Source organism: Pseudidiomarina atlantica (assembly GCF_000753735.1).
Taxonomy (GTDB): Bacteria; Pseudomonadota; Gammaproteobacteria; order Enterobacterales; family Alteromonadaceae; genus Pseudidiomarina; species Pseudidiomarina atlantica.
On sequence record NZ_JPIN01000004.1, the window covers coordinates 57,672 to 111,444 of the forward strand.

The 53,773-nt window shown below is 50.7% G+C and carries 53 protein-coding genes and 2 tRNA genes (1 of these 55 running past the window's edge); 29 read left to right on the forward strand and 26 right to left on the reverse strand.

The window, feature by feature from the left end:
* Positions 1 to 1,356, reverse strand: partial view of a S9 family peptidase gene (locus IDAT_RS04295; protein WP_034731002.1) — the 5' portion only. The gene continues 948 nt to the left of window position 1, outside the view; only the first 1,356 of its 2,304 coding nucleotides appear in the window; the start codon lies at positions 1,354 to 1,356; the stop codon falls past the left edge of the window.
* A gap of 104 nt (positions 1,357 to 1,460) precedes the next feature.
* Between IDAT_RS04295 and prlC the strand changes: the two genes are divergently transcribed.
* Positions 1,461 to 3,524, forward strand: coding sequence for an oligopeptidase A (prlC, locus tag IDAT_RS04300; protein WP_034731004.1), 2,064 nt, complete (start codon positions 1,461 to 1,463; stop codon positions 3,522 to 3,524).
* Here the strand turns inward: prlC and IDAT_RS04305 are convergent.
* Complete coding sequence (locus tag IDAT_RS04305) at positions 3,521 to 3,718, reverse strand: DUF2970 domain-containing protein (protein WP_034731006.1); 198 nt, start codon at positions 3,716 to 3,718, stop codon at positions 3,521 to 3,523. The two genes, prlC and IDAT_RS04305, sit on opposite strands and share 4 nt — an antisense overlap.
* 17 nt (positions 3,719 to 3,735) lie before the next feature.
* Positions 3,736 to 4,083, reverse strand: coding sequence for a hypothetical protein (locus IDAT_RS04310; RefSeq protein WP_034731007.1), 348 nt, complete (start codon positions 4,081 to 4,083; stop codon positions 3,736 to 3,738).
* Between the two features lie 157 nt (positions 4,084 to 4,240).
* Here IDAT_RS04310 and rpe point away from each other — a divergent pair, with 157 nt between their 5' ends.
* The 8 genes from rpe (at position 4,241) to IDAT_RS04350 (ending at position 11,742) form a co-directional block, all read left to right on the forward strand.
* A complete protein-coding gene (rpe, locus tag IDAT_RS04315; RefSeq protein ID WP_156099478.1) occupies positions 4,241 to 4,912 on the forward strand; it encodes a ribulose-phosphate 3-epimerase in 672 nt (223 codons plus the stop codon).
* 32 nt (positions 4,913 to 4,944) lie between these two features.
* Positions 4,945 to 5,949 (forward strand): tryptophan--tRNA ligase, encoded by a 1,005-nt coding sequence (gene trpS / locus IDAT_RS04320; RefSeq protein ID WP_034731012.1) that lies wholly within the window; start codon positions 4,945 to 4,947, stop codon positions 5,947 to 5,949.
* A gap of 25 nt (positions 5,950 to 5,974) precedes the next feature.
* Positions 5,975 to 6,574: an anthranilate synthase component II gene (locus tag IDAT_RS04325; protein WP_034731015.1), complete on the forward strand. Its 600-nt coding sequence runs from the start codon at positions 5,975 to 5,977 to the stop codon at positions 6,572 to 6,574.
* Between the two features lie 127 nt (positions 6,575 to 6,701).
* Positions 6,702 to 7,904: an aspartate aminotransferase family protein gene (locus IDAT_RS04330; protein WP_156099479.1), complete on the forward strand. Its 1,203-nt coding sequence runs from the start codon at positions 6,702 to 6,704 to the stop codon at positions 7,902 to 7,904.
* 15 nt (positions 7,905 to 7,919) lie between these two features.
* Positions 7,920 to 8,936 carry an arginine N-succinyltransferase gene (gene astA / locus IDAT_RS04335; RefSeq protein WP_034731021.1) on the forward strand — a complete coding sequence of 339 codons (1,017 nt, stop codon included), beginning with the start codon at positions 7,920 to 7,922 and terminating at the stop codon, positions 8,934 to 8,936.
* 31 nt (positions 8,937 to 8,967) lie between these two features.
* Complete coding sequence (gene astD, locus IDAT_RS04340) at positions 8,968 to 10,446, forward strand: succinylglutamate-semialdehyde dehydrogenase (protein ID WP_034731024.1); 1,479 nt, start codon at positions 8,968 to 8,970, stop codon at positions 10,444 to 10,446.
* Between the two features lie 30 nt (positions 10,447 to 10,476).
* Positions 10,477 to 10,881 carry an OsmC family protein gene (locus IDAT_RS04345; RefSeq protein WP_034731151.1) on the forward strand — a complete coding sequence of 135 codons (405 nt, stop codon included), beginning with the start codon at positions 10,477 to 10,479 and terminating at the stop codon, positions 10,879 to 10,881.
* Complete coding sequence (locus IDAT_RS04350) at positions 10,882 to 11,742, forward strand: 23S rRNA (adenine(2030)-N(6))-methyltransferase RlmJ (RefSeq protein WP_034731028.1); 861 nt, start codon at positions 10,882 to 10,884, stop codon at positions 11,740 to 11,742.
* Here IDAT_RS04350 and IDAT_RS04355 read toward each other — a convergent pair.
* Both IDAT_RS04355 and IDAT_RS04360 read right to left on the reverse strand, forming a co-directional pair.
* Entirely contained in the window at positions 11,739 to 12,632 is an 894-nt protein-coding gene (locus IDAT_RS04355) for a phosphoribulokinase (protein ID WP_034731030.1), read from the reverse strand. The two genes, IDAT_RS04350 and IDAT_RS04355, sit on opposite strands and share 4 nt — an antisense overlap.
* A 77-nt stretch (positions 12,633 to 12,709) precedes the next feature.
* Positions 12,710 to 12,943: a SlyX family protein gene (locus tag IDAT_RS04360; RefSeq protein ID WP_034731031.1), complete on the reverse strand. Its 234-nt coding sequence runs from the start codon at positions 12,941 to 12,943 to the stop codon at positions 12,710 to 12,712.
* Between the two features lie 87 nt (positions 12,944 to 13,030).
* Here IDAT_RS04360 and fkpA point away from each other — a divergent pair, with 87 nt between their 5' ends.
* Positions 13,031 to 13,822 carry an FKBP-type peptidyl-prolyl cis-trans isomerase gene (gene fkpA / locus IDAT_RS04365; RefSeq protein WP_034731034.1) on the forward strand — a complete coding sequence of 264 codons (792 nt, stop codon included), beginning with the start codon at positions 13,031 to 13,033 and terminating at the stop codon, positions 13,820 to 13,822.
* 47 nt (positions 13,823 to 13,869) lie between these two features.
* On the opposite strand, the gene IDAT_RS04370 is transcribed toward fkpA, so the two are convergent.
* Positions 13,870 to 14,340, reverse strand: a complete 471-nt coding sequence (locus IDAT_RS04370) for an Rsd/AlgQ family anti-sigma factor (RefSeq protein WP_034731037.1) — start codon at positions 14,338 to 14,340, stop codon at positions 13,870 to 13,872.
* Positions 14,341 to 14,426: 86 nt separating this feature from the next.
* Between IDAT_RS04370 and nudC the strand changes: the two genes are divergently transcribed.
* From nudC to IDAT_RS04390, 4 genes are all read left to right on the forward strand, one after another.
* The gene (nudC, locus tag IDAT_RS04375) at positions 14,427 to 15,248 is read left to right on the forward strand and encodes an NAD(+) diphosphatase (protein WP_034731040.1); all 822 of its coding nucleotides are present in this window, start codon (positions 14,427 to 14,429) and stop codon (positions 15,246 to 15,248) included.
* Between the two features lie 54 nt (positions 15,249 to 15,302).
* On the forward strand, positions 15,303 to 16,367 hold the full coding sequence (gene hemE, locus IDAT_RS04380) for a uroporphyrinogen decarboxylase (protein ID WP_034731042.1): 1,065 nt from the start codon (positions 15,303 to 15,305) through the stop codon (positions 16,365 to 16,367).
* A 161-nt stretch (positions 16,368 to 16,528) separates the two neighbouring features.
* Positions 16,529 to 17,581, forward strand: a complete 1,053-nt coding sequence (locus IDAT_RS04385; protein WP_244441601.1) for an efflux RND transporter periplasmic adaptor subunit — start codon at positions 16,529 to 16,531, stop codon at positions 17,579 to 17,581.
* Positions 17,582 to 17,584: 3 nt separating this feature from the next.
* Positions 17,585 to 20,689: an efflux RND transporter permease subunit gene (locus IDAT_RS04390; protein WP_034731048.1), complete on the forward strand. Its 3,105-nt coding sequence runs from the start codon at positions 17,585 to 17,587 to the stop codon at positions 20,687 to 20,689.
* Between the two features lie 22 nt (positions 20,690 to 20,711).
* Here the strand turns inward: IDAT_RS04390 and IDAT_RS04395 are convergent, their stop codons facing one another.
* The 3 genes from IDAT_RS04395 to rsgA are packed head-to-tail and all read right to left on the reverse strand — an operon-like array spanning position 20,712 to position 23,348.
* Complete coding sequence (locus IDAT_RS04395) at positions 20,712 to 21,416, reverse strand: glycerophosphodiester phosphodiesterase (protein WP_341871920.1); 705 nt, start codon at positions 21,414 to 21,416, stop codon at positions 20,712 to 20,714.
* Complete coding sequence (asd, locus tag IDAT_RS04400) at positions 21,406 to 22,275, reverse strand: archaetidylserine decarboxylase (RefSeq protein WP_034731050.1); 870 nt, start codon at positions 22,273 to 22,275, stop codon at positions 21,406 to 21,408. Before asd ends, IDAT_RS04395 begins: the two co-directional genes overlap by 11 nt.
* A complete protein-coding gene (rsgA, locus tag IDAT_RS04405; protein WP_034731052.1) occupies positions 22,272 to 23,348 on the reverse strand; it encodes a small ribosomal subunit biogenesis GTPase RsgA in 1,077 nt (358 codons plus the stop codon). The genes asd and rsgA overlap by 4 nt, the downstream gene beginning before the upstream one ends.
* Positions 23,349 to 23,507: 159 nt before the next feature.
* Between rsgA and orn the strand changes: the two genes are divergently transcribed.
* The 3 genes from orn (at position 23,508) to IDAT_RS04420 (ending at position 24,340) form a co-directional block, all read left to right on the forward strand.
* Positions 23,508 to 24,059 carry an oligoribonuclease gene (orn, locus tag IDAT_RS04410; RefSeq protein ID WP_034731054.1) on the forward strand — a complete coding sequence of 184 codons (552 nt, stop codon included), beginning with the start codon at positions 23,508 to 23,510 and terminating at the stop codon, positions 24,057 to 24,059.
* A 102-nt stretch (positions 24,060 to 24,161) separates the two neighbouring features.
* Positions 24,162 to 24,237, forward strand: a tRNA-Gly gene (locus tag IDAT_RS04415).
* A gap of 27 nt (positions 24,238 to 24,264) precedes the next feature.
* Positions 24,265 to 24,340: transfer RNA gene (locus IDAT_RS04420), tRNA-Gly, on the forward strand.
* A gap of 5 nt (positions 24,341 to 24,345) precedes the next feature.
* Here the strand turns inward: IDAT_RS04420 and dgcN are convergent.
* Both dgcN and IDAT_RS04430 read right to left on the reverse strand, forming a co-directional pair.
* Complete coding sequence (gene dgcN / locus IDAT_RS04425) at positions 24,346 to 25,353, reverse strand: N-acetyltransferase DgcN (RefSeq protein WP_425277391.1); 1,008 nt, start codon at positions 25,351 to 25,353, stop codon at positions 24,346 to 24,348.
* 86 nt (positions 25,354 to 25,439) lie between these two features.
* A complete protein-coding gene (locus tag IDAT_RS04430; RefSeq protein WP_034731056.1) occupies positions 25,440 to 26,330 on the reverse strand; it encodes a LysR family transcriptional regulator in 891 nt (296 codons plus the stop codon).
* 51 nt (positions 26,331 to 26,381) lie between these two features.
* On the opposite strand from IDAT_RS04430, the gene IDAT_RS04435 reads away from it, so the two are divergent.
* Positions 26,382 to 27,011 (forward strand): 4'-phosphopantetheinyl transferase family protein, encoded by a 630-nt coding sequence (locus tag IDAT_RS04435; RefSeq protein ID WP_034731058.1) that lies wholly within the window; start codon positions 26,382 to 26,384, stop codon positions 27,009 to 27,011.
* Here IDAT_RS04435 and IDAT_RS04440 read toward each other — a convergent pair.
* Positions 26,997 to 27,368: a hypothetical protein gene (locus tag IDAT_RS04440; protein WP_034731060.1), complete on the reverse strand. Its 372-nt coding sequence runs from the start codon at positions 27,366 to 27,368 to the stop codon at positions 26,997 to 26,999. The two genes, IDAT_RS04435 and IDAT_RS04440, sit on opposite strands and share 15 nt — an antisense overlap.
* Before the next feature lie 4 nt (positions 27,369 to 27,372).
* Positions 27,373 to 27,744, reverse strand: a complete 372-nt coding sequence (locus tag IDAT_RS04445) for a DUF423 domain-containing protein (protein WP_034731063.1) — start codon at positions 27,742 to 27,744, stop codon at positions 27,373 to 27,375.
* Positions 27,745 to 27,801: 57 nt separating this feature from the next.
* On the opposite strand from IDAT_RS04445, the gene IDAT_RS04450 reads away from it, so the two are divergent.
* The 4 genes from IDAT_RS04450 to IDAT_RS04465 all read left to right on the forward strand — a co-directional run bounded on the left by IDAT_RS04450 (position 27,802) and on the right by IDAT_RS04465 (position 33,996).
* A complete protein-coding gene (locus IDAT_RS04450; RefSeq protein ID WP_034731066.1) occupies positions 27,802 to 29,085 on the forward strand; it encodes an acetyl-CoA hydrolase/transferase family protein in 1,284 nt (427 codons plus the stop codon).
* A 137-nt stretch (positions 29,086 to 29,222) separates the two neighbouring features.
* Positions 29,223 to 31,313: a cytochrome D1 domain-containing protein gene (locus tag IDAT_RS04455; protein WP_081909754.1), complete on the forward strand. Its 2,091-nt coding sequence runs from the start codon at positions 29,223 to 29,225 to the stop codon at positions 31,311 to 31,313.
* Positions 31,313 to 33,508, forward strand: coding sequence for a TonB-dependent receptor domain-containing protein (locus IDAT_RS04460; protein ID WP_034731069.1), 2,196 nt, complete (start codon positions 31,313 to 31,315; stop codon positions 33,506 to 33,508). Before IDAT_RS04455 ends, IDAT_RS04460 begins: the two co-directional genes overlap by 1 nt.
* 122 nt (positions 33,509 to 33,630) lie before the next feature.
* Positions 33,631 to 33,996 (forward strand): MaoP family protein, encoded by a 366-nt coding sequence (locus IDAT_RS04465; RefSeq protein WP_034731071.1) that lies wholly within the window; start codon positions 33,631 to 33,633, stop codon positions 33,994 to 33,996.
* Positions 33,997 to 34,059: 63 nt separating this feature from the next.
* Here the strand turns inward: IDAT_RS04465 and purD are convergent, their stop codons facing one another.
* The 11 genes from purD to cutA all read right to left on the reverse strand — a co-directional run bounded on the left by purD (position 34,060) and on the right by cutA (position 44,854).
* Entirely contained in the window at positions 34,060 to 35,349 is a 1,290-nt protein-coding gene (gene purD / locus IDAT_RS04470) for a phosphoribosylamine--glycine ligase (RefSeq protein WP_034731074.1), read from the reverse strand.
* Between the two features lie 20 nt (positions 35,350 to 35,369).
* Positions 35,370 to 36,239, reverse strand: a complete 870-nt coding sequence (locus IDAT_RS04475) for a class I SAM-dependent methyltransferase (RefSeq protein ID WP_034731078.1) — start codon at positions 36,237 to 36,239, stop codon at positions 35,370 to 35,372.
* Positions 36,240 to 36,303: 64 nt separating this feature from the next.
* Positions 36,304 to 37,875, reverse strand: coding sequence for a bifunctional phosphoribosylaminoimidazolecarboxamide formyltransferase/IMP cyclohydrolase (purH, locus tag IDAT_RS04480; protein ID WP_211250582.1), 1,572 nt, complete (start codon positions 37,873 to 37,875; stop codon positions 36,304 to 36,306).
* 88 nt (positions 37,876 to 37,963) lie between these two features.
* Positions 37,964 to 38,257 (reverse strand): DNA-binding transcriptional regulator Fis, encoded by a 294-nt coding sequence (gene fis, locus IDAT_RS04485; RefSeq protein WP_034731080.1) that lies wholly within the window; start codon positions 38,255 to 38,257, stop codon positions 37,964 to 37,966.
* A 24-nt stretch (positions 38,258 to 38,281) separates the two neighbouring features.
* Complete coding sequence (gene dusB / locus IDAT_RS04490) at positions 38,282 to 39,241, reverse strand: tRNA dihydrouridine synthase DusB (protein ID WP_034731083.1); 960 nt, start codon at positions 39,239 to 39,241, stop codon at positions 38,282 to 38,284.
* A 124-nt stretch (positions 39,242 to 39,365) separates the two neighbouring features.
* Positions 39,366 to 40,247 (reverse strand): 50S ribosomal protein L11 methyltransferase, encoded by an 882-nt coding sequence (gene prmA / locus IDAT_RS04495; protein ID WP_034731086.1) that lies wholly within the window; start codon positions 40,245 to 40,247, stop codon positions 39,366 to 39,368.
* A gap of 5 nt (positions 40,248 to 40,252) precedes the next feature.
* The gene (accC, locus tag IDAT_RS04500; protein WP_034731091.1) at positions 40,253 to 41,602 is read right to left on the reverse strand and encodes an acetyl-CoA carboxylase biotin carboxylase subunit; all 1,350 of its coding nucleotides are present in this window, start codon (positions 41,600 to 41,602) and stop codon (positions 40,253 to 40,255) included.
* Between the two features lie 23 nt (positions 41,603 to 41,625).
* Positions 41,626 to 42,081 (reverse strand): acetyl-CoA carboxylase biotin carboxyl carrier protein, encoded by a 456-nt coding sequence (gene accB / locus IDAT_RS04505; RefSeq protein WP_034731094.1) that lies wholly within the window; start codon positions 42,079 to 42,081, stop codon positions 41,626 to 41,628.
* Positions 42,082 to 42,109: 28 nt separating this feature from the next.
* Positions 42,110 to 42,583, reverse strand: coding sequence for a type II 3-dehydroquinate dehydratase (aroQ, locus tag IDAT_RS04510; RefSeq protein ID WP_034731098.1), 474 nt, complete (start codon positions 42,581 to 42,583; stop codon positions 42,110 to 42,112).
* 154 nt (positions 42,584 to 42,737) lie between these two features.
* Positions 42,738 to 44,534, reverse strand: a complete 1,797-nt coding sequence (locus tag IDAT_RS04515) for a protein-disulfide reductase DsbD (protein ID WP_034731101.1) — start codon at positions 44,532 to 44,534, stop codon at positions 42,738 to 42,740.
* Positions 44,534 to 44,854 (reverse strand): divalent-cation tolerance protein CutA, encoded by a 321-nt coding sequence (gene cutA, locus IDAT_RS04520; RefSeq protein ID WP_034731103.1) that lies wholly within the window; start codon positions 44,852 to 44,854, stop codon positions 44,534 to 44,536. Before cutA ends, IDAT_RS04515 begins: the two co-directional genes overlap by 1 nt.
* A gap of 147 nt (positions 44,855 to 45,001) precedes the next feature.
* Here cutA and IDAT_RS04525 point away from each other — a divergent pair, with 147 nt between their 5' ends.
* The 3 genes from IDAT_RS04525 to IDAT_RS04535 all read left to right on the forward strand — a co-directional run bounded on the left by IDAT_RS04525 (position 45,002) and on the right by IDAT_RS04535 (position 47,595).
* A complete protein-coding gene (locus IDAT_RS04525; protein WP_034731107.1) occupies positions 45,002 to 45,295 on the forward strand; it encodes a co-chaperone GroES in 294 nt (97 codons plus the stop codon).
* Between the two features lie 35 nt (positions 45,296 to 45,330).
* Entirely contained in the window at positions 45,331 to 46,965 is a 1,635-nt protein-coding gene (groL, locus tag IDAT_RS04530; protein WP_034731111.1) for a chaperonin GroEL, read from the forward strand.
* Positions 46,966 to 47,082: 117 nt separating this feature from the next.
* Positions 47,083 to 47,595, forward strand: coding sequence for a DUF3016 domain-containing protein (locus IDAT_RS04535; RefSeq protein ID WP_034731114.1), 513 nt, complete (start codon positions 47,083 to 47,085; stop codon positions 47,593 to 47,595).
* Here the strand turns inward: IDAT_RS04535 and epmB are convergent.
* Positions 47,582 to 48,595, reverse strand: coding sequence for an EF-P beta-lysylation protein EpmB (epmB, locus tag IDAT_RS04540; protein WP_034731117.1), 1,014 nt, complete (start codon positions 48,593 to 48,595; stop codon positions 47,582 to 47,584). The two genes, IDAT_RS04535 and epmB, sit on opposite strands and share 14 nt — an antisense overlap.
* A gap of 110 nt (positions 48,596 to 48,705) precedes the next feature.
* Here epmB and efp point away from each other — a divergent pair, with 110 nt between their 5' ends.
* The 3 genes from efp to IDAT_RS04555 all read left to right on the forward strand — a co-directional run bounded on the left by efp (position 48,706) and on the right by IDAT_RS04555 (position 50,753).
* Complete coding sequence (efp, locus tag IDAT_RS04545; protein WP_034731119.1) at positions 48,706 to 49,275, forward strand: elongation factor P; 570 nt, start codon at positions 48,706 to 48,708, stop codon at positions 49,273 to 49,275.
* Between the two features lie 29 nt (positions 49,276 to 49,304).
* A complete protein-coding gene (gene epmA, locus IDAT_RS04550) occupies positions 49,305 to 50,273 on the forward strand; it encodes an elongation factor P--(R)-beta-lysine ligase (protein ID WP_034731124.1) in 969 nt (322 codons plus the stop codon).
* A gap of 90 nt (positions 50,274 to 50,363) precedes the next feature.
* Positions 50,364 to 50,753 (forward strand): MerC domain-containing protein, encoded by a 390-nt coding sequence (locus tag IDAT_RS04555; protein WP_034731127.1) that lies wholly within the window; start codon positions 50,364 to 50,366, stop codon positions 50,751 to 50,753.
* On the opposite strand, the gene trmA is transcribed toward IDAT_RS04555, so the two are convergent.
* Entirely contained in the window at positions 50,731 to 51,834 is a 1,104-nt protein-coding gene (trmA, locus tag IDAT_RS04560; protein ID WP_034731130.1) for a tRNA (uridine(54)-C5)-methyltransferase TrmA, read from the reverse strand. The two genes, IDAT_RS04555 and trmA, sit on opposite strands and share 23 nt — an antisense overlap.
* A gap of 222 nt (positions 51,835 to 52,056) precedes the next feature.
* Here trmA and IDAT_RS04565 point away from each other — a divergent pair, with 222 nt between their 5' ends.
* Entirely contained in the window at positions 52,057 to 53,670 is a 1,614-nt protein-coding gene (locus IDAT_RS04565; RefSeq protein WP_051986582.1) for a S8 family serine peptidase, read from the forward strand.
* Positions 53,671 to 53,773 lie beyond the last annotated feature (103 nt).

The following is a 53,773-nucleotide window of genomic DNA, read 5'->3' on the forward strand; positions in this document are numbered from 1 at the left end:
ATAGCCATGGGTGCCCGCTTGCGCGGGAGTTAAGCGCTCAAGCTTGCCACTACCGTCAAGGCTAGCGCGCAATAAATAACGCTCTAGCGGTGTATCTGGCGAAGCAATAAAATACACCCAGCCTTGCTCCTCGTTGATTTGCAGCACTTCTACTACATCCCACTTGCCGCGGGTAATTGCGGTGGCGCGGCCACTGTCGCGATCGATACGATACAGATGGCGGAAGCCACTGCGTTCACTTAACCAGGTAAAGGCATCACCATTGTCGATAAACTGCACGTCGTCGACATATTCGGCCCAGCTTTCGGTGGTTTCACGCACGACCTCCGCTACTTCGCCATTGTCCGCGTTAGCCAAGAAGGCGCGATTCACCGCTTGCGAACGGGTCAGTTGTTGAATGAAGAGTTGCTCAGAATTACCGGCCCATTGCATGCGCACCAAATAGTGCTGGCGCGGATCGCCGGGGACTTTCATCCAGGTGGTCTCCCCACCGTCCGCAGGCATTACGCCGATACGCATCGCGGCATTGGTTTCACCAACTTTTGGGTAGGGGAAGGTTTTCAGGGTTGGATACAAGGTATCGGTATTATTGATCATGGTGAAGATCGGCGTGCCTTCGGTATCGAGCTGCCAATACGCGATACTCTCACCATCAGGGCTCCAGCGAAACCCATCACGCAGGAAGAATTCTTCTTCGTTCACCCAATCAAAAGTACCGTTGACGATGGTGTCATCGCCGTCCGTCGTCAGTTGAGTGATCTTACCGTCGCTGAGGCGCTCAACATAAATATTGTTCTGCATCACGTATGCAACGCGCGTACCGGCAGGGTCGAACTTGGCGAATTGTAAAGTCGAAGGCTCAGCAAAGGTGCCAAGTTGACTTAAGCGCCGCGTAGTTAAATCGAACACCCAATAATCGCCCAAGGTGTGGGTACGCCACGAGCGTTTGGTGTTAGTGAAGATCAGTAGCTTACTGGCATCTTCCGACCAATGGTAATCAGCAACCGCCAAAGGTTCATCCCAGCCCCGTGGCATCAGTTCTTGAGCCGAAACGAGAACCGTGCGTTGCTGGGTTTCTGGATGATAACGCACCAAGTCACGTCCCGCGCCCTCAGCCGCTTCTAACGTGGTGTAGCCGCTGCCATCAGCGAGCCAACGCGTGGGGGGTACACCGCGCGGCGAATAATCCCGTGTGCTGTACATTTGTTCTAGGGTAAGCGCGGTACCAGCAAGTGGCGCCGCGGTGGTTTCCGCTACCCGAGTGGTGGTCGGTGTTGTGGTACAACCCGCTAGGACTAATGCTGCGCTGGCGAACGCAAGGTTGCGCAAGAACTGCGATTTTGAGTTTGAAAACATCGGTGTTTCCTTTGTTATTTTTAGCGATGACCTTGAAAAAAGCAGTGTCGGCCAAACATCTTCTGTAAAGTAGTTACACAGCGCATTATTCAAGAGGACGTCGCATGAGTCAAAACCCTTTGTTAAGCGAGTACCATTTACCGCCATTTGCTGACATCAAACCCGAGCACATTGTGCCGGCCATCGAGCAGCGCATTGCCGACTGCAAAACCACGATTGAGCAGGTGATCAAGACGGGCGAATTCACTTGGCAAGGGTTGGTGGCACCACTCGAAGAGGTTGACGACTTGCTAGAACGCAGTTGGTCACCGGTGTCACACCTCAATTCGGTAATCAGTTCCGACAGCTTGCGCGAGGCACATGATGCCTGTCTTCCGCTCTTAAGCGAGTACGGCACTTTTGTGGGGCAGCACGAAGGGCTATTTAAAGCATTTAAAGTCTTACATGAAAGTGCTGAGTTTAACGATTTGAGCGAAGCCCAGCAGAAAGTAGTGACCGATACCCTGCGTGATTTTGAGTTATCGGGCATTGCATTGCCAGATGCACAGAAGCAGCGCTACGCCGAAATCCAAACGCGTCTGTCAGAACTCGCCTCGACCTTCAGCAATCATTTACTGGATGCTACCGATAGCTGGCACTATTTAGTAACAGACGAAGCGCAGTTGGCGGGTTTGCCTGAGAGTGCAATCGAGGCAGCCGCCGCAGCGGCGGTTGAAAATGATCAACAGGGTTGGCGCTTCGGTTTATCGATTCCAAGTTATTTGCCGGTTATGACTTATGCCGATAACGCTGAGCTGCGTAAGACGCTGTATCAAGCGTTTACCACGCGTGCATCGGAGCAAGGACCACAAGCAGGTCAGTTTGATAACTCGGCGGTGATGGCGGAAACTTTAGCGTTGCGTCACGAATTGGCGTTGTTGTTAGGCTTTCCTAACTATGCTGAGTTGAGCCTCGCCACTAAAATGGCTGAATCAGCTGAGCAAGTCGAAAGTTTCCTCGAAGACTTAGCACGTCGCTCTTTGCCGCAAGCTCATGCCGACTTTGCTGAAGTACTCGAGTTTGCTAAACAAGAATACGGTGTTGGCGAGCTTGAAGCCTGGGATATCGCTTATTTCAGCGAAAAACTCAAGCAACAGAAGTACGCCATTTCCGATGAAGAATTGCGTCCATACTTCCCGGAGCAGCAAGTTCTTAAGGGCTTATTTAGTGTGGTCGAACAGCTGTTTGGCATGCGTGTCGATGAGCAGCCAACGCCATCAAGCTACCATGAAAATGTGCGCTATTTTGTTATCCGCGATAGCAATGACGACGTGCGTGGCAGCTTTTTCTTAGATTTGTATGCGCGTAATGGCAAGCGTGGCGGTGCGTGGATGGCGGAGTGTGCAGTACGGCGTATCACCAGCAAACAAAGCCTACAGTTGCCAGTTGCCTATCTAACCTGCAATTTTAACAAGCCCGTGGGTGATAAACCGGCGCTGTTTACCCATGACGAAGTGCTGACGTTATTCCATGAATTCGGTCATGGCTTGCATCATATGCTAACCAAAGTCGATGTTGCTGGGGTATCGGGCATTAATGGTGTGGCATGGGATGCCGTTGAGTTGCCGTCGCAGTTTCTCGAGAACTGGTGTTGGGAACCACAAGCCTTAGCGCTTATCTCAGGGCACTATCAAACCGGTGAACCCTTACCGGAAAACATGCTCAACAATATGCTCGCAGCGCGTAATTTCCAGTCCGCCATGCAAATGGTGCGGCAGCTTGAGTTTAGCTTGTTCGATTTACGCATTCATCGTGATTACGATCCAGCGCAAGGCGATCAAATTCAAGCCATTCTCGATCAGGTTCGTGAGCAAGTCGCAGTGCGCAAGCCGCCAAGCTATAACCGTTTCCAGCATAGTTTCGGGCATATTTTTGCCGGTGGTTACGCGGCTGGCTATTACAGTTACAAGTGGGCAGAAGTGTTATCAGCTGATGCCTACAGCCGCTTTGAAGAAGAAGGCATCTTTAATCGTTCGGTCGGCCAAGATTTTCTAGAAGCGATTCTGGAGCGCGGTGGTTCGCGTGAAGCGATGGATTTATTTAAAGCGTTTCGTGGTCGTGAGCCGCAAGTGGATGCGCTGTTGCGCCACTCTGGTATCACTTCACAAGAACAGGCGGGTGCTGTTTAAGGCAGCACCCAATTGACGATCAGCAGTAAGCTGACGACAAATAACACGATAAAGACAATACCCACGGCAATGTAGACCAGCGGACGCCCTTTCGCGAAGTCGCGTTGCCGATTCTCTTCGGTTTGCACACCAAAAAGCGCAGCTAGGACGCTGATAATCACACTAAAGAAATTAGGTTTGCTATCGCTGGTCATCAACCGACCCGTTGCGATTAAAGGCTGACTTTACGGTTGCTACCGTAGTCTTGAGTCGGTTGCTCTTTGCCACCAAAGAGCAACTCGAAAAGATCAAGGAAATGAAACTGAGTTGAACGGCTCCCACCAAACAACCAATTACTCCAAGAGAGCTCTTGCTCTGCCGCGCGTTGCACTGCACATTGCTGAGCTGCTGAAGGTTTTTCAGTATTTTCTAACATTTTCACGCAGTCGGCTTCGTTTGCCGCAATCACCGATTGTCCATCGGTGTTGATAAGCGCAACAGAAAGCAATAAACCAGCGGCAATAAAGCCGGAGACAGCTTTCTTGTGCGGGGTCAACTTGTGCTTAGTCTGTGCATTCATAGTGAGTCGCTCGACGGCTTGCGTAAATTACGTACAATTTAGCAGGTTTTAGCATATGTTGCCAAGCTGTTAAGCGGATTTTTTTGACTGCCAAGCGCTAACCCATTCTGCTACACTAATGCCACTTTTTTAGCCGATGCGTATTGAGGACATTTTTGTGGCAGATTATTTGATCGCTCCCTCCATTCTTTCAGCCGACTTTGCCCGATTAGGCGAAGAGGTTGAGAAGGTGCTCGCAGCTGGCGCTGATGTGGTGCATTTCGATGTTATGGACAATCATTTTGTGCCGAACTTGACCATTGGTCCAATGGTCTGTAAAGCGCTACGTGACTATGGCATTAAAGCGCCAATTGATGTGCATTTGATGGTCAACCCAGTCGAGCGGATGATCGATGAATTCGCCAACGCCGGCGCGTCGATCATTACCTTTCATCCTGAAGCAGCGACGCATATTGATCGGTGCTTGCAGCAGATTCGCGACCATGGTTGCCAAGCTGGTTTGGTATTTAATCCAGCAACGCCGTTGCATTACCTCGATTACGTGATGGACAAAGTGGATGTCATTTTATTGATGTCAGTGAATCCGGGGTTTGGTGGCCAGCAATTTATTCCGGCGACCCTAGATAAACTGCGTGAAGCCCGAGCGCGCATCGATGCCAGTGGCCTGCCGATTCGCTTGGAAATTGACGGTGGCGTAAAAACTGACAACATCGCTGAAATTGCAGCTGCTGGCGCAGATATGTTCGTCGCTGGTTCAGCCATTTTTAATCAACCCGATTACGCAAAAGTCATCGCCGATATGCGTGCGCAATTGGCAAGCGTGAATTAATTTTTGGATACGCAGTAAGAAGCGGAAGCAACATGAGCAAACCTATTGTATTAAGCGGCTGTCAGCCGTCTGGGCAACTTTCTATTGGCAATTACATTGGCGCATTACGGCAGTGGGTGAAGATGCAAAGCACGCACGACTGTCGCTTCATGCTGGTTGACTTGCACGCCATTACGGTGCGTCAGGACCCAGCCCAGCTGCGCAGCGCAACCCTTGATGGTTTAGCGCTCTACATGGCCTGTGGCCTAGACCCTGAACAAAGCGTGATTTTTGTGCAGTCCCATGTGGGCGAGCACGCACAGCTGGCGTGGATCCTCAACTGCTATACGCAGATGGGTGAGCTCAATCGCATGACCCAGTTTAAAGATAAGTCAGATCGCCACGCCAATAACGTCAATGCTGGATTGTTCACTTATCCAGCGTTGATGGCGGCCGATATTTTGCTGTATCAAGCCAACGAGGTGCCGGTTGGTAATGACCAAAAACAGCATTTGGAGTTGGCTCGTGACGTAGCAACCCGCTTTAACAATATTTACGGCGATGTATTTACCATTCCAGACCCGTTTATTCCGGAAGTCGGCGCACGCATTATGAGCCTGCAAGATCCACTGAAGAAAATGTCGAAATCGGACGATAATCCGAACAACTACATTGGCCTGCTGGAAGACCCAAAGAAAATCAGCAAAAAGCTTAAGCGCGCAGTGACAGATTCCGACGAGCAGGCACGCATTTATTTCGACACTGAAGAGAAGCCTGGCGTTTCGAATTTGCTATCGATTTTATCTGCGGCAACTGGCAAGCCGATTGCCGAGCTGGTACCAGCATACGAAGATAAAATGTATGGCCATTTGAAAACCGATACTGCTGACGCCGTGGTCGCGATGTTGGAACCGATTCAGCAACGCTATGCTGAGTACCGCAACAATATGGATTACTTAAACCAGGTGATGGCTAAAGGTGCGGACCAAGCGAGCGAATACGCTGCTCAGACCCTGCGCAAAGTCTATGACGTGATCGGCTTTGTAGCACGTCCGTAAAATCGTACCGCTGTGAGCGAATCCTATGCTATTGATGATTGATAACTACGATTCGTTCACGCACAACGTTGTGCGTTATTTTCGTGAACTCGATGCGACGGTCAAAGTGATCCGTAATGACGCGATGAGCTTGACGGAAATCGAACAATTGCCACTTTCAGGCATTGTGATTTCGCCTGGGCCCTGCACCCCCAATGAGGCTGGCATTAGCCTTGACGTGATTCGTCATTTTGCCGGTAAATTACCTATGCTCGGGGTATGCTTAGGCCATCAAGCGATAGGTCAGGTGTTTGGCGCCGAAGTGGTGCGCGCGCAGCGCGTCATGCATGGTAAAACCTCAACGCTTAGCCATCACAACACCGGCTTGATGCAGGGTTTACCGGCGTCGTTTCGGGTCGCACGTTACCACTCACTGGTGCTTGCTCCTGAATCCATGCCGGCATGCTTGCAAGTGGATGCGTGGGCGACAAACGATGACGGTGAGCGCGAAATTATGGCGATGCATCATCATGAATTGCCGCTTTGGGGAGTGCAATATCATCCCGAAGCTATCGAAACTGAGCATGGCCATGCGGTTTTCCAGAACTTTCTGCTGCATACTTATGCAGCCAAAGCGCAAGCTTAAGCCAAAACCCTGAACTCCTTGATTTTTCTTAGCTGCAGGCACGACAGCGGCGGTTTTTTCTGCAATAATATGACCACTTTAATTATCCGTAATTGAATCGACTTGAGAGGAATTTATGGCAGACCAAATGAAAGTGACCCGCGCCACCTTTGACGAAGTGATGGTGCCAAACTACAACCCAGCAAAAATGGTGCCAGTGAAAGGTGAAGGTTCACGCGTATGGGACCAAGAAGGTGTGGAGTACATCGACTTTGCTGGCGGTATTGCGGTGAACTGTTTGGGTCACTGCCACCCAGCTATGGTCAAAGCATTGACTGAGCAGGGCAACAAACTTTGGCATCTCAGTAACGTATTCACCAACGAACCCGCTATTCGGTTAGCGAAAAAGCTGACCGAAGCGACCTTTGCTGACCGCGTTTACTTTGCCAACTCAGGCGCGGAAGCCAACGAAGCAGCGCTGAAGCTTGCGCGCCGTTGGGCACTCGACAAGTTTGGTGCCGAGAAAAACGAAATTATCGCGTTCACCAAGGGCTTCCACGGCCGTACCTTCTTTACCGTAACCGTTGGTGGTCAGCCAGCCTACTCAGATGGCTTTGGACCAAAACCTGGTGCGGTCGAGCACGTCGATTACAACGATTTAGCAGCACTTGAAGCAAAAATGTCAGACAAAACCTGTGCGGTGATGATGGAACCACTGCAGGGTGAGGGTGGCGTTATCAGCCCTGACGCTGAGTTCGTTAAAGGCGTGCGTGAGTTGTGCGACAAATACAACGCATTGCTCGTGTTTGATGAAGTTCAAACTGGCTTTGGTCGTACGGGCAGCCTCTATGCGTACCAGCAAACTGGCGTAACCCCTGATATTTTGGCTTCGGCCAAATCACTCGGTGGTGGCTTCCCCATCGGTGCGATGCTGACCACGGCTGAAATTGCTGAGCACTTAAAGCCAGGCACCCATGGCAGTACCTACGGTGGTAACCCGTTAGCCTGTGCCGTTGCTGAAGCGGTATTTGATGTGGTGCATACCGAAGAAGTGTTGAACGGTGTGAAACATCGCGAAGAGCTGTTCAAGCGTAAACTGGCCGAAATCAACGAACGTTACAACGTGTTCAAAGACATTCGTGGCCAAGGTTGCTTACTCGGTGCTGAACTGACCGATGAATATGCTGGCAAAGCGCGTGATTTCCTTAATGCCGGTGCTGACGAAGGCGTTATGGTCTTGGTTGCCGGCCCGAACGTGATCCGTTTCACACCATCGTTGATTATTCCAGAAGCGGACATCAACGAAGGTTTGGCACGTTTTGAAAAGGCGATCGCGAAGCTCGTCGGCTAAGCCCACGGAGTCCCTATGTTAGTGGTACGTCCGATCACGCCGCAGGATTATGCGGCGCTTTATACTTGCGCAGTCGAATCTGGCTACGGGTTCACCTCGTTGCCAGTCGACGAGGCCTTGCTGCGTCGTCGCATTGCCCGTGCGCAAGAAGCTTTCGCTCGTGAACACGTTAGTGAGCCCGGCGAAGAAGGCTATTTGTTCGTTATGGAAGATACCGCCACCGGCGAAGTGGTGGGTTGCAGTGGTATTGAAGCCGCAGTCGGTTTAACCGAAGCCTTTTATCATTATCGCCTTGGCAAAGTGGTGCATCATTCGAAGAGCCTCGACGTGTATAACGCGCTCGAGACTTTGACCCTGTGCAATGACTACACTGGCGTGAGTGAGTTGTGTACGCTGTTTTTGCGCGAACCCTTCCGCAAAAACCAAAATGGCCGTGTGTTATCACGTTTTCGTATGCTGTTTATGGCTGAATTCCGTGACCGGTTTAGCCAATTTGCAATTGCTGAAATGCGTGGAGTTTCAGACGAGAATGGCGACTCGCCCTTTTGGCATTGGCTCGAGAAGTACTTTTTCAACATGGATTTCAACCAAGCCGACTACCTTACCGGGATCGGTGAAAAAGCCTTTGTTGCCGAGTTGATGCCGCAGTTTCCGCTTTACGTGAAAATGCTCGACCCCGAAGCACAAGCAGTGATTGGGAAGGTCCACGAGAACACCCGGCCAGCGCTGCGTATGCTTGAAAACGAAGGCTTTCGCTTTCGCGGCTACGTCGATATTTTCGACGCTGGACCAACCGTCGAAGTGGAAGTTGCGAACATAAAAAGTGTTCGTGAAAGTCAGCGTTTACCCATTCGAATTGGTAAGCCAAATGACCAAGCTGCGCGCCATATCATCATGAATACGCGTGTCGCAGACTTCCGTGCTGGCCAAGCACCAGCCGAAGTCCATGCAGATTATCTTTTGATTAGCCCTGAAGCCGCTACCGCGCTGCGCCTAGAAGCAGGTGATGCAGCACGATTTGTAGCACTCTAGCTTGTTAGCTTGATAACCCAAGGAGCTTAGTATGTCAGAACAGAATTTATTTATCGGTGGCCAGTGGGTCGCTGGTGAAGGAGATAGTTTTAAGTCGATCGATCCAGCTCGTAACGAGGTGGTATGGGAAGGCCGCAGCGCCTCGCCACAACAAGTGGATGCTGCGGTGATGGCAGCACGTGAAGCCTTTGTTGCTTGGGCTGACAAAGAAGTCGATGAGCGCCTCGCTATTTGTAAGAAATTTGCCGAACTGTTAGAAGCGAATAAGCAAGAATTTGCTGAAATCATTGCCCAAGAAACTGGCAAACCGATTTGGGAAACCTTAACTGAAGTCGGCGCTATGGTTGGTAAAGTCGCGATTTCTGAGCGCGCCTACCACGAGCGCACTGGCACCGTTGAGAACCAAATGCCAGCGGGCAAAGCCTTTATTCGCCATAAACCACATGGCGTAGTTAGCGTTTATGGCCCGTATAACTTCCCGGGTCACTTGCCGAACGGTCACATCGTGCCGTCGCTGATTGCCGGTAACACCGTGGTGTTTAAACCGAGTGAAATGACGCCGAAGGTCGCAGAGTACACGGTTAAAATGTGGCAACAAGCTGGCTTGCCAGCAGGCGTGTTGAACTTGGTGCAGGGCTTGGTTGAAACAGGTAAGTCATTGTCTTCACATCCACAAATTGATGGTCTGTTCTTTACTGGCTCATCAGGCACAGGGCATGTCCTGCACAAGCAATTTGCCGGTCATCCAGACAAGATTCTAGCGCTCGAAATGGGCGGTAATAACCCGTTGATCGTGAAAGACGTTAAAGATGTCGATGCGGCGGTGCACGACATTGTGCAATCGGCGTTTATCACTACCGGTCAGCGCTGTACTTGCGCGCGTCGGTTATTCATCGAGCGTAGCGAAAACGGCGATGCGATTATGGCGCGCTTACTTGAAGTTGCAGCACAAATCGAAGTTGGTGACTACGCTGCCGATCCGCAGCCATTTATGGGCGCGATGATTTCGGCAAAAGCAGCGAGTCAAATGGTGCAAGCGCAGAATGACTTAGCGGATGCGGGTGCGAAAGTATTGTTGCGTATGCAGCAGAAGGACCACAACTTAGGTTTTGTGACGCCAGGTATTTTGGACGTCACTAACGTTGAAGAAATGCCGGACATTGAGCATTTCGGCCCGTTACTTAAAGTCTATCGCTACACTGACTTTGACGCCGCAATCAACGAAGCAAATAATACGTCTTTCGGATTATCCGCAGGCATGTTGTGCGATGATGAAGCAACGTATCGCTACTTCTTTAAGCGTATTCGGGCCGGTATCGTGAACTGGAACCGCCCAACCACTGGTGCGAGCAGTGCAGCACCCTTTGGTGGCATTGGCGCAAGCGGCAACCACCGTGCGAGCGCTTACTATGCGGCGGATTATTGCGCATACCCTGTAGCCTCAGTCGAAGCTGAGCATGCGGTGTTGCCAGAGAAGTTAGCACCGGGTTTACACTTTAATAAGAACTAAGCAAACGGAGAACAGCACATGGCAGCAGCAATGCAAGCGACTGTGGAATGGCAGCACGACTTAGTGTTCACCGCGACCAGCGGCACCGGTCATAGTGTGACCCTCGATGGCAATAAAACCGCAGGGGCATCACCCATGGAAATGGTACTCGCTGCTGCCGGTGCCTGTTCTTCGGTAGACGTGGTGAGCATTCTCGAAAAAGCGCGACAGCAGGTAACGGGGTGTCGTTGCGAAGTGAAGGGTGAGCGCGCTGACGCCGTGCCTGCGGTTTATACCAGCATCCATTTGCACTTCGTGGTTACCGGACATGACGTCGCCGAAAAGCATGTCGAACGCGCGGTGCAACTATCGGCGGAAAAATACTGCTCGGTTGCCAAAATGCTCGAAGCTGCAGTAACGATTACCCATAGCTTTGCGATTGAGCAGGCTGCGTAAGTGAACTACCGCCACAGTTACCATGCCGGCAATTTTGCCGACGTCGTCAAACACGCCATTCAATGGGCGTGTTTGTCGTATTTGCAGCAAAAAGAAAAGCCATTCTGGTTGCTTGATACCCATGCCGGACTCGGTATGTATGACTTGACCGGCGAGCAAGCGCAGAAGACTGGTGAGTGGCAGCAGGGGATCGCGAAGGTTTTAGCTGCAACAGAGTGTCCCACTGCTATCAGTGGTTATCTAGCTGCAGTGCGCCAGTTAAATACCGATCAAACACTCCGTTGGTACCCCGGTTCACCTTATTTGGCGGCATTGCAACTGCGCGCGCGCGACCAGTTGACGTTATGCGAGTTGCATCCGCAAGATGCCGAAGCATTACGCGCAAACGTCAAACAAGATTTTCCGGCACGTGGGCAAATTCACGTGCATGCAGGCGACGGCTATGCCGCACTCAAGGCACTGACCCCGCCGCCGATTAAGCGTGGCTTGGTACTGATTGATCCGCCATTTGAGCAAACCGATGAATTCGAACAGATTGAGCGCGCCTTGCATGACGGTCTAAAGCGCTGGGCTACCGGAACCTATGTGGTGTGGTATCCGATCAAAGACCCGTTAAAAATCGGTGAGTTTCACCAGCGTATCACCGATATGCCACAAGTAGACAAAGCCTACGCTATTGATTTTTTAGCAAAAGGCCCAACCGACACCACCCGTATGAATGGCTGCGGCATGCTCATGATTAATCCGCTGTACGGCGTATTGCACCAAGTGGCACCTATCATGAACTTCTTAACGCCGCTATTGGCGCAAGACCGCGGCGCAGAATGGCAAGGTCGCTGGCTGAAGAACAACGAAGCTTAGTTTTTCAGCCACGCCGGTTTGCCGCCATGTTGTTTGGCGAACATCATTTCTTCGATCAGCGGCGCTAGAATCAGCTCCATTGCGAACACCATCTTGCCGCCGGGTACCACCAGCGTGTTCATGCGCGACATGAACGAACCGTCAATCATTTGTAAATAGTACGGGAAGTTGACGTTGCGCATGCCACGAAAACGAATCACCACGAAACTTTCATCAAGCGATGGGATATCTTTGGCGCTAAACGGGTTCGAGGTATCGACCGTCGGCACCCGCTGGAAGTTAATATGGGTACGCGAAAATTGCGGCACGATGTAATGAATGTAGTCTTCCATGCTGCGCACAATACTTGCGGTAACCGCCTCACGACTATGGCCGCGTTCGGCGGTGTCGCGCAACAACTTCTGAATCCACTCCAAGTTGACAATCGGAACCATGCCAATCAGTAAATCGACATGCTTGGCCACATCGTGTTGAGCCGTCTGTACGCCGCCGTGAAGCCCCTCATAGACTAATAAATCAGTACCTTCATGAAGTTGTTCCCACGGTGTAAAGGTGCCGGGCATTTGATGGTAAGGAACAGCCTCATCAAAGCTGTGCAGGTAACGCCGCACCTCGCCTTGACCACTACTGCCGTATTCGCGAAACAGCGCCTCTAGGCGATCAAAGTCATTAGCATCGGCACCAAAATAACTGATGTGCTTACCTTGTTCTTGTGCTTTGCGTATCGCTACATCCATTTCAGGACGCGAATACCGATGAAAACTGTCACCCTCGACCCATGCGGCGGTAATGGTTTGCGCTCTTAGAATATGTCGCAAAGCCTGCCCGGTAGTGGTGGTACCGGCACCTGATGAACCAGTAACCGCAATGATTGGATGTTTGACCGACATACTGTCTCCCGTAAAGATTGAATGAATGTTATACGGGGTCAACCGGAGAGGGTCAAGTTTGCTCGATTTGAGCCACCTCAGTAATGAGGTGGGATTTCATTAGCAGGATCGGTATTTCCCTGTTCTCCCGGCTCTTGCATCTGTTCGAGCCGCTCACTAAGCTGTTGAACCTTGCGCGCTAACGCATGTAATTGGTCATTCTGTCGGGTGACCAATTGATTCAAGGTCTCGATGGTGTCGTCTTGAAATGCAATTCGACTCTCAAGTTCGGTTAATTGCGCAAGCATTGCGTTATCATGCGGTTCAGCCATAGGCAAAAGCCCCTATTTATGTGTAGTATAGAAATCGCAACGAATTAGACCCTGTTAACAGCAAGAATTCAATCTTGGAGTAACTGAATGAACTATTTAAAGAAGACTTTTGCGGTGAGCTTAGTCGCTCTCGCAATCGCAGGTTGTACCACTGAGAAGCAAGAACCGTATCCGGTGAGCGAACAAGCGCCAACTGAAGAACAGGCGAAAATGGCCTATGCGTTAGGTGCATCGGTAGGTACTTTTGTTGGTACCAACCTTGATGAGCAAGACAAAATGGAGTTCGTGCTTGATCGCCAACAAGTGATAGCCGGCTTTGTTGATTCGCTCAAAGCAGAATCTAAGCTGACCGAAGAAGAAACCGAGCAACTGCTGACCACCATGCAGCAACAATTCAACGAATTGAAAAGCTCAAAGTTAGGCGCTGCATCAGTGGCTGAAGGTGACGCTTACCGTGCCGAGAACGCGAATAAAGAAGGTGTGATGGTGACCGAATCTGGCTTGCAATACGAAATCCTGCAAGAAGGCGAAGAGGGTGGTAAACAACCAACAGCTGAAGATATCGTAGAAGTACATTACGAAGGCACCCTCGTTGACGGCACCGTATTCGATAGCTCGATTGAGCGTGGTCAGCCAGCAGTATTTCCACTCAATCGTGTGATTCCTGGTTGGACCGAGGGCGTGCAGTTGATGAGTGTCGGCGACAAGTTCCGCTTCGTTATTCCACCTGAACTTGCATACGGCGATCGCGAAGTAGGTGGCGGCGCGATTCCTCCAAAATCAACGCTCATTTTTGAAGTCGAACTCATCGACGTAAAAGAGCAACCAGCCGAAAACGCACAGCCTGAAGCAGCCGCAGAAATCGAAGCTGAAGGTTAATACGCGCATTTGACTGACGAAGGGCTGCCAAGTGCAGCCCTTTTTAATTACAGCAGCTGATGCTGCTCCAGCGTGTGTAGCAGGCGGTCCTCAAACTCCATGCGTAACTCAAGTGCTTCGCCGAGGCCGGAAAGGTGGCGATCGAAGTCATTCAAGTGAGCCTCATCGACGCTTTCGCCGTATTGATCATGAAACGCGAGTGCGACCTCGGTGGTTTCACTGATTAATGGAAAGAGTTCGTTGGCAAGTTCTTCGGTTTCTTTTGGCGCATGGCTCGAGTTGGCGATGATTTGATCGTAAATCTCGAAGTGGCCAGCGGATACGTAGTCGACCAAGAGACCACAAAACTGTCGGATGTCTTCGGTCGGTGGCAATGCCGAACTGTCGCTGTCATAAGGCGGTAAACCGGCGAGTTTAAAATACTCGATGAGCAAGCTTTGGCGTTCGTGTAGCCAGTTGTCAATGGCTTGGTGAGCACCGCCCCAACGTTGTTTGGCTTGTTCTTGTCGAGTTAACATTCGCGTCTCCTTTTTAGCGTAGAGACCATCTTCCGATGATGCTAAGCTATCGTCAATACTTTTTACTTTAATCATAAGTAGCTGTTATGACAAAACCTTATCAACGCCCGTCAGCAGACGAGCCCGCTTGGTGGTTTATTTGTGCTGGGGGCGATATTGTTCTCGATGCCGAAGGACTCCCGCCGCATGGCCGTTTGCAAGACCTGCCGCTACCAACGCTTGATGAGTATCAGGTGATTTGGCTCGGAGAAATGCGTGAGCGCAGTTGCTATTTGGTGCTGGCTGATTTCGGTGATGATGCCTTCGCTGCGGTAGGCGAATTTCAGTCGCTCCGCGCACTAGTAGCGCGTAACGATGACCATTTATTCAGTATGGCTGCGCGGGCTAAGCAAGTGACTGAATTCGTCAACACACACCGGTTTTGTGGTCGTTGTGGTGCCCGGATGCAAGCCGTCGATTGGGAATTGGCGATGCAATGCAATACCTGTCAACATCGCTGCTACCCGCGTATTTCGCCGTGTATTATCGTGGCGATTCGCAAGGACGATAAGATTCTATTGGCGCGTGGCAGTCGGCATCGACCGGGTCTGTTCTCAGTGCTGGCGGGCTTTGTCGAAGCCGGTGAGACCCTTGAGCAGACGCTCGAGCGTGAGGTAATGGAAGAGGCCGGTATTAAAGTAAAGAATATCCAATATGTCTGCAGCCAGCCATGGCCATTCCCAAATTCATTGATGATGGGCTTCACTGCGGAATGGGCAAGTGGCGATTTACATTTTGACCCGTTTGAATTGGAAGAAGGTGACTGGTTTAGTTTCGATACGTTGCCTGAAACGCCGATGGCGGGAACCATCGCCTATAAATTGATCGAGGCCACGAAACAGCAAATTACTACAGCATCAGATAGCTGAGACTGGTAAACTAGCGACCATCAAAAAATCGTTGAAAAAGGTAATGAGAGCCCTATGAGTACGTTGCAAAATGACTTGTATTTGCGCGCGTTGTTGCGCGAACCGACTGAGCGCACCCCCATTTGGATGATGCGCCAAGCGGGTCGTTATTTGCCTGAGTATCGCGAGGTGCGTAAGCATGCTGGTGATTTTATGGCGCTGTGCAAAAATCCCGAGCTCGCCTGCGAAGTGACTTTGCAACCGTTACGCCGTTTTCCGCTCGACGCGGCGATTTTATTTTCGGATATTTTGACGATTCCTGACGCCATGGGCTTGGGACTCTACTTTGAAGCCGGCGAAGGACCCAAGTTCGAGCGTCCAGTGCGCGATTTAGCAAGCATCCAGAAGCTCGGTGTGCCTGACCCAGAACAGGAGCTCGGTTATGTCATGGACGCGGTGCGTACGATTCGTCGTGAGTTACACGGCAAAGTACCGCTAATTGGTTTTTCGGGCAGTCCATGGACACTCGCAACTTATATGGTTGAAGGTGGTAGCACTAAGAACTTTAGTGTAGTGAAGAAGCTGATGTTCGCTGACCCACAAGCCATGCATTTATTGCTTGATAAACTGGCTGACTCCGTTGCGACCTATCTAAACGCGCAAATCGCAGCGGGTGCGCAAGCGGTGATGATTTTTGATACCTGGGGGGGAGTGTTGAGCCCGCGCGATTATCGCGAGTTCTCGTTAAACTACATGCAGAAAATTGTTTCACGGTTGACGCGGGAAGCTGACGGTCGCCGTGTTCCAGTGACGCTGTTTACCAAGGGCGGTGGTGCATGGTTAGCGGACATGGCGGCGACTGGAGCTGATGCTTTGGGCGTCGATTGGACCACTGACTTGGGCGTTGCACGCCAAAGGGTGCAAGATAAAGTCGCTTTGCAAGGCAATATGGACCCGAGCGTGTTGTACGCGCCGCCGGCACGTATTGAAGACGAAGTCGCCACGATTTTGGCTAGCTATGGGCAAGGTCACGGCCATGTATTTAACCTCGGTCACGGTATTCATCCTGAAGTCGATCCAGACCATGCCGGCGCCTTTATTGAGGCTGTACATAAGTTAAGTCCCGCCTACCACCGCTAGTTTTGCGGTAAACCTAAGCGAATCGGCGGTAAGTGGAGCTATCCACTGCCGCTATCGCGTTACAATGAAGCCATTGTTCGGTCGAGCAAACTTTCCCAGCACGCTCGGCGTATACCCTTTTCGTACGCTATACGATAACGACACGTCCAGGAGTTTTGACGGTGGCTAAACTATTCAATCCAGTTACTTTGTTTGTGGTTGTGCTTGCGCTGGGCGCAGGTTATTTCACTTTTTTACATGAGCCAGTAGTCGAGGAGCAAAAACCTCAACAAGCGGTACCGGTAAAAGCAACCCAAGTCAGTGAACAGCCATTTCGTGACATTATCGAAGCGTTGGGTACTGCTCAAGCAAACGAGTCAGTAGTCATCACCGCACAATCACAAGACCAAGTTATTGCCGTCCATTTTACCGATGGCGAAACGGTTGAGGCTGGACAATTGCTCGTTGAACTGGATTCCCGCGAAGAGTCTGCACGGGTGCAAGAGCTGAAGTTTCGCCTTGCAGAAGCCAACCGCCAATACCAACGTTTACAAGATTTGGTCGCACAAAACGCTGCCTCACAACAACAACTCGAAACCCAAGATGTTTTAGTTAAAGAAATTGTCGCGGCGCTTGAAGTGGCAGAAACTCAACTGGCACAGAAGCGCATTGTGGCGCCGTTTGACGGACGCCTCGGGATTCGCCAAGTAAGTGTGGGTTCACTGGTCTCGCCGGGAGAACAAATCACCACGCTTGACGATATTACCCCGATCAAGCTCGACTTCAGTGTGCCTGAGCTATTCTTCGCCAGCTTAGAAGTGGGCCAAACCATCACTGCGCGCAGTGGTGCATACCCTGATGAGGCGTTCACAGGGACTATTCGCAGTATCGATTCTCGGGTGGACCCACTCACCCGTTCGATATTGGTGCGTGCAGAAGTACCGAATACCAACGCTAAACTGCGACCAGGGATGTTGCTGCGCGTGCAACTACTGCGCAGCGTTGATGACGTAATGCTGCTACCAGAGCGCGCCGTGGTGCCGCTAGATAGTCGTCATTTCGTTTATGTTGTTGATGAAGAAAATACTGCGCATGAGCGGCAAGTGGTGATTGGCCGCAGGCAGCCTGGCTTGGTAGAAATCCTTGAAGGTCTAGAGCTGGGTGAACAGGTTGTCACCGATGGTATCGTAAGGATGCGCGACGGTATTAGCGTAACCGTGCAAAAGGAGGGCTAAACGATGTTGCTCTCAGATATCTCCGTTAAGCGCCCGGTTTTTGCTACGGTTGTCAATTTACTTCTGATTGTCTTCGGGGTGGTGGCCTTCAGCATGCTGCCGCTGCGCGAGTATCCCGATATTGATCCGCCTGTGGTCTCAATTGATACCAGTTATCCTGGCGCTTCAGCGGAAATCGTTGAGACCCAAATCACCCAGCTTATCGAAGACCGCATTAGCGGCATCGAGGGCATTAAGAACATCAGTTCTAGCAGTCGTAATGGCCGCTCGCGTATCACCATCGAATTTACCTTAGCGCGGGATGTGGATGATGCTGCTAACGATGTTCGTGATCGCGTTTCGCGAGTAGTAGATAATCTGCCCGAGCAAGTTGATCCTCCCGAGGTGTCCAAAGCCAATTCCGACGAAAGTACCGTGGTTTGGTATAACCTGCGCAGTGAGAATTTAAGTACGCTCGAACTGACTGACTACGCCGACCGTTACATTGTTGACCGGTTATCGGTCGTTGATGGTGTTGCGCGAGTCAATTTGGGCGGCGAGCGGCGTTATGCCATGCGAGTGTGGCTTGATCGTGAAGCTATGGCCGCGCGAGGTATTACGGTAACGGATATCGAAAGCCGTCTGCGTGCTGAAAACGTCGAATTACCTGCCGGCGAAGTCGAGTCACTCGAGCGTGAATTTACCGTGCGTGTTGCGCGTACCTATTTGTCGCCTCAAGACTTCGAGTTGTTAAGCATCGCTCGGGGTGACACTGGGCAATTGGTGCGCCTTGGCGAAGTTGCACGTATCGAGATGGGCTCCGAAGACGATAAGAATGAGTTCCGCGGCAACGGTGTCAACATGATCGGCATTGGCGTGATCAAGCAGTCTAAGGCAAATACCTTAGCGGTGGTCGAGAATGTCCGACGCGAAATTGAAGCTCTTCAGCAAACACTGCCTGAATCAATGTTCATTGTTCCGAGCTATGACTCATCGATATTCATTAAAGGCTCTATCGATGAGGTCTACAATACGCTGGGTATTGCGATGGCACTGGTAGTGGTGGTGATCTATCTGTTCCTCGGGAATGTGCGCGCCACGCTCGTACCTGCGTTGACGGTTCCGGTTGCAATCATTGCCTCTTATATCGCACTTTTTGCGATGGGATTTTCGGTCAACTTATTGACGCTGTTGGCATTAGTTCTTGCCATCGGCCTAGTCGTTGATGATTCCATTGTCGTACTCGAGAATATTTATCGTCGGGTTGAAGCGGGTGAGCCACCGCTACTCGCTGCTTATCGAGGTGCTCGTGAAGTAGGTTTTGCCGTTGTCGCTACCACCATGGTGCTGATTGCGGTATTTGTACCGCTGGCCTTCCTCGAGGGGAACATTGGCCAACTCTTTACCGAATTCGCGCTGGCGATTGCCGCAGCGGTGCTGTGTTCGAGCATCGCTGCGCTAACCCTATCGCCGATGCTGAGTTCGAAGATCCTCAAGAAGCGTGAGCGGAGCAGTCGCTTCGGTAAAGGGATGGACGCTCTCTTTACCTGGGTAGAAACAGGTTACGGACGGGTGTTGCAGCGAACGTTGGCGTATCCGTGGTTAGCCTTGGTGTTGGTGCTCCTTGCTGGGGTGATGTCGTACAACTTATTGAAGTTAGTACCGCAAGAGTTTGTCCCGCCGGAAGACCGCGGAACCTTCTTTGTCATGGTGCGTAGTGCCGAAGGCGCAAGCTTTGAATCGAATGCTGAACATATGCGTGAGATTGAGGCACTACTCTTACCTTACCTTGATCAAGGTAAAATCGATCGCTTACTGATTCGCTCACCCGGTTGGGGAAACTCGGCAGGTGTTGCGATTGTGGGCGCAGTGCCGTTCGAACAGCGGGACTGGAGTACCTTCGAACTGATGGATGAAGTCAGTAAGCAGCTCAACCAGGTTGCCGGTGTGCGTGGCTTTGCCTTTATGCGAAGTGGTATTTCCGGTGGTAACGGTCGTCCAGTACAGTTTGTGCTGCAAGGAAACACTTATGAGCAGTTAGCCGCCTATCGCGATATTGTGATTGAGGAAGCGAGCAAGAATCCGAACTTGCTTGAACTTGACAGTGACTTTAAACAAACCTTACCGCAGCTACTGATTCAGATTGACCAAACGCGAGCAGCGGACATGGGAGTATCAGTAGGTGATATCGGCCGCACGTTGGAAACCATGCTGGGCGAACGGCGTGTGACCACCTATTTAGATCGCGGCGAAGAGTACGACGTCATTATTGAGGGGGAGCGTTCCGACTACCAAGATCCCTCATCAATTGATCAAATTTACGTTCGCTCAGATGCGACGGGTCAGCTGATTCCGCTGTCGAATTTGGTGACGGTCGAGGAGCGTGCGACCTCGGGAGAACTCAATCGCTATAACCGCATGCGGAGTATTACCATTGAAGCTAACCTTGCCGAGGGCTATTCGTTGGGCGATGCGCTGACCTATCTTGAGGCTATCGTCAAAGAGAAGCTGCCGGACGATGTCTCAATTGACTACAAAGGCGAATCGCAGTTGTATCAAGAGAGTGGTAGTTCGGTGATTTTTGTCTTTATCTTAGCGCTGGTGATTGCGTACTTAGTGTTAGCAGCACAGTTTGAAAGTTTCATCCATCCACTGGTGATCATGCTGATGGTGCCAATTGCGATTTTGGGCGCCGCTGTTGGCTTGTACTTTACCGACCTTACATTGAACATCTATAGCCAAATCGGTATTGTGATGTTAATCGGATTGGCTGCCAAAAATGGTATTTTGATTGTTGAATTTGCCAACCAATTGCGTGATGCCGGTATGGACTTCGATCAAGCCGTAGTGCGAGCCTCACAACAGCGTTTGCGGCCTATCATCATGACGGCTTTCACCACCCTTATGAGTGCCGTGCCACTTATTTTGGGAACGGGGCCGGGAGCTGAGAGTCGAATGGTGATCGGTACGGTTATCTTCTGTGGCGTGGCGCTCTCGGCATTTTTGACGATTTTCGTTATTCCAGCCCTGTATTCTGTGCTAGCGCGGAATACTAGCTCGCCAATGGCGCTGTCGCATGAACTTGAAGCGTTGGCGAGTGAGCATCCTGATACCAAAGGCTCGCTCTAACTGTAGCTACGATGCCAGTGCCTCAAAGTTTGAGGTGCTGGCGTGCATCTGCCGGACGGTTGGTAAAAATACCGTCCACGCCCATCACTTTTAACTCGTCCATATCGCGCGGTTCGTCTACCGTAAAGACAAACACTTGTAAGTCGCGCGCATGCGCGTCGGCAACAAATTCAGGGGTGACAAAATCGACGTCGATATGCACTGACCACGCGTCTAACTCGCTGGCAAAGGCTGCGTAGTTAAGCGGACACGAGGTCGTGAGTGCACCAATACGATGCTCTGGATGGTCGGTTTTCAGTTGCCGCAGCCAGTGATGGTTAAAACTTGATACCACTAATTGCTCGGCTGCAAAACCTGCTTGGCGTTGCGCGCGTAACAGTTGCTTGGTAAGGCCACGCTGAATATCTGCACCTTTTAGTTCGATATTGACCCAGCAACGACCCGCGATAAAGTCGAGGGCTTCGCTAAGCGTCGGCACAGCCTGTTGGCCAAACACTTTTAAACGCCGAACTTGGTCCAGTGTGAGATCGCCTAGCCGCCCTGGGTGTGCAGTCAAGCGCTGTAAATAACGATCGTGAAAGACAATCCATTCATCTTGCAACGGATAAACATCGAGCTCGATGGCATCTGCACCGGCATCAAGAGCGCGGCCAAAGGCACTCAGGGTGTTTTCTGGAGCCTCATAGCTAGCGCCGCGATGCGCAATGATTTGCATACTAGTCGTCACGTTCACCCAGCACGGCGCCCATACGGGTAACACTGCCGGCTTCGAGGTCATCAGCGAAATCAATCACATCATCAGGGAAGGTTAGGACGACGGTGGAGCCCAGTTTAAAGTGTCCCATTTCTTCGCCTTTTTTCAGGTGCACCGCGCGGTCACCGCTGGCTGGGTAATCCCAGCTATGTACCGAGCTACCAGTTGGTGGTGTAACCGTACCGGCCCATACGGTGCCGATGCTGGCGACAATAGTGGCACCGACCAGAACCATGGCGAATTTACCAAACTCGCTATCGAAAATAGCTACGACGCGCTCGTTTCGAGCAAATAAATTCGGTACGTTCGCGGCGGTTAACGGATTCACCGAGAACAAATCACCGGGTACATAAACCATCTTGCGCAACACTCCGTCGCACGGCATGTGAATACGGTGGTAGTCTTTGGGTGCCAAATAAATGGTAGCGAATTTGCCGTTTTTAAACGCATTGGCGTCGCGCGGGTCGCCACCGAGTAACTCAGTGAGACTGTAGTCGTGGCCCTTGGCTTGGAAGATGCGCCCATCTTCGATATCACCTAACTGGCTGATGGCGCCATCCACGGGATGGGCAAATTGCTGTGGCTCACTCGCCAGCAACGGGCGTAATTCTGGCTTGAGGTGACGCGTGAAAAACGCATTAAAGGTCTTATAAGCGCTCGGCTCTTCATGCACGGCTTCGCTCATATCAATTTTGTACTGCTTGATAAACCAGCGAATAAAAGCTTGCGTGAACCAACCGGCACGGGCAGCGGCGAACGCACCGACCAAGCGTGATAGCGCATGCTTTGGGGTTAAATACTGTGCTTTAATTTTGACTGCGTCCCAGTTCACTTCTTAGTACCTCTAGGTTGAGCGCGCGATGGCTTATTGGCGACCATCGACTCAATGATCTTATGGAAATTGTACAAGCGAAGCGGGTGTAGGTCACCTGCTTCTACCGCTTCTTGTAAGGCACACCCCGGATCTTCCGGTTGATGTTTGCAGTCACGGAACTTGCAAGTGCCTAAAAACGGACGAAAATCGACGTAACACCAAGCGACGCGTGTCGGGTCGAGGTGCCATAGGGCAAATTCACGGATACCCGGCGAATCAATTAAATAGCCGCCTTGCGGTAATGGGTAGCGGGTCGCCACCGTGGTGGTGTGCTGACCGAGTCCTGAGTTGTCGGACACTTCTCGCACTTCGGTGTTGGTCTCGGGCAGCAAGGCGTTGACCAGTGATGATTTACCTACGCCGGACTGGCCAACGACGATCGAGTTGTGGCCTTTAAGGAGTTCTTGAATGGCATCTAAGCCGCCGTTGGCTTTCGCGCTGGCGGTAATCACTTGGTAACCAATAGCGCGATACATTGCCAACGCCGTATCAATCTCTGCGCGGGTAGTTTCCTCGAGCTCAGCTAACAAGTCAGCCTTATTGAGGATGATAACAGGCGTAATATCGATATCTTCACAAGCCACCAAATAGCGATCGATGATCTGACTCGAGAAGGCCGGCAATACACTTGAAACAATCAGAATCTGGTCAACATTTGCGGCAACAGGCTTTAAGCCATCGTAATAATCGGGTCGACTCAACAATGAGCGACGCTCTTGTACGGCCTCAATAATGCCTTGCTCAGCGCTTTCGTTGGCGGTGCCCTGTGGCGCAGTAAAACGGCGCCAGACTACTTCATCGCCACTGACTAAACTTTCGATGGCGCGGCGAATATGGCAGCGATAGATGTGGTCGTTGGCATCGGCAACAATGGCATGCTGACCGTAGCGACTGACCACGATACCGGTTTCGGAGTTGCCGAGTACGCTATCATCAATTTCTTGGGCCATGTCCACTTGCTGCAACCGTTTTTGTTGGTTGGCACGCACGCGGCGTAATTGCCCTTTGTTTAACTTACGATGTTTTCCCACGTGACTCCTGTTACCACACTAACGATTGCGCTGACGCTGTCGAGTTGCTGGTTATTCTATAATATTCTTGGCAAAAACGCCTGAACTGTTGTGCAAAGACCGCGATCACGCCACAATAGTTGCCGAATTTGCTAAGAATTAGTGATTGAGGGTGTAACTATGGGCGCAACGGATGACCGTTTGGTGTGGATCGACCTCGAAATGACGGGTTTAGAACCTGATCATGATGTAATTATCGAAATTGCGACTTTGATCACCGATCAGCAGCTCAATGTGCTGGCTGAGGGACCGGTTTTAGCGATTCATCAACCTGACGCGCGGCTGGCGGCGATGGATGAATGGAATACCCGAACGCACACCGCTTCTGGATTGGTTGAACGGGTACAAGCGAGTGACCATGACACCGCCGCAGCAGAACAAGCAACGTTAGATTTTATTAAGCAGTGGTGCACCCCGAAAAGCTCGCCTATTTGTGGCAATAGCATTTGCCAAGACCGTCGTTTTTTGGCGCGCTACATGCCAGAACTCGAGGCCTATTTGCACTATCGTAACCTTGATGTCAGCACAGTCAAACAGCTAGCGAAGTACTGGGCGCCGGCGGTTGCTGCAGGCGTGAAAAAACAGGGCGCGCACACGGCGCTGGCCGATATTCGCGAATCTATTGCTGAATTACAGCACTATCGTGAGCACTTTTTCAGCATTCAACCGTAAAACGCGAAAAAGCGGTTGCAAAGCCTGCCGATTTCAGTAAAATTCGCCTCCGTTGTCGAAAACGAAAGCACTACTTGCATAGCTTAGACAACATGAAGTGACGCGGGAATAGCTCAGCTGGTAGAGCACAACCTTGCCAAGGTTGGGGTCGCGAGTTCGAATCTCGTTTCCCGCTCCAAACTTCATCTCAAACACCTTTCTTGATGCGGGAATAGCTCAGCTGGTAGAGCACAACCTTGCCAAGGTTGGGGTCGCGAGTTCGAATCTCGTTTCCCGCTCCAAATTTCTAAATTTCTTCAAGTCTATCGACCAGTGCGCTGACACCATGACGGATGGCATCTACGCAGGGTAGCCCCAACTCAGTTTCCACTTCACGACAGTAAGCCAACGCGTCGGCTTCGCTAACGCTCGAAGTATTGACCGCGACACCAATAACCTTGGCGTCTGGATTCGTCACTCGTGCCATTTGCTCATTAACGGCGATGGTCTCTGCCAGCGAGGGCAATGGGCGGTTGTCGATGGCGCGCATGCTGCTACGCCCAAGCGCGTGGCACACCACTAACGCATCGGGTTGAGCACCGTGCAACAAACCCAAACTTACACCTGCGAATGCTGGGTGCGCTAACGAGCCCTGGCCTTCGATAACATCCCAATGATCAGCGTTATTGGCTGGCGCCAGCTCTTCAACCGCACCGGCGATAAAGTCAGCGACCACACAGTCCACTGCAATACCTTCACCCGCCACCAAAATACCGCTTTGCCCGGTGGCGCGAAAATCGACGTCGAGACCTCGTTGTTGCATTTCACGGGTTAAGCTCAAGCTGGTGTACATTTTGCCCACTGAGCAATCGGTGCCCACCGTGAGTAAGCGCTTGCCTGCACGGCGGTAGCCTTTACCGGTTTTCAAACGCTTGGTTGGGTGGCGAATATCGAGTAGGCGCACACCTTTTGCTTGTGCGGCGCTGACCAACTCTGGGTAGCTAGTGAGGCGGTCGTGTAAGCCACTAATGATATCTAAACCAGCATCGATAGCTTGGTGGATCATCGGCAACCATTCTTCGTCGAGGTGACCGCCGCTATTGGCAAAGCCCAGCACCAAACTGCGAGCGCCGGCGGCGACGCCTTCGTTCAAATCCATAGCATGTAACCCAGTGGTTACGGTGCACCCCTCGGAGCGCAATTCGCCGATGCACTTTTCAGGACTCCAATCGGCAGCGCTTTTCGCCATTTTGATACTGAGTGGATCGGTGGCATGGCCAATAAACAACAGGTACGGTGTTTGCAGTTGCAACATCACGAGCTCCAAAATCATAGAATGCAACTAAGCATACGGATTTCAAAGTTGTTGACGAATGAAAGCTTGATGTAGAGATATAACTTTTAGTTATGGATGGCTTTGATAGTTGCTGTCACTTGTTGCAGAAATGCCTGGCTGAGTTTGTTCAGAGGCCGGCTATTGAGGTGCAAAGCGCGGATCGGTACTGCTAATTCTGGCAAGAGTTGGGCAACACCCACCTGGTTATCGGGGTTACCGATGGCAGTAAGCTGATCAAGCGGGCACACACCAAGTCCTTCGGCTACTAGGCGCGCCGCAACGAAGTAAGTGTCCACTTGCACGGTACTGCTCGGATGCACGCCAACACCTTGTAACTGTTGCCACAACAGTTGGCCCATCGGGCCACTATCACCAATACCAATCAAAGGCAGCTCGGCAAGCTCCGCCAATTCAATGGCTGCGGGGCTATGGGGCAACAATGCTTTGGGATACATCAGCACAATCGAGGTTTCGGCGACCGCCACCGTTTCCACCCCTGGAAAGTTGGGTGAAGCAAACAGCAACGCCAACTCACACTGGCGTTCGACTAATGCCTGCATAGCTTCATCGTTATGAATGGTTTGAATGCGAAAGGCGACCTTAGGAAAACGCTTTTGAAACTGTGCAATCGCCTGCGGAATAACGGTAAAGCCAAGTGCTGGCGTGATGGCGATATCAATCACGCCCTCGTCGTGGCGTTGCAGATTATCAGCGAGCGTGTTGACGCTATGCAGTTGCCGATAGAGCTGCTCAATTTCTGGAAACAATGCCTGTGCTTCCGGTGTTGGGATGAGTTTGTTTTTGTCGCGCTGGAACAGCTCAAAACCGAGCTGTTGTTCGGCATGCGCTAAGGCTTTTGACACCGCCGGTTGGGAAATATGCAAGATATGGGCTGCTTGGGTGACCGAGCCCGTGGTATAAATGGCATGAAAGACTTCAATATGGCGTAAGCGCATGATGTTTATCGCTAGGTGCGAGTCGATAGGGCATTTTTACACTTCTAACCGATGGCGACAACTGTAAGCGAGGATTCATTGCAAGCTCAGGTTTATGCTGCGTATAGCTTAGCTGCTACTAGCCAACTAAAGGCCGAGTTTAATCTGGTAACAGAGCAGCAGCAGGTAGAGGGGTTCGCGCCGCAACGGCAACAGCAATTTCTTGCCGGGCGGGCATTGTTACGCTGGTTGTGCTGTCAGCAATTGCAAGTTGCGCCGGAGCAGGTCGAGATAGTGCGTCAAGCTAACGGCGCGCCGCAATTGACTGTCGCCGGTCAGCACTATAGTTGTTCGATTAGCCATAAAGACCAAGCGATATTAGTTGCTATCGCTGCTGAAGGAGCGCTCGGGCTGGATATTGAAAAGATCCAACTGCGTAAGCGCCAAGCTCAGCTCATCGCGCAATTCGCCGATGGCTTTATGCACGGAATTCAACCCGACGACCTCGCTGGCTTCTACCAACGCTGGACCCTTGCTGAAGCGGTCACCAAAGCTGAGCAAGGTAAGTTGCTAGCGACGTTACATCGCCAGCATTCAGCTTATGTCGCAAAGAGTCATCACATTGTGGTGGCTGAATGGCTGATGTGTGTCTATCACAGTCTAGGGTGGCCGGTGACGTTTGATGCTTTAGCGAACGAATAGAACGTTTAACTTGGTGCGCACCGGCACAAATTCAGTCTCCTGCGTAACGCAATCAAAGGCACCCACCAAAATCTCGTCGCCATGCTGCAAAATAGATACAGTCATCCACCAGCGCTTGTTGGTGTCGGCATCACATGCACTTAGTTGCTCCTTGAGTTGACTGACAGTAGGCAGCTGCCAACGGCGCTGAGGGTTCTCCGCAGTGCGATTTAATTCATACAGGTACTGCTTAGCTTGATGTGAGTCGAATGGCTGATCAGCCGTGCAAACCTTAATGTTTGGATGTGGGGCAGCCGCGCAATTCACCACCTCGACAGTAGTCACTGCAAACGCGAAAACGACGCTTACCCACCACATTGCATCAGAACTCCCGCAGCATCGACCAGAAAATCCAGATCCAGCCGATAATAAAACATGCCCCGCCTACCGGCGTGACTGGGCCAAAAAACTTGATCCCTGTCAATGCAAGGGCATACAAACTACCGGAAAATAATACAATTCCGTTAAATAACAGCCAGCCGCCAGGGCGCAAGCCTTTGGCATTCGGGTACACTTTCAGTAGCACCGCAACCATCAGTAAACCTAGAGCATGGTAAAGATGATATTGCACGCCAATTTGATAAACATTGAGACTTTCAGCAGAGAGTTTATGCTGTAAGCCATGTGCCCCAAATGCGCCCAGAATTACCCCAAGTGCCATATTGATAGCACCTAAAATAGCGAATACTTTCATAATGTCATTTTATTCGGTGATGATGATGCCGAATACTGTAACGCAAAAGGAGCAAAAATGCGTGTAGCAACTGCAATCGAAGCCCTCGAAGTGCTTGCCGATAACGACGTGATTTGGTGTCAGTCGATGGCCGCAACCCCATATAAATTACTGCAGGGTTTGGCTGAGTTGGCATTGCAGCGCCGCCACATGACGTTATTGCAGCTTCATACAGAGCACAGCGAGGTGTTGGCAGACCCTAACCTTAAGGGGCATTTACGGCAACGCGCATTTTTCGTCGGCAAATCGACCCGTAAAGCGGTAAACGATGGTTTAGCCGACTACGTGCCGATGTTTTTGTCGGAAATTCCAAAATTATTCCGCTCCGGTGAGCAACCGTTAGATGCCGTATTGGTGCAAGTGTCACCGCCGGATGCGCATGGCAATTGTAGCTTGGGCATTTCGGTCGAGGCAACGCGAGCGGCGTTGCAAGTAGCGAAAAAAGTCATCGCTTGGGTGAATCCTAAAATGCCGCGCACGCATGGCGATTCCTTTGTGCACATGTCGCAATTTACCCGCTACTTTGAAGCTGAGGCTGAATTACCACTGCACCGTCAGCCGGAGCAAGACGAAGTAACGCAGCGTATTGGCCAGCGCGTGGCCGAACTCATCAACGACGGCGATTGCTTGCAAATGGGCATTGGTGCGATTCCAGATGCCACACTCAAGTGCTTGGGTCACCACAAAGACTTGGGGATTCACACTGAAATGTTCTCTGATGGTGTACTGCCGTTGGTGCAGAGTGGCGTCATCAATAACTCGCGTAAACGCAAACATCGCGGACGTATCGTTACCACCTTCGCTATGGGTACGCAGGCGCTCTATGATTTTGTCGATGATAATCCACAAGTCGCATTTTTAGATGTGGAATACACCAACGACACCTCAGTGATTCGACAAAATAAACAAGTCATGGCTATCAACAGTGCCCTGCAAGTCGATCTCACCGGCCAAGTTTGTGCCGATTCGCTAGGCACTAAGGTCTATTCGGGCGTAGGCGGACAGATGGATTTCGTCCGCGGCGCCAGCCTCTCAGAAGGGGGACGCTCGGTGATTGCGCTACCAGCGACAGCTTGTGGCGGTCAAGTATCGCGCATCAGTTCGTTGCTCAGTCAAGGTGCTGGGGTGGTCACCACGCGGGCGCACGTGCATTACGTGGTGACCGAGTATGGGGTCGCAAATTTGCGTGCTAAGAGCCTTGCTGAGCGGGCTTCAGAACTCATCAATATCGCGGCGCCACAATTTCGCGAAGATCTCGCGCGCGCAGCTTTCGATGATTGGGGGTTAGATGTAAAAAGCTAGTACTCACTCCGGGGTACTCCTGTTGCCTAGCTGGCGTCACCCCATTCATTGATATCGATCAATTGTCAGTTTTGGACTAGGCTTACAATCAACTTCAGTTGCAGAACTAACTGAAGGTCCATCAAGGAGGACACAAGATGACAACTGAATCAATAAAGCATAAACAATGGCGGTTATCTCCATTAGCTGTATGTTGTGGGTTGACCGCTCTTCTCTTTACTTTCCAATCGCACACCGTACTTGCCGATGATGGCAAAGACGACTATTCAGCAAATTGCCAGGCCTGTCACCAAGCGACAGGTGCAGGGTTACCCGGAGCCTTTCCTCCGTTAGCAAACAATCCCAATGTTAATGGCAATCCGAACTATGTGATCACCACCATTTTGCAAGGTAAGTCAGGGCCGCTTGAAGTTAATGGTCAAGCCTACAATGCAATGATGCCACCAATGCAACATTTGAGTGATGAAGTGGTTGCTAATATTACCAACTACGTGCTTTCAAACTGGGGCAACAGCGGTGCTGAAGTTGACGAAGATGATGTTGAAGACGTTCGCGTTGAGCTGGGTCTAAAAGACCGTGCCGGTGGTAAGCCACACTCAGGTGCGACTGCTTCAGAAATGAAATACAAGGGCGCACCATCGGCCATTGAAAATGCGAAGCAAGTTGTCACGCCCGGTGCTCCGAGCATGACCGAAGATGAATTTGCCCAAGCACAGGAAATTTATTTCCAACGTTGTGCTGGCTGCCACGGTGTTTTACGCAAAGGTGCAACGGGCTTACCGTTAACGCCTGATATTACGCAGAAAAAAGGCACTGACTACTTAAAAGCACTGATTAACTATGGTTCACCAGGTGGTATGCCGAACTGGGGGACTTCAGGTGAGTTGAGTGACGCCGAAGTCGATATGATGGCGCGCTTTATCCAACACGAGCCACCGACACCTCCTGAGTGGGGCATGCCAGAAATGATGGCAAGTTGGGAAGTCCACGTTGCGCCAGAAGATCGTCCAACTGAGCCGCAGCATGATTATGACGTTGATAACATGTTTGCGGTGACGCTGCGTGACGCCGGTCAAGTAGCGATTATTGATGGTGACAGCAAAGAAGTATTGAACTATGTCGAAACTGGCTATGCGGTGCATATTTCGCGTGCTTCTAGCTCAGGTCGCTATTTCACCACCATTGGTCGCGACGGCAAAATTGACCTGATTGACTTGTATATGTTCCCTCCGCAAGTGGTTGCTGAGATCAAAATTGGTCTTGAAGCACGTTCAGTCGAGAACTCACGTTACAAAGGTTACGAAGATAAAATCGCGATTGCTGGCGCGTATTGGCCACCGCATTACGTATTGATGGACGGACAAACCCTTGAGCCACACAAGATCGTGTCAACACGTGGCATGACTGTGGATACGCAAGAGTATCACCCAGAACCTCGGGTTGCGGCAATTGTGGGTTCCCATAAACATCCCGAGTTTATCGTCAACGTCAAAGAAACCGGCCAAATCAAGCTGGTGAACTACTCTGATATCGACAATCTGCAGGTCACCACTATTGATGCGGCGCCGTTCTTGCATGACGGTGGCTGGGATCGTTCAGGTCGCTATTTCTTTACTGCGGCAAACGAGAACGACACCATCGCTGTAGTCGATGCGTTGGAGCGCGAGCTGGAAGCTTTGATTCCGGTGGAACGTATTCCGCATCCAGGTCGTGGCGCGAACTTCGTTGATCCAGAGCATGGTCCAGTATGGGCAACCAGTGCCTTGGGCAATGCCAATATCACTTTGATTGGTACTGATCCTGAGGGACATCCAGAGCAAGCATTTAAAGTGGTGCGTATCCTCGAGGGACAAGGTGGTGGCTCGTTGTTTATCAAAACCCATCCGAAATCTACCAACTTGTGGGTTGATACGCCGTTGCATCCAGAGTCTGACATTGCGCAATCTGTTGCAGTGTTCGACATCAATGACTTGGACGCTGGCTACGAAGTACTACCGATCGCTGAGTGGGCTGACCTGGGTCCAGGTCCAAAACGTATCGTCCAGCCAGAGTACAACATGGCCGGCGATGAAGTTTGGTTCTCCGTTTGGTCGGGAATGGAAGAAGAGTCAGCTATCGTGATTGTGGATGATAAAACGCGCAAGCTGAAGCATGTCATTAAGGGCGAAAAAATCGTCACCCCTACTGGCAAGTTTAACAACTACAACACTCGCAACGAGGTGTATTAATGCAGCGAACTTACGCCAGGCTATGGATGGCCTGCGTTGCAACGCTCGGTGCGACGGCTACATCAGTAGCCGTCGCGCAGCAAACCGAGGCAACGCAAGCAACTGTTATTCCAGATGAAGTGATTACTGTCGTCGCCCATCGCCAACCACGAGATATGTCTGAAGTTGCTGGCACCGTGAGCGTTATTAGCGACGATGAACTGAGTAAGAATTTAGTCTTTAATGCGGCGGATTTGGTTCGCTACGAAATGGGAGTCGAACTTGATGATAGCAGTAGTCGTTTTGGCAACAGTGGCTTTCGTATCCGCGGTATTGGTGGCAATCGCACCGCCGTCGTCGTAGACCAAGTTGCGATTGCCGACCGGTTCGCGGTCGGTTCTTTTTCGGATACTGGGCGCGGACTGCTTGACCTTGGTTTGGCCAACCGCGTTGAGATCTTGCGCGGGCCGGCTTCTACTTTATACGGAAGCGATGCTCTTGGTGGTGTCGTTGCGATTCATACCCTCGATGCTGAAGATGTGCTCAGCGATGTCAATACCGGCACACGAGTTCGCCTCGGTGGCGCCTCAGACGCCGAGCGTGCCTACGGTCGCGTGGCAACTGCTTTTAGCGATGGCAACCAGCAACTGGTGCTAGCCGGGGCGGCGCAGTGGCGGGATGAAATCGCGGCAGCAGGTACAACATCACAAACGCGCGATGCGGTTTCGATTCGCCAAACCGGTGCCTTGCTAAAGTGGCAAGCTGATACCCATCATGGCGTTTGGCAAGTGAGCTTTGATGCGCTGCGTGAGACGCGTGACAGTTCGATTCGTCATGGTTTAGGTAGTGGCCGACTCGCGGCAACTACATCGCTTATTGGCGATGATGAGCGTTCTGATTGGCGTGCAATACTGCGCTTCCAACCAGATCGAACGAGCTATGCTGATCGCGGCGAGTGGCGTTTGTTTTGGCAACATGCGGATACGCGTCAAAATTCCTTTGAAGAGCGCGAGCTATTGCCACAGCCGGTCGACATTTTTCGCGGTTTTCGCTATGACTTTAGCCAATATGGCTTGGCTGCGGATTTAGAAAAAGATGTCCAAGCGTTTGGCTGGCAGCATCGCTTGGGCTACGGCTTTGAAGTCAGTCGTGCCGAAGTCTGGGATGAGCGAGATGCGTGGCAGTTCAATCGGGTAGAGCAATCATTGACCAAAACGTTACTTGGCGAATCTTTCCCATTACGTGATTTTCCGCGCAGTAACGTCGATGAGCTTGGTTTTTATATCCATGACGAACTTGAGTTGTGGGACGATGGGCTACGCATGAGTCCAGGCGTGCGTTATGAGCGTTATGAATTGAGTACCTTAAATGATGTGCTGTTTGTTGAGCGTTACCCCAACACCGAAGTTACTGACTTAACCCATTCTGCGTGGCTACCAAAACTGGGACTCTTGTTGCCGTTAAGTGACAGTGCTGAGTGGTTTGCACAGTATGCTCGTGGTTATCGCGCGCCACCCTTTGCTGATGTGAATGTGGGCTTGTTTTATCCGCAATTTCGGGTGTTGGCCATCGCTAATCCGGATCTCAAGCCAGAACGCGGTTATACCTTCGAAACTGGATTACGGTGGCGCAGCGCGCAGCAGCAATGGCAAGTGACAGCTTTTCATAACAGTTATAGTGATTTTATCGAAAGTCGCGCGTCCCTTGGTTTTGATCCAGTGCGACAACTGCTCATTTTTCAATCCATCAATCGTGATGAAGTCATTATCGAAGGCTTGGAATTGAGTTGGCAACAGCAATGGCACCGTCAGTGGCAAAGCGATATCTGGCTCGAGTATACCCGTAGCGAGGATAAAACCACAGGCGCAGAACTCGCAACTGTGAGTCCGCCGAAATTGCATGCCGAGCTGATGTACAGTGCTGCAAGTGGTAATTGGGATTCACGCTTGGTGCTGCAGGCGCAACGAGGCCAACGGCAGTTAATCTCTGCTGACGATGAGGCGCTATTTGCGGCTCCCGGTTACGCCACGCTGGATTGGATTAGCCAATGGTATCCGCTGCCAGACTGGCAGGTAGGCTTTGGGGTTTACAACCTAGCCGATCGCCAATATTGGGTTGCGAGCCAAGTGGGTAACTATCCAGTGGATGATCCGGTGTTACCGATTTTGGCACAAGCCGGTCGCCATGTTCGTGTCGCTCTCAATATACGATTCTAATGTGATTAATTCGCAAAAAAGCGAAAAATTTATTGACAACGGTGCCGTTCGCCTCTATATCGTCAGTGTCGCAAGAGGCGAACGATTTTTCCTTGAGTTGTAGGTCTGGAGGAAGGCACACAATGACTACTATCAACCGTGATCAAATAAGTCAGAAGCCGTTTAACGACTTCAAAAACTATCCGTATGGATTCGCCCGTTCAGGCGACTTTTCTATCCGCGAAAGCGAACTTTTGAGCACTCATGGCAGCTTGGTTGCGGCGTTGGTTAACGGCGAGTTAGAGCCGATGTCAGCCGAGGAACAATCGTTGATAGCTGTTGCGCGTGGCGAAAAAGCTCCTGAAACACAGTTAGAAAAAGCCTGGTCGAAGTACCAAGCACGTATTAACCGCCCGAAAGTCGGCAGTATGTACGGTCGCAGCCGTTACACCGATGACTCTTTTGAGATTGCCGGTGGTGATGACGACGATTTAGTTGTCGAAGATTAAAGACAAAAACGCCGCATTCAATGCGGCGTTTTTATTTGTGAACTAAGCAGAAGGAGTTTGCGCTTAGCCGCGTTCCCGTTGAATTGCGCGATGCGCGATATCGGTGCGGTAATAAACGTCTTCCCAAGTGATTTTACTCACACCAGCATAAGCTTTTTGCTGCGCTAGACTGACGCTGTCGGCAATCGCTGTTACACAGAGGACGCGTCCTCCAGCGGTAACAATATCACCGTTTTCCAGTCGCTTGGTACCCGCATGAAATACTTTGGTGTCGTTGGTATCAGCTTCGCTAAGGCCACTAATTACTTTGCCTTTTGCATAACTATCAGGATAACCGCCGGCAGCCATGACAACTCCCACAGTCGCACGTGGGTCAAAGTCGATAACATGGTCATCAAGCTTGCCGTCACAAGCGGCTAAACACAATTCAACGAGATCAGATTGCAGGCGCATCATGATCGGTTGCGTTTCTGGGTCGCCAAAGCGGCAATTGAACTCAAGCACTTTGGCGGTGCCATCAGGAGCGATCATTAAACCGGCATAGAGGAAACCAGTGTAAGGATGCCCCTCCGCCGCCATACCCTTAACTGTAGGGGTGATGACATGATCCATCACCCAGTTGTGCACGTCTGGCGTCACCACTGGCGCAGGTGAGTACGCGCCCATACCGCCGGTGTTAGGACCTTTATCGCCGTTGTCGCGGGCTTTGTGGTCTTGGCTGCTGGCAAACGCAAGTGCCGTTTTGCCATCGACCATAACAATAAAGCTGGCTTCTTCGCCCTCTAAGAATTCTTCAATCACCACGCGGCTGCCGGCTTCACCGAAACGATTACCAGCAAGCATATCGTCGATAGCCGCGAAAGCCTCAGCTTCAGTTTGTGCAATAATAACGCCTTTACCTGCGGCCAAGCCGTCGGCTTTAATGACAATTGGCGTTCCCTGCGCGGCAACATAAGCTTTCGCCTTTGTACTATCGGTGAAGGTACCGTAAGCCGCGGTTGGGATCTGGTGACGTGCTAAGAAGTCCTTGCTAAATGCTTTCGATCCTTCAAGTTGTGCGGCTCCTTGGGTCGGGCCGAAGATTTTGAGACCCGCAGCGCGGAAGTGGTCAACCACGCCTGCCACCAACGGTGCTTCTGGACCTACGATAGTAAGGCCAACGCTGTTCTCTTGGGCAAACTTGAGCAAGCCATCTAAGTCATCGGCAGCAATTGCGATATTCTCGATGCTTAACTCGGTGGCAGTGCCGGCATTACCCGGCGCTACAAAAACAGTTTCAACTAAAGGCGACTGTGCCGCTTTCCATGCCAGTGCATGTTCACGTCCGCCGCCGCCAATCACAAGTACATTCATGTCGATTCCGACTCTCTTGTTTATTCGTTAGATGAATTTACAGGCTTTCTAAACTTCAGTGTGAAACGGTCACTTTCACCAATCTCTTCGTACATGGCGCGGTTTTCTTCACCAAGCCCAAGCGTAGGTGGCAAACTCCATACGCCACGTGGGTGATCAGCGCTATCGTTGGAGTTGCTATTGATTTCACTGGCACCGACAAATTCAAAGCCGGCGGCTTCTGCTGCAGCAATAGCGAGACTTTGTTTCATGTAACCTGAGCTATCCATATGCGTATCTGGACGCGCTTCTGGTAAGCGGTGATCAACCACACCCAAAATGCCGCCCGGCTTTAATGCGGTATAGAATTCGCCAAATGCTGCTTCAATGGCTTCGACACCACCGTTCATATACCAGTTATGGAGGTTACGGAAAGTGAGTACACGGTCAGCGCTACCTGCAGGGGCAATTTCAATAGCTTCGCCCGGCGCAAACTCCGTGACCACCACAGCACTGAATGCTTCGTCAGTGGCAACCCGCTCGACAAACTGTTGACGTGAGTTAATGTAGTAATCACGTGTCGCTGATTGCGGGAAGTGCGCTGCGTACAAAGTACCCTGATCTTTTAGGTAGGGCGCTAGGATTTCCGTGTACCAACCACCACCTGGCCAAATTTCGACGACGGTCATGTCGTTTTCAACTTCAAAAAAGCGCAAGGTCTCAATCGGATTACGAAACGCATCCCGCGCTAAATTGTCAGCTGAACGTGCTGGATTGCTGTTTACCGCCTGTTCGAGAGTCATGCCACTCGCGGCAGTTGCCGTTGAGTCCGCGGTACTTGTGGGTTCACTACAAGCAACCAGCAGTAAACTACCGGTCGCAACAAGCAAAGAAGTCATTAAGGTTTTCATTGTTTTACTTCTCCTGTCATTAGATTGTGTTTAATCCTAGACGTAGGAAGCCTTCTCGGCAATATTAATGACGGAAATGACGCATTCCGGTGAAGACCATGGCGATACCATGTTCATCTGCCGCCGCAATAATTTCGTCGTCACGAATCGAACCACCCGGTTGAATGATGGCTTTGATACCCGCAGCCGCGGCAGCGTCAATGCCATCACGGAATGGGAAAAACGCATCAGACGCCATCACACTACCCGCCACTTCAAGTTGTTCGTCAGCGGCTTTGATACCGGCGATTTTGGCACTGTAAACGCGGCTCATTTGGCCTGCACCCACACCAATGGTCATACTGTCTTTGGCGTACACAATTGCATTTGATTTGACAAATTTCGCGACTTTCCAGCAGAACAACAAGTCACGCAACTGCTCGGCGCTTGGCTGAACTTTGCTCACCACTCGCAAGTCAGCTTCAGTGATCTGACCCAAATCATTGTCTTGTACCAAGAGGCCACCGTTCACGCGCTTAAAGTCAAAGCTTGGCGTACGTTCAGCTGGCCACTGCCCACAAGCAAGCAAACGTACGTTGCCTTTGGTGGCGACCACTTGATGTGCAGCTTCACTCACGCTAGGAGCGATGATCACCTCAACGAACTGCCGATCAATAATTGCTTTGGCGGTCGCTTCATCCAATTCGCGGTTAAACGCAATGATGCCGCCGAATGCCGACGTTGGGTCAGTTTTGAAGGCACGATCATAAGCTTCAAGAATGCTTTTACCGAGAGCTACGCCGCATGGATTCGCATGCTTGACGATCACACAGGCAGGTTCAGCAAAAGATTTCACGCACTCAAGTGCAGCATCGGTGTCAGCGATGTTATTAAAACTGAGCTCTTTGCCCTGCAATTGTTTAGCTGTGGCAACCGATGCTTCGTGCGGTTGCGCCTCGACATAAAAAGCTGCTTGCTGGTGACTGTTCTCGCCGTAACGCAAGTCCTGCTTTTTCTCAAACTGAGTGTTGAAAGTGCGAGGGAACTTGCTCTCTTGCTGAGGTAAGCGCGCACCAAAGTAATTGGCAATCATGCCATCGTACTTTGCGGTATGCTCAAACGCACGAATCGCCAGATCAAAGCGTGTTTCGAAAGTCACGCTATTGTTATGCGCATCCATTTCGGCAATCACGCGTTCGTAATCATGGGCGTTAACCACAATAGTCACGTCTTCATGATTCTTTGCGGCTGCTCGTACCATGGTAGGACCACCGATGTCGATATTCTCAACGGCATCTTGCTGTGAGCAATTCGGATCGGCAACTGTTTTCGCAAACGGATACAGGTTCACCACGACCATATCGATCGGCGCGATATCCTGTGCCTGCATGACCTCATCATCCTTTCCACGACGGCCCAAAATGCCGCCGTGGATTTTGGGATGTAGGGTCTTTACGCGACCATCCATGATTTCTGGTTGTCCGGTGTGCTCCGAGACGTCGGTAACCGCGATGTTGTGTTCGCGTAGCAGTTTGGCGGTGCCACCGGTGGAGAGTATCTGCACACCCCGTTGCACGAGCGCTTGTGCGAATTCGATGATGCCAGTTTTGTCAGAAACACTTAAAAGGGCGCGTTGAATAGGTCGGTTAGCCATAATAATCACCGTTGTCAGCAGGAGTTGTAAAGCAATAAAACAAGTGTTTAAAAACAAAAAAGAGCACACAAGGTGCTCTTTTCACAGGCAATTAGTTCATGCCGTATTTTTTCAACTTTTTGCGCAGCGTGCCACGGTTGATACCGAGCATGGTGGCTGCACGGGTTTGATTACCGCGCGTATAGGTCATGACCTCTTCCAGCAACGGCGCTTCGACTTCAGCAAGTACCAACTCGTACAACTCTTCTGGATCTTGTCCGTCGAGCTGCTTGAGGAACGAGTTCATGGCTTGCTTAACTGAGTCGCGCAGCGGTTTTGGCTGGGCGTTGTTACCGATCGTGGTGAAAGGTGACACACGGTCACGATTAGCGTTTTGATCAAACATAGGTGCGCTCTATCTCTTCTTAGTTTACTGATTGAAAAACGTCGCCAAGGCTTCGAGTTGCTCATCGGCATTCTCAATAGCCACAAAATGTCGGCGAAATTCGCTTGCTGGTTGTTGCTCTTGTAAGTACCAACCAACGTGTTTTCGAGCTATCCGCACGCCACTAAATTCCCCGTAATGTTGATGTAGTTTGCGAACATGATCGCAAACCACACGGTGTACTTCAGTTGCGTTTGGTTTTGCCAAGTGCTCGCCGGTTGCCAAAAAATGGGCAATTTCGCGAAACAGCCATGGATTTCCCTGCGCACCGCGGCCAATCATAATGGCGTCGGCGCCAGTGTAGTCCAGTACAGCTTTGGCCTTTTCTGGACTACGAATATCGCCGTTGGCAATCACAGGAATCGTTATTGCCTGTTTGATTGCACGAATCGTGTCGAATTCCGCAGTCCCTTTAAACATACAAGCGCGAGTTCGACCATGCACAGCCAATGCTTGAATGCCAGCCTGTTCAGCAAGCTGCGCAATCTCTACACCATTGCGATGATCGGGATCCCACCCTGTACGAATCTTTAACGTTACCGGCACGCTCACTGCATTGACCACCGCGTGTAATATCTCTGACACTAACTCGGGGTATTGTAATAGTGCGGAGCCGGCAAGTTTTTTATTCACCTTCTTTGCTGGGCAGCCCATGTTGATGTCGATAATTTGCGCGCCATTTGCCACATTGTGCTGGGCGGCATGTGCCATCAACTCAGGTTCGCAGCCAGCGATTTGAACAGCCTTAATACCGGGTTCATCAGCGTGTCCCATGCGTGTTTGTGACTTCTTCGTTTGCCACACACGCGGATTGCTCGACAGCATTTCAGACACTGTTAGCCCTGCACCAAGCTCCATACAAAGCTGGCGAAAGGGTAAGTCGGTCACACCCGCCATGGGCGCAAGGATGACTGGATTATCTAACTGATAGGGTCCGATCCGCATCGGTCAAAAACTGTTCAACTCAAGGGTCGGAAATTTTAGGCAAAATGGCGACGAAAGAAAAGGCTAATCATTGTACAAAAGCCGCCTTTTTTGTACTTTTTACTCTTGACAATTGTGTGACAATCTACTGTTTACGCTTGGCGTGCAGCATCACCCATTCGGCCTGCACTTGCGCGGGGCTAAAATCGAAGTTTGCACTGTAAGCAGCCTGTACGGCATCGATTTGGCGTTCAAGGATGCCAGACATCACCAACTGGCCTCGCGGCCCTACGAAAGCTTGGATCACGTCGGCAAGGTCTTGTAACGGTCCGGCGAGCACATTTGCCAGCACCACATCGGCGTGCAAGCTCGGTTGCTGGCTTGGTAAGTAGACTTCAAGTCGCTCCGCAACCCCGTTACGCTCAGCGTTATCGCGACTAGAAATCAGTGCTTGTTGGTCGATATCAATACCAATCGCCCGTTCGGCACCCAGTAAAAGTGCGGCAATGGCTAAAATACCGGAGCCACAGCCGAAGTCGACGACAGTCTTACCGCGCAGATCTTGGCCATCGAGCCAACGCAAACACAATGCGGTGGTCGGGTGTGTTCCCGTGCCGAAGGCCATGCCAGGATCGAGCATCAGATTAACGGCATCAGGTTCAGGTATTTCGCGCCAACTCGGACAAACCCACAAGCGTTCACCGAATTGAATGGGATGGAAGTTATCCATCCATTCGCGTTCCCAGTCTTTGTCTTCGAGTTGGTCAGTTTTGTAGTTAAAACCTTCGTCAAAGAAGCGCGATTTCTGCAGATTGGCAAGTACTGGTTTGAGATCGGTTTCGGCGGGGAACAAGCCGGTCACCAGGGTTTCTTGCCAGTAGAGAACTTCGCCCAAAGGCGGCTCAAAAATAGGGTTATCTTGCGCGTCACGATAGGTGACTGCGAGTGCACCATTACCTTGTAGCATGTCGCCCACAAGGGGCGCATGCTTTTCAGGTGCAGCAACGGTAAGTTGAATCCAAGGCATTGAGTTTAATGACCACCCATGCCAAGTTTCTTCTCCAGATAGTGGATATTCGTACCACCATGCTGGAAGTTTTCGTCGGCCATGATGTCTTTTTGCAATGGCACGTTGGTTTTGATGCCTTCAATAATCAATTCGCTGAGGGCATTTTTCATTCGAGCAATTGCGACATCGCGGTTTTCGCCGTAGGTGATGAGCTTACCGATCATGGAGTCGTAGTTCGGTGGCACCGCATAGTCTGCATAGACATGTGATTCCCAACGAACACCGAAGCCACCTGGCGGATGAAAACGCGTGATCAAACCAGGCGATGGCATAAAGGTGTTCGGATCCTCGGCATTGATACGACACTCGATCGCATGGCCACGAATGACCACATCTTCTTGCGAAAATGACAACTGACGACCCGCGGCAATACGCAGCTGCTCTTTGATCAGGTCGATACCGGTGATCATTTCAGTGACCGGGTGCTCAACCTGAATCCGCGTATTCATTTCGATGAAGTAGAACTCACCGTTTTCGTACAAGAATTCGAAGGTACCCGCACCGCGGTAGTTGATCTCCAAGCAGGCTTTGACACAGCGTTCGCCAATGTATTTACGCATCTCTGCAGTAATACCTGGCGCTGGCGCTTCTTCCACTACTTTTTGGTGGCGCCGTTGCATCGAACAATCGCGTTCACCCAAATAAACGGCGTTACCTTGGCCGTCAGCCAGCACTTGAATTTCAACGTGACGTGGATTTTCTAAGAATTTTTCCATGTACACCGTCGAATTATTAAAAGCTGCACCAGCTTCGGCTTTGGTGGTACTGATGGCACGCAATAACTCTTCTTCTTTGCGCACCACACGCATACCGCGACCACCACCACCGCCAGCGGCTTTAACGATGATCGGGTAACCAATGCGCTTGGCAATCTTTAGGTTCTTCTCATCATCGTCATCAAGTGGACCACCTGAACCTGGAACACATGGAACGCCAGCTTTTTTCATCGCTTCGATGGCAGAAACTTTGTCACCCATCAAACGAATGACATCAGCTGTCGGACCAACAAAAATAAAGCCAGAATTTTCTACTTGTTCAGCAAAATCAGCATTTTCTGACAAAAAACCGTAGCCTGGGTGAATAGCAGCAGCATCGGTGATTTCAGCCGCACTAATGATGCGCGGAATATTCAAATAACTTTCACCGGCTGGCGCATTACCGATACAAATAGATTCATCGGCAAGCAACACGTGTTTGAGATTGCGATCCACCGTTGAGTGCACCGCAACAGTTTTGATACCGAGCTCTTTGCATGCACGTAAGACGCGCAACGCAATTTCGCCTCGGTTTGCAATGACAACCTTATCTAACATGATAATGTCCTGTTTCGATGCATTTATTCGATGATGAAGAGCGGTTGATCGAACTCAACAGGTTCGCCGTTTTCAACCAAGATTTGCTTCACTACACCGCCTTTATCGGCTTCGATTTGGTTCATCATCTTCATTGCTTCAACGATGCAAAGGGTATCGCCGGCTTTTACTTGCTGACCCACTGACACGAAATCGCTAGCGCCAGGCGCGGGGGCTGCATAGAAAGTACCCACCATTGGTGAACGAACGATGTGTCCTGAGAGCTCAGGTTCAGCTGCTGGTTCGGCCGCGGCTGGCGCTGGGGCTGGAGCAGCTGGAGCTGACGCCATTTGCATTGGTGCTGCTTGATAATGCATTGGTGCCGCATGTGCGCCACCACGGTGAATACGTACTGATTCTTCGCCTTCAGTAATTTCTAGTTCAGCGATGCCTGACTCTTCGACCAGTTCGATCAGTTTTTTAATTTTACGAATATCCATGATCTAGTTTGACCCCATGCTCTATGCGTTAGTTATTGTGGCGTTGTCGTAATTGTGAGACTGCGGCTTGCAAGGCAAGTTCATAGCCGTGTGCACCTAATCCGCAGATGACGCCGACGGCAAGGTCGGCTAAATAGGAATGCCGGCGAAAGCTTTCACGGGCATGAATATTGGACAAATGAACTTCGATAAATGGCACCCCGACACCGGCCAGAGCATCGCGCAGCGCAACACTGGTATGGGTATAGGCGGCAGGATTGATAATGACATAATCGACTTTGCTAGTTGCGGCTTCTTGCACCCAGTCAATAAGTTCATACTCTGCATTTGATTGCCGACAGTCGAGGGTCACGCCCAAAGCCTCAGCCTTGCGCCGCAGTTCGCTTTCAATGTGCGCGAGTGTTTGCGAGCCATAGATTTCCGGCTCACGCTGCCCCAACAAATTGAGGTTAGGCCCGTTTAAAAGCAAGATTCTAAATTTTTGCTGCGTATTTTCGGTCATTATGCTGCTATCTGTAGCGAAGTTATCTGTTTGTTGCATTGTTTGACGAAAAGTTCAATTATTCGCCAAGCAACCGGCTTATTTTTGATAGTCGATAGCCATTATAGATAAAAAAGCTCAAAACGCAGCAAAATACTGGTCTTATCACCGAAGATCACGGCAGACTTTGCGTTACCTCAAGTTGTTCTAGGTGTTCTACAAAGTCTTCAGCGGACAAGAAGCCAGCGATGCGGGCTTGCGGCAACAGTTCGCCATCTTGGAAAAACAAAATCGTTGGCAAGCCCAGCACTTGGTATTCTTCTAGCAACGCACGATTGCTCGCATTATTGGCAGTGACGTCGGCCTGCAACACTACAGCATCACTGAGCGCTTGCTGCACCGCAGGATCGCTAAAGGTGTAGCGTTCGAATTCTTTACAGGCGACACACCAATCGGCATAAAGGTCGAGCATCACTAATTGCTGTGGCGCAGCCGTTGCGACCTGTTGTTCGATTTCAGCGACGCTGGTGACTTGGCTAAAGGGCAGTTTTTCATGCGCGCCCTGTGGCCACCACAGCACCAATAACCACGCCGCAAGTGCTAACCAAACACCACTGAGTAATACCGCAGGAGTGCCTTCGATATCGCGTAACGTTGAGATGATCAAATACAGCCCACTAAGCGAGAGAAAGACTACCCATAACCAGTCCGCAACTGCGAGCGGCAGCAAGCGCTCGATAAAGAGCACTGCAACGGCAAGTAACACTACACCAAAGACGCGCTTTACGACATTCATCCAGGCACCTGCTTTCGGTAACAGTTTGCCGCCGGTCACGCCAAATAAAATCAGCGGGATACCCATGCCCAGACTTAGCGCATACAACACACTTGCTCCTACTGCGATATCGCCCGTTTGGGCAATAAACAGCAGAGCACCAGATAACGGGGCAGTGGTGCAGGGCGATGCAATGAGGCCCGACAAGGCGCCCATAGCAAATACGCTGCGATGCGCGCCGCCGCGTTGTTGCCGTTGAATGTCATTCAAGTAGTTTTGCCATTTACTCGGTAATTGCAGGGTGTAGAGTCCAAGCATACTCAGCGCTAACAAGACGAAAAGCACGGCGAGCACGATCAAAATAATGGGATGTTGCAGCATGGCCTGAAAGCGCAATCCGGCAAGCGCTACAATAATTCCTAATGCGGAGTAGGTCAGCGCCATGCCCTGCACATAGACAAAGGAGAGCGAAAAAGCCCGTCTGGTTGGCATTTGCTCGCCTTTTGAGCCCATAATAATGGCTGACAAGATCGGGTACATCGGCAGAACGCACGGGGTAAATGCCAAGCCAATACCGGCAATAAGGAAAACCCCTAAGACCCACAACAAGGGTTGTTCATTTAATTGTGCAAACAATCCTGAGGTGGTTTGTTGGCTATTTTGCGTTACCTGCTCAAAATCGATTGCAGCTTGTGGTGCGCTGTTGGCGACGGCAGCACCACTGGCGCTCTTAACTGCATTAATTGGAATCGTTTTGCTGGTAGGTGGGTAGCACAAACCCGCATCAGCGCATCCTTGATAACTCAGGGTCAGTTCCTGCGCAGCGCTGTTGGCGAGCTGTAAGGTGATACTGACACTGTCGCGATAGATAATCGATTCGCCAAAAAATTCATCGTAATGCGACTCACCGGCAGGCAAGATCACTTGTTCGGTCAATGCGACATTATCTGAAAAGCTAAAGCGATGTTGATACAGGTAGTATCCATCGGCAATATCGAATTGAATAGTGAGTTGCTGTTCTTGTTGGCGAAAATCAAGCTGAAAGGCTTGGTCGACGGGTAAGAACTGGTTCTGCGCAAACGGGTCAGCGCTGCCGCTGGCAAAATCTTGAGCGACACTTGTAGGGGCAACGCTGCCAGCTAGCAAGCCAAAAGAGAGCACTAAGCAGGACAACAAACCTGCGAAACAACGTGACATTAACCGGTTACCTCTCGAATCCAGTTTAAATACGCTTCACTACCTGCCTGAATTGGTAGGGCGATAAGCTCTGCAACTTCATAAGGATGCGCTTCTTGCACCAGGGCAAACAGTGTTTCCAACTGGGCCGTGGTGGTTTTAATTGCTAGCATCACTTCTTCGTCACTATGAATGTGATCATCCCACCAGTACATCGACGTAGTAGGGCTGCTAATGTTAACACAAGCAGCGAGGCGAGCGCGCAAGAGCTTTTCAGCAATCGCTTTGGCGGTGCCTTTATCTGGACAGCTACACAACACCATTTGAAAGTCAGTGCTCATTTGCCGACATCCTTAAAAAATTTTTTGCGAAAAGCCTTGAGTTCGAGAATTTGCCCCCCATAACTGTGGCACAACTTTTTTAACAGCCCTTGTGCTTAAGTACAAGGGTAAGTTATCAACCCACAATAGGTGTAGGAGTTATCAAAGATGAAACTTCGTCCTTTACATGATCGTGTGATCATTAAACGTTCGGAAGCAGAAACTAAATCAGCCGGAGGTATCGTGTTGACCGGTTCTGCTGCAGAGAAGTCAACTCGCGGTGAAATCGTTGCTGTCGGTAACGGCCGTATCTTAGACAACGGTGACGTGAAGCCTTTAGACGTAAAAGTCGGCGACACTGTGTTGTTCAACGATGGTTACGGTGTGAAAACCCAAAAAATCGACGGTGAAGAATACTTAATCATGAGCGAGTCAGACATTCTGGCAGTCGTTGAAGGTTAAGCGGACTAAAACAGTTTCAAAAGAGGATAACGAACATGGCAGCTAAAGAAGTAAAATTTGGCAACACTGCACGCCAACGCATGCTCAAGGGCGTTAACGTTCTTGCTGACGCAGTCAAAGTAACGCTTGGCCCGAAAGGCCGCAACGTAGTCTTAGAAAAATCATTTGGCGCACCTGTGATCACCAAAGATGGTGTTTCGGTAGCAAAAGAAATCGAACTTGAAGACAAGTTCGAGAATATGGGCGCACAGATGGTGAAAGAAGTTGCGTCAAAAGCAAATGACGAAGCGGGTGACGGTACCACTACCGCTACCGTATTGGCGCAGTCAATTGTCAACGAAGGTTTGAAAGCCGTTGCAGCGGGCATGAACCCGATGGACCTGAAACGCGGTATCGACAAAGCAGTTATTGCTGCGGTTGAAGAGCTGAAAAAGTTATCGCAACCATGCGACAACAATAAAGCAATTGCTCAAGTAGGTACTATTTCAGCCAACTCGGATAGCACCATCGGTGAAATCATTGCCAAAGCGATGGAAAAAGTGGGTAACGAAGGTGTTATTACCGTCGAAGAAGGCCAAGCACTTCATGACGAGCTTGACGTTGTTGAAGGTATGCAGTTTGATCGTGGCTATTTATCACCTTACTTTATCAACAACCAAGAAAACGGCACCGTCGAACTCGACAGCCCTTACATCTTGTTAGTTGACAAGAAAATCTCAAACATTCGCGAATTACTGCCAGTACTTGAAGGCGTTGCCAAATCAGGTAAGCCATTGTTGATTATCGCTGAAGACGTTGAAGGCGAAGCCCTTGCGACTTTGGTTGTCAACAACATGCGTGGCATCGTGAAAGTTGCCGCAGTGAAAGCCCCAGGTTTTGGCGACCGTCGTAAAGCAATGTTGCAAGACATCGCAGTATTGACCGGTGGTACCGTAATTTCTGAAGAAATCGGTATGGAGCTAGAGAAAGCACAGCTTGAAGACCTCGGTACTGCGAAGCGCGTGGTGATCAATAAAGATAACACCACCGTGGTTGACGGTAGCGGCGACCAAGCAGCTATCGAAGGCCGTGTAGCGCAGATTCGTCAGCAAATCGAAGAAACTTCATCTGACTACGACAAAGAGAAGCTCCAAGAGCGCTTGGCGAAACTCGCTGGCGGTGTTGCAGTAATCAAAGTCGGTGCTGCTACCGAAGTTGAGATGAAAGAGAAGAAAGCACGCGTTGAAGATGCATTGCACGCAACTCGCGCAGCGGTCGAAGAAGGCGTAGTCCCTGGTGGTGGCGTGGCCTTAGTGCGCGCTGCAAGCAAACTTGCTGACCTGCGTGGCGACAACGAAGAGCAGAACGTGGGTATCAAACTTGCGCTGCGCGCCATGGAAGCACCACTGCGTCAAATCGCTACCAATGCTGGCGCTGAAGGCTCAGTCGTTGCTAACAACGTGAAAAACGGCGAAGGTAACTACGGTTACAACGCCGGTAACGACACTTACGGCGACATGCTTGAAATGGGCATCTTGGATCCAACCAAAGTGACCCGTTCAGCACTTCAGTTCGCAGCATCTGTTGCCGCGCTGATGATCACCACTGAAGCAATGGTCGCAGAGTTGCCAAAAGATGAACCAGCTGCTCCAGACATGGGCGGTATGGGTGGCATGGGCGGCATGATGTAAGCCAGCCTTGCTAAAGTAAGCGAAAAAGCGGTTCTCTTCGGAGAGCCGCTTTTTTTTATGTCACATTTAAGCAGTTTGCGGCATCTTATAAGCACATGACTGAACAGGAGGTGTTCAATGAAAAAGCTACATAAATTAGGTTTAGCTGTCGCTGCGGCGTTAATGACTCAAGCTGCGGTAGCAGCTGAAGTAAAAGTCGAGTGGAAGAATGTCGATGATTATCGCGATATTGAGGCGGTAAGCGATATTCAAGAGCGCTTCCAAAATCGTGTTATGGAGAATCTCACTAAGCATTGGCAGGAATTAGGGCAAAAGTTGCCAGCAGATCATGAATTAGCCATCACCATGACCGATTTAGATCTGACTGGACGCATCGAGCCGACCTACGGTGTTGGCGGTAGCAGTTATATCCGCGTGTTAGATAGCTTATCGTATCCGACCATGACCTTTGCCTTCACTTACACTGACGGCACCGGTAAGGTGCTTGCCGAAAGTGAAGAGGTGAAGTTGAAAGACTTGGCCGACGGTACCTCTACGTTACGCAATATCCACGGCACAAGCGGTGATAATTTGTACCGTGAGAAACGCTTGATGAGCGAATGGGTGCGCGAGCAATTTAACACCGACTAAGTTCGAGAGGGGTTTTGCTGGGTTCGCCGGCTATCTCGCGCACGAGTCGCGGAACCAAAAAGCCAGGTAACGCAGTGCGTAATCCTTCGGCAATAGTGAGTGCAACGGCGTCAGTCACAGCAAAGTGGCTGGCGCCTTTTACTGCATCGAGTTGATGCAAGTAATACGGTAATACTTTTGCGGCAAACAGCTTTTCACTGAGATCACTTAGCACCTCGACGTCATCATTCACACCCCGCAGCAACACGCTTTGGTTGAGCAAGGTGATACCGTGTCGCGCCCATAATTCGAGCCCCTGCGCCAGTTCAGTCGCAACTTCATTTGGGTGATTGGCGTGTAACACCAAAATACTTTGCAAACGACTTTGCTCGAGGCGTTTGGCCAGCTGCTGGGTGAGACGACTCGGTAGCACCACGGGTAAACGCGAATGGATACGGACTCTGCGTAGTTGCGGTACGCTTTCAAGCTCCGACAATAGGCGCTCAAGTTGTGTGTCGGTGGCAAGTAGCGGATCACCACCACTTAAAATAACCTCATTAATCGCTGTGTCTTGGCGAACAAGATCGAGCAGCTGGCGCCGTTGCTCGCTGCCAAAATGATGCTCAGCATAGGGAAAGTGTCGGCGAAAGCAGTAGCGACAATTAATCGCGCAACCACCGCGTAAGATCACCAATACGCGTGATTTATACTTGTGCAGAATACCTGGATGCTCATTATTTTGTTCTTGCAACGGGTCGACGACGAAGCCATCGCGCTCGAGATATTCGTCGGCACTCGGCATGACCTGCCGAAGCAAGGGATCGTCGCAGTCGCCGCGCGTCATGAGGTTGACAAAATGACGGGTGACCATCATCGGAAACAGCTCGCGTGCACCCGCATGCTGTTGGACCCAGGTCTCAGGGAGGTCGAGCAACTGACCAAGTTGCAACGGATCGCGAATCGCCTGTGCAAGTTCTTGTTGCCATGCGGCACGCACTGAAAAAGCTACTGCATCTGGCACGAATAACCCTTAAAATATGATTCAAAGTGTAATTATTTTACCTGAAAACTTCCACGTTATGGTTTATTATTGCGCGCGAAATCGCTAACCCTGTGGATGATGAGGAACTTATGGCGAACTACAGTACCAATGAATTTAAAGCTGGTTTGAAAATCATGCAAGATGGCGAGCCTTGCGCCATTGTTGAAAACGAAATGGTTAAACCAGGCAAAGGCCAAGCATTTAACCGGGTCAAAATCCGTAAATTAATTAGCGGCAAAGTGGTTGAGAAAACGTTTAAGTCGGGTGACAGCGTCGAAGGTGCTGACGTTATCGATATCGACATGGCGTACTTGTACAACGACGGCGAATTCTGGCACTTCATGAATAATGATAGTTTCGAGCAACTGGCGGCAGACGCCAAAGCTGTTGGTGAAACGACTAAATGGTTGGTTGAGCAAGACGTGTGTACGTTGACGCTGTGGAATGGTAATCCGATCGCAGTTACGCCACCGAACTTTGTCGAGCTTGAAATCACTGAAACCGATCCTGGCTTAAAAGGTGATACTGCCGGCACTGGCGGCAAACCAGCGACCCTGAGTACTGGCGCAGTTGTACGAGTGCCATTGTTCGTGCAAATCGGTGAAGTTATTAAAGTCGACACGCGCAGCGGCGAATACGTTTCGCGTGTGCAAAAATAATCGCTGCTAATCAAGCGATTTGACCAGCGATGCAGCGCGATTCTACTTGGCAACCCTCAGCCACCATCGAGGTCTTGCGAGAGCGCGCTGCATTATTTGCTAAACTCCGGCATTTTTTTGCTGAACGCGGAGTAATGGAGGTTGATACTCCCGTACTCGCACATTTTGGTGTCACTGACCCACACCTCAGCAATCTCACTTCAAGCCTGCGACATGATGTCGTCCCGCTGCACTTACAAACCTCCCCAGAATATGCCATGAAGCGGTTATTGGCGGCAGGATCAGGCTGTATTTATCAGTTGGGAAAAGTGTTCCGAGACGATGAACAGGGTCCACGCCACAATCCTGAATTTACGATGCTGGAATGGTATCGAGTGGGCTTTACCATGCAGCAGTTGATCGATGAAGTGGTGGAGTTACTCCGTCTTAGTGTTGCTGCTCCCTTGCCACGACAAATCACTTATCAGCAACTCTTGTATGAGACATTAGCGATTGATCCCCTTGCTGATACGGTGGAGCGTCTGCAGCAAAGTTTGTCTGCGTATCCAAGTATTCGTGAGTTAGCGCAACAGGAAACGGACCGTGATACCTTACTTGATTTAGCGATGGCATGTATCGTCGAGCCGGCAATGGATCCGCAACAGCCGTTGATTGTTACTCATTACCCAGCCTCACAGGCTGCGCTAGCGCAGTTGGACCAGAGCGATAGCCGCGTTGCGCTGCGATTTGAGGTCTTCTACGGTGGTTACGAATTAGCGAACGGTTATCAGGAACTTACTGATGCTGCCCAGCAAGCACAGCGCTTTGCTCAAGATCAGCGACGGCGCGCGCAACTAGGAAAACCAGCAGCGCATGCGGACCCACGATTATTAGCTGCGTTAACCCATGGACTCCCTCAATGTTCCGGGGTTGCACTAGGCTTTGATCGCTTATTAATGGCGAAGTTAGGGGTAGCCTCGATCGAACAAGTGCTGCCTTTTGCGATTGATCGAGCTTAAGGGGTTACTAAAATAAATTTTATTCAGACTTGTCGAGCGCTACGTGATGTTATAATATAACAATCAAACGCGTAGTTAGGAGCTTTAGCAATGACGCAGAAATCACTCGATAGGACAGGTATGTGGGTCACCACCTTGTGTGCACTGCACTGCTTGTTGCTGCCCGTGATTCTACCGATGCTGTCGTTGATCGGACTGTCGTTTATTGGCGAAGAATTGCTCGAGCGCGTTATCTTATCTACTAGTCTAGTGGTGGGGCTGATTGCTCTGGTTATGGGCATGCGCCAACATTTCCGTTTCTACCCGCTACTGATGCTGTTTGCGGGCGGCTTTATTTACTGGCACAAAGATAGCTTAGGAGAAGTGGGCGAACCCTTCGTTATTCTGCTCGGTGCCAGCCTTATTGTCGCAGCGCATTGGGTCAACTTAAAGCTGACCCGTCAAGTCACTGCCTTACCTACTGCGAACGCTTTTCAATAATTACACCAGCTTCCATGTGATGGGTGTAAGGAAATTGGTCGAACAGCGCGCAACGCGTGACCTTATGCGTTGTGGCTAACTTCTTTAGGTTTTCTGCCAAAGTTTCTGGATTACACGAAATGTAAATGATACGCGAGTAGTTGCGCACCAGTTCAATGGTCGCGTCATCTAGACCTGCTCGCGGAGGATCAACCAACACTGTTTGGCAATCGAAGCTGGCGATGTCTGCCTCTGCTGCACGACGCGACTGCTTCTCACCTTCCATTACAGCACTAAAGTCTTCGGCTGACATCCGCACCACGGTGACGTTGTTAATCCCGTTTAGTTCACAATTGTAGCGAGCTGAAGCAACTGAGACTTTACTGATTTCAGTGGCGAGCACACGGCGAAAATTTCGCGCTAAAGGCAAGCTGAAGTTGCCATTACCGCAATAGAGTTCAAGTAAGTCGTGATCCGTAGCCTCAGTTGCTGCTAGTGCCCATTCAACCATATGAATGTTTACCGCTGCATTTGGCTGGGTGAAGCTATTCTCGATTTGCTGAAATTGATAGCGAGTTCCAGCAATCTCAAGTTGCTCTATAACCCAGTCTTGCGCAAGACACAGTTTTTGTTTTTTTGCACGGCCAATCAAATGTACTTCAGCAAATTTTTGCAGATGCAGTTTTAGCTGCTGTGCAGCAGCCTGCCAATCGTCGTCGAGTTGGCGATGGTAGATGAGCGATACCAGTGCTTGCCCAGATGTCGTTGTTAAAAACTCTACCTGAAATAGTTTCCGCCGTAGCACATCGCGCTCACGTACATAATCTATGATTGCAGGCATCAGTTGATTCATCAGTGCGCTGCCGGCAGGAAACTCATCGATGCGGAGTTTTTCACGAGTCTCTGGATCGAACATGATGTAATACAAGTCGTTACCTTCGTGCCAGACGCGAAACTCAGCACGCATGCGATAGTGTTTAACAGGCGAACGAAAAACCTCCAGCTCAGTGCTGGTGAACGGATTTAGCAACTGAGCAAGCTGCTGTTGTTTCGCAGCTAACTGTTGTTCGTAGAGTTCCGGTGTGACTGCTAAATGGGTCATATCAATCCTGCATAATTCGGCGCATCGAAAGTGACCGCGAATTGTACTGGCTAACCAGTAAAAGTCTAGTTCAGTCTAATATCAGCGTCTTTACAAAACCCTTGCATTTGTACATTGATTAATCATATGAGATGTTTCAATATGTTTCCGTCGGCACGATAGGAAGTACAATAATCAAGTCGAACAACAAGATAATTTAACAACAATAATAAGGTGAACAACATGTCTAAGCACTTCGCAAAACGTTCAAGTTTTGCTGTAGCGGCTTTAGCACTCGCGGTAAGCAGTGCTGTCGCACAGGCGGGAAACGAGAAAGAACGCGTCATCATTCAATTTAAACCTGGTAGCCAAGCGCAAGTCGAGAAAGTCGTACAACGTGCTGGCGGTAATAAGCACTTGGAGCTACGCAACTTGGATGCGATGGCGGTATCGGTTCCTGCTGCAGCCCTGAATGGTCTTCGCAATAACCCCAATATTGTATTAGTAGAAGAAGACTCACCACGTTACTTATTGAGTTCACAATATGAACCAGGTAAGCCGTACGGTATTACGCAAGTGCAAGCGGATCTTGTCAGCGATGCTGGCGCCGGTGCCGTTAAGGTTTGTATCATCGATTCAGGTTATGACCTTGGTCACCCAGATTTGCCAACCAATGGTGTGACGGGACGCTTCAACAGTGGCTCTGGAAATTGGTATACCGATGAAAATGGTCACGGTACCCACGTTGCTGGCACCATTGCTGCACTTGCTAATGGCGATGGCGTGGTGGGTGTGCTACCCAACGGCAATGTTGACCTCCATATCGTAAAAGTGTTTGGTGCCAGCGGCTGGGCGTATTCGTCTTCTCTAATTGCTGCTGCAGATGAGTGTGCCAGCGAAGGCGCTAAAGTGATTAACATGAGTTTGGGCGGTAGTCGTGCCAACCGTACTGAAGAGCGCGGCTTTGCGCAGTTGAACAGTGCGGGTGTCTTAAGTATTGCTGCGGCGGGTAACGACGGTAACACGCGTGACTCCTACCCCGCTTCGTATGATTCGGTCGTTTCGGTTGCGGCAGTAGACAGTACCGAAACGATTGCTGCGTTCTCGCAGCAAACCTCGCAAGTTGAACTGGCGGGGCCTGGTGTTGCAGTGCTGTCCTCTGTGCCTCGCGGCATGGGCGAGAAAGTTGCGGTCACCGTCGGTAGCGCTGGTTATGATGCCAACGGTATGGATGGTTCCGCGCGGACAGAAGCAACCGGTAACCTTGTCGATTGTGGTATCGGCGACCAAGCTTGTGCCGGCGCTAGCGGCGCAGTCTGCTTGATTGAACGTGGCGTTATTTCGTTCACTGAAAAAGTGCAGGCCTGTGAAGCTGGTGGTGGCGTGGCTGCTATCGTGTACAACAATGAGGCGGGTCCGTTGCTGGGTACCTTAGGTACTTATAGTGCATCTATTCCTGCCGTAGGTGTTTCTGACATTGATGGTGCAGCCTTAGCAGCACAAGTAGGTTCAGCTGCAACGGTTAGCGTTATCGACAGTGACTGGGCATTCTTTGACGGTACTTCGATGGCAACTCCTCACGTAGCAGGTGTTGCTGCCTTGGTTTGGTCACATCACACAAGTTGCACAAATGATGAGATTCGTGCTGCTTTACATGCGTCAGCGAAAGATCTAGGCGCAACTGGTCGTGACAATGCTTATGGCCACGGTTTGGTCCAAGCTAAAGCGGCGGTGGATTACCTGACAGCAAATGGTTGTGGTGGTTCAACCGGCGGTGGCGGTGACACTGGCGGCGATACCGGTGGTGACACCGGCGGTGGCGGTAAGGGCGGCGGTAAGGGCGGTCCTAAGAAGTAAACGCTGATAAGCCGTACATTTGAACAAAAAGCTCGCAGTTTGCGAGCTTTTTTTATGCGTGTTGCACAACAAAGCAGCAGTCAGTAAAAAAACAGCTAAAAAT

What these genes read in the sequence shown, in the direction of transcription:
- prlC (WP_034731004.1), top strand. Translation starts at nt 1,461, where the DNA reads ATGAGTCAAAACCCTTTGTTAAGCGAGTACCATTTACCGCCATTTGCT.
- IDAT_RS04305 (WP_034731006.1), bottom strand. Translation starts at nt 3,718, where the DNA reads ATGACCAGCGATAGCAAACCTAATTTCTTTAGTGTGATTATCAGCGTC.
- IDAT_RS04310 (WP_034731007.1), bottom strand. Translation starts at nt 4,083, where the DNA reads ATGAATGCACAGACTAAGCACAAGTTGACCCCGCACAAGAAAGCTGTC.
- trpS (WP_034731012.1), top strand. Translation starts at nt 4,945, where the DNA reads ATGAGCAAACCTATTGTATTAAGCGGCTGTCAGCCGTCTGGGCAACTT.
- IDAT_RS04325 (WP_034731015.1), top strand. Translation starts at nt 5,975, where the DNA reads ATGCTATTGATGATTGATAACTACGATTCGTTCACGCACAACGTTGTG.
- IDAT_RS04330 (WP_156099479.1), top strand. Translation starts at nt 6,702, where the DNA reads ATGAAAGTGACCCGCGCCACCTTTGACGAAGTGATGGTGCCAAACTAC.
- astA (WP_034731021.1), top strand. Translation starts at nt 7,920, where the DNA reads ATGTTAGTGGTACGTCCGATCACGCCGCAGGATTATGCGGCGCTTTAT.
- astD (WP_034731024.1), top strand. Translation starts at nt 8,968, where the DNA reads ATGTCAGAACAGAATTTATTTATCGGTGGCCAGTGGGTCGCTGGTGAA.
- IDAT_RS04345 (WP_034731151.1), top strand. Translation starts at nt 10,477, where the DNA reads ATGCAAGCGACTGTGGAATGGCAGCACGACTTAGTGTTCACCGCGACC.
- IDAT_RS04355 (WP_034731030.1), bottom strand. Translation starts at nt 12,632, where the DNA reads ATGTCGGTCAAACATCCAATCATTGCGGTTACTGGTTCATCAGGTGCC.
- IDAT_RS04360 (WP_034731031.1), bottom strand. Translation starts at nt 12,943, where the DNA reads ATGGCTGAACCGCATGATAACGCAATGCTTGCGCAATTAACCGAACTT.
- fkpA (WP_034731034.1), top strand. Translation starts at nt 13,031, where the DNA reads ATGAACTATTTAAAGAAGACTTTTGCGGTGAGCTTAGTCGCTCTCGCA.
- IDAT_RS04370 (WP_034731037.1), bottom strand. Translation starts at nt 14,340, where the DNA reads ATGTTAACTCGACAAGAACAAGCCAAACAACGTTGGGGCGGTGCTCAC.
- nudC (WP_034731040.1), top strand. Translation starts at nt 14,427, where the DNA reads ATGACAAAACCTTATCAACGCCCGTCAGCAGACGAGCCCGCTTGGTGG.
- hemE (WP_034731042.1), top strand. Translation starts at nt 15,303, where the DNA reads ATGAGTACGTTGCAAAATGACTTGTATTTGCGCGCGTTGTTGCGCGAA.
- IDAT_RS04390 (WP_034731048.1), top strand. Translation starts at nt 17,585, where the DNA reads ATGTTGCTCTCAGATATCTCCGTTAAGCGCCCGGTTTTTGCTACGGTT.
- orn (WP_034731054.1), top strand. Translation starts at nt 23,508, where the DNA reads ATGGGCGCAACGGATGACCGTTTGGTGTGGATCGACCTCGAAATGACG.
- dgcN (WP_425277391.1), bottom strand. Translation starts at nt 25,353, where the DNA reads ATGTTGCAACTGCAAACACCGTACCTGTTGTTTATTGGCCATGCCACC.
- IDAT_RS04430 (WP_034731056.1), bottom strand. Translation starts at nt 26,330, where the DNA reads ATGCGCTTACGCCATATTGAAGTCTTTCATGCCATTTATACCACGGGC.
- IDAT_RS04435 (WP_034731058.1), top strand. Translation starts at nt 26,382, where the DNA reads ATGGCGACAACTGTAAGCGAGGATTCATTGCAAGCTCAGGTTTATGCT.
- IDAT_RS04440 (WP_034731060.1), bottom strand. Translation starts at nt 27,368, where the DNA reads ATGTGGTGGGTAAGCGTCGTTTTCGCGTTTGCAGTGACTACTGTCGAG.
- IDAT_RS04445 (WP_034731063.1), bottom strand. Translation starts at nt 27,744, where the DNA reads ATGAAAGTATTCGCTATTTTAGGTGCTATCAATATGGCACTTGGGGTA.
- IDAT_RS04450 (WP_034731066.1), top strand. Translation starts at nt 27,802, where the DNA reads ATGCGTGTAGCAACTGCAATCGAAGCCCTCGAAGTGCTTGCCGATAAC.
- IDAT_RS04455 (WP_081909754.1), top strand. Translation starts at nt 29,223, where the DNA reads ATGACAACTGAATCAATAAAGCATAAACAATGGCGGTTATCTCCATTA.
- IDAT_RS04460 (WP_034731069.1), top strand. Translation starts at nt 31,313, where the DNA reads ATGCAGCGAACTTACGCCAGGCTATGGATGGCCTGCGTTGCAACGCTC.
- IDAT_RS04465 (WP_034731071.1), top strand. Translation starts at nt 33,631, where the DNA reads ATGACTACTATCAACCGTGATCAAATAAGTCAGAAGCCGTTTAACGAC.
- purD (WP_034731074.1), bottom strand. Translation starts at nt 35,349, where the DNA reads ATGAATGTACTTGTGATTGGCGGCGGCGGACGTGAACATGCACTGGCA.
- IDAT_RS04475 (WP_034731078.1), bottom strand. Translation starts at nt 36,239, where the DNA reads ATGAAAACCTTAATGACTTCTTTGCTTGTTGCGACCGGTAGTTTACTG.
- fis (WP_034731080.1), bottom strand. Translation starts at nt 38,257, where the DNA reads ATGTTTGATCAAAACGCTAATCGTGACCGTGTGTCACCTTTCACCACG.
- dusB (WP_034731083.1), bottom strand. Translation starts at nt 39,241, where the DNA reads ATGCGGATCGGACCCTATCAGTTAGATAATCCAGTCATCCTTGCGCCC.
- prmA (WP_034731086.1), bottom strand. Translation starts at nt 40,247, where the DNA reads ATGCCTTGGATTCAACTTACCGTTGCTGCACCTGAAAAGCATGCGCCC.
- accC (WP_034731091.1), bottom strand. Translation starts at nt 41,602, where the DNA reads ATGTTAGATAAGGTTGTCATTGCAAACCGAGGCGAAATTGCGTTGCGC.
- accB (WP_034731094.1), bottom strand. Translation starts at nt 42,081, where the DNA reads ATGGATATTCGTAAAATTAAAAAACTGATCGAACTGGTCGAAGAGTCA.
- aroQ (WP_034731098.1), bottom strand. Translation starts at nt 42,583, where the DNA reads ATGACCGAAAATACGCAGCAAAAATTTAGAATCTTGCTTTTAAACGGG.
- IDAT_RS04515 (WP_034731101.1), bottom strand. Translation starts at nt 44,534, where the DNA reads ATGTCACGTTGTTTCGCAGGTTTGTTGTCCTGCTTAGTGCTCTCTTTT.
- cutA (WP_034731103.1), bottom strand. Translation starts at nt 44,854, where the DNA reads ATGAGCACTGACTTTCAAATGGTGTTGTGTAGCTGTCCAGATAAAGGC.
- IDAT_RS04525 (WP_034731107.1), top strand. Translation starts at nt 45,002, where the DNA reads ATGAAACTTCGTCCTTTACATGATCGTGTGATCATTAAACGTTCGGAA.
- groL (WP_034731111.1), top strand. Translation starts at nt 45,331, where the DNA reads ATGGCAGCTAAAGAAGTAAAATTTGGCAACACTGCACGCCAACGCATG.
- IDAT_RS04535 (WP_034731114.1), top strand. Translation starts at nt 47,083, where the DNA reads ATGAAAAAGCTACATAAATTAGGTTTAGCTGTCGCTGCGGCGTTAATG.
- efp (WP_034731119.1), top strand. Translation starts at nt 48,706, where the DNA reads ATGGCGAACTACAGTACCAATGAATTTAAAGCTGGTTTGAAAATCATG.
- epmA (WP_034731124.1), top strand. Translation starts at nt 49,305, where the DNA reads ATGCAGCGCGATTCTACTTGGCAACCCTCAGCCACCATCGAGGTCTTG.
- IDAT_RS04555 (WP_034731127.1), top strand. Translation starts at nt 50,364, where the DNA reads ATGACGCAGAAATCACTCGATAGGACAGGTATGTGGGTCACCACCTTG.
- trmA (WP_034731130.1), bottom strand. Translation starts at nt 51,834, where the DNA reads ATGACCCATTTAGCAGTCACACCGGAACTCTACGAACAACAGTTAGCT.
- IDAT_RS04565 (WP_051986582.1), top strand. Translation starts at nt 52,057, where the DNA reads ATGTCTAAGCACTTCGCAAAACGTTCAAGTTTTGCTGTAGCGGCTTTA.